The sequence below is a fragment of the Acetobacterium paludosum genome (assembly GCF_008086595.1).
GTDB classification, from domain to species: Bacteria; Bacillota; Clostridia; order Eubacteriales; family Eubacteriaceae; genus Acetobacterium; species Acetobacterium paludosum.
Window position 1 is genome coordinate 115,344 of the sequence record NZ_RXYA01000007.1, and the last position, 57,671, is coordinate 173,014.

Annotated in this window: 54 protein-coding genes and 4 other annotated features (2 of these 58 cut by a window edge); of the genes, 38 read left to right on the forward strand and 16 right to left on the reverse strand. The window is 36.9% G+C overall.

The features are described 5' to 3' along the window. On the forward strand, positions 1 to 413 hold the final stretch of the coding sequence (locus FZC41_RS08985; RefSeq protein ID WP_148567069.1) for an HD-GYP domain-containing protein. It extends 418 nt beyond the left edge of the window; 413 of the gene's 831 nt are visible here — the last part of the coding sequence; its start codon lies beyond the left edge, outside the window; the stop codon is at positions 411 to 413. A 276-nt stretch (positions 414 to 689) separates the two neighbouring features. Here FZC41_RS08985 and FZC41_RS08990 read toward each other — a convergent pair whose 3' ends face one another. After that, on the reverse strand, positions 690 to 872 hold the full coding sequence (locus FZC41_RS08990; protein ID WP_148567070.1) for a hypothetical protein: 183 nt from the start codon (positions 870 to 872) through the stop codon (positions 690 to 692). A 154-nt stretch (positions 873 to 1,026) separates the two neighbouring features. Here FZC41_RS08990 and FZC41_RS08995 point away from each other — a divergent pair, with 154 nt between their 5' ends. Continuing rightward, complete coding sequence (locus FZC41_RS08995) at positions 1,027 to 1,608, forward strand: flavin reductase family protein (protein ID WP_148567071.1); 582 nt, start codon at positions 1,027 to 1,029, stop codon at positions 1,606 to 1,608. Positions 1,609 to 1,775: 167 nt separating this feature from the next. Here the strand turns inward: FZC41_RS08995 and FZC41_RS09000 are convergent, their stop codons facing one another. Beyond that, the gene (locus FZC41_RS09000) at positions 1,776 to 2,816 is read right to left on the reverse strand and encodes a branched-chain amino acid aminotransferase (protein WP_279235175.1); all 1,041 of its coding nucleotides are present in this window, start codon (positions 2,814 to 2,816) and stop codon (positions 1,776 to 1,778) included. 13 nt (positions 2,817 to 2,829) lie between these two features. Further along, entirely contained in the window at positions 2,830 to 3,726 is an 897-nt protein-coding gene (locus FZC41_RS09005; RefSeq protein ID WP_148567073.1) for a DUF445 domain-containing protein, read from the reverse strand. 258 nt (positions 3,727 to 3,984) lie between these two features. On the opposite strand from FZC41_RS09005, the gene FZC41_RS09010 reads away from it, so the two are divergent. From FZC41_RS09010 to FZC41_RS09040, 7 genes are all read left to right on the forward strand, one after another. Further along, positions 3,985 to 5,241 (forward strand): MFS transporter, encoded by a 1,257-nt coding sequence (locus tag FZC41_RS09010; RefSeq protein WP_243136682.1) that lies wholly within the window; start codon positions 3,985 to 3,987, stop codon positions 5,239 to 5,241. A gap of 275 nt (positions 5,242 to 5,516) precedes the next feature. Then, positions 5,517 to 6,221 (forward strand): ABC transporter ATP-binding protein, encoded by a 705-nt coding sequence (locus FZC41_RS09015; protein ID WP_148567074.1) that lies wholly within the window; start codon positions 5,517 to 5,519, stop codon positions 6,219 to 6,221. After that, positions 6,215 to 6,928 carry a protein kinase family protein gene (locus tag FZC41_RS09020; protein ID WP_148567075.1) on the forward strand — a complete coding sequence of 238 codons (714 nt, stop codon included), beginning with the start codon at positions 6,215 to 6,217 and terminating at the stop codon, positions 6,926 to 6,928. The genes FZC41_RS09015 and FZC41_RS09020 overlap by 7 nt, the downstream gene beginning before the upstream one ends. A 41-nt stretch (positions 6,929 to 6,969) precedes the next feature. Next, a complete protein-coding gene (locus FZC41_RS09025; RefSeq protein ID WP_243136683.1) occupies positions 6,970 to 7,401 on the forward strand; it encodes an EamA family transporter in 432 nt (143 codons plus the stop codon). 154 nt (positions 7,402 to 7,555) lie between these two features. After that, positions 7,556 to 9,403, forward strand: coding sequence for a TIGR03960 family B12-binding radical SAM protein (locus FZC41_RS09030; protein WP_148567076.1), 1,848 nt, complete (start codon positions 7,556 to 7,558; stop codon positions 9,401 to 9,403). Beyond that, positions 9,396 to 10,082 carry a TIGR03936 family radical SAM-associated protein gene (locus FZC41_RS09035; RefSeq protein WP_148567077.1) on the forward strand — a complete coding sequence of 229 codons (687 nt, stop codon included), beginning with the start codon at positions 9,396 to 9,398 and terminating at the stop codon, positions 10,080 to 10,082. The genes FZC41_RS09030 and FZC41_RS09035 overlap by 8 nt, the downstream gene beginning before the upstream one ends. Positions 10,083 to 11,075: 993 nt before the next feature. Next, positions 11,076 to 11,549, forward strand: coding sequence for a nucleoside-diphosphate kinase (locus FZC41_RS09040; RefSeq protein WP_148567078.1), 474 nt, complete (start codon positions 11,076 to 11,078; stop codon positions 11,547 to 11,549). 79 nt (positions 11,550 to 11,628) lie between these two features. Here the strand turns inward: FZC41_RS09040 and srtB are convergent, their stop codons facing one another. Next, positions 11,629 to 12,345 carry a class B sortase gene (gene srtB / locus FZC41_RS09045; protein WP_170253929.1) on the reverse strand — a complete coding sequence of 239 codons (717 nt, stop codon included), beginning with the start codon at positions 12,343 to 12,345 and terminating at the stop codon, positions 11,629 to 11,631. A gap of 168 nt (positions 12,346 to 12,513) precedes the next feature. Continuing rightward, positions 12,514 to 12,581, forward strand: a sequence feature (ribosomal protein L21 leader region). A 12-nt stretch (positions 12,582 to 12,593) separates the two neighbouring features. Here srtB and rplU point away from each other — a divergent pair. The 15 genes from rplU to thrS all read left to right on the forward strand — a co-directional run bounded on the left by rplU (position 12,594) and on the right by thrS (position 25,579). Further along, positions 12,594 to 12,911, forward strand: coding sequence for a 50S ribosomal protein L21 (gene rplU / locus FZC41_RS09050; RefSeq protein WP_148567080.1), 318 nt, complete (start codon positions 12,594 to 12,596; stop codon positions 12,909 to 12,911). Positions 12,912 to 12,919: 8 nt separating this feature from the next. Continuing rightward, positions 12,920 to 13,252, forward strand: a complete 333-nt coding sequence (locus FZC41_RS09055) for a ribosomal-processing cysteine protease Prp (protein ID WP_148567081.1) — start codon at positions 12,920 to 12,922, stop codon at positions 13,250 to 13,252. A gap of 12 nt (positions 13,253 to 13,264) precedes the next feature. Then, positions 13,265 to 13,552, forward strand: coding sequence for a 50S ribosomal protein L27 (gene rpmA, locus FZC41_RS09060; protein ID WP_148567082.1), 288 nt, complete (start codon positions 13,265 to 13,267; stop codon positions 13,550 to 13,552). Between the two features lie 112 nt (positions 13,553 to 13,664). Next, a complete protein-coding gene (gene obgE, locus FZC41_RS09065) occupies positions 13,665 to 14,948 on the forward strand; it encodes a GTPase ObgE (protein ID WP_148567083.1) in 1,284 nt (427 codons plus the stop codon). 51 nt (positions 14,949 to 14,999) lie between these two features. Then, positions 15,000 to 15,359 (forward strand): YhbY family RNA-binding protein, encoded by a 360-nt coding sequence (locus FZC41_RS09070; protein WP_148567084.1) that lies wholly within the window; start codon positions 15,000 to 15,002, stop codon positions 15,357 to 15,359. A gap of 16 nt (positions 15,360 to 15,375) precedes the next feature. Continuing rightward, on the forward strand, positions 15,376 to 16,008 hold the full coding sequence (gene nadD / locus FZC41_RS09075; RefSeq protein ID WP_148567085.1) for a nicotinate-nucleotide adenylyltransferase: 633 nt from the start codon (positions 15,376 to 15,378) through the stop codon (positions 16,006 to 16,008). Further along, a complete protein-coding gene (gene yqeK, locus FZC41_RS09080) occupies positions 16,005 to 16,595 on the forward strand; it encodes a bis(5'-nucleosyl)-tetraphosphatase (symmetrical) YqeK (protein WP_148567086.1) in 591 nt (196 codons plus the stop codon). The genes nadD and yqeK overlap by 4 nt, the downstream gene beginning before the upstream one ends. Next, positions 16,592 to 16,936 (forward strand): ribosome silencing factor, encoded by a 345-nt coding sequence (rsfS, locus tag FZC41_RS09085; RefSeq protein WP_148567087.1) that lies wholly within the window; start codon positions 16,592 to 16,594, stop codon positions 16,934 to 16,936. Before yqeK ends, rsfS begins: the two co-directional genes overlap by 4 nt. 33 nt (positions 16,937 to 16,969) lie before the next feature. Continuing rightward, a complete protein-coding gene (locus FZC41_RS09090) occupies positions 16,970 to 17,653 on the forward strand; it encodes an ABC transporter ATP-binding protein (RefSeq protein WP_148567088.1) in 684 nt (227 codons plus the stop codon). A gap of 25 nt (positions 17,654 to 17,678) precedes the next feature. Next, positions 17,679 to 18,530: a COG1361 S-layer family protein gene (locus tag FZC41_RS09095; protein ID WP_170253930.1), complete on the forward strand. Its 852-nt coding sequence runs from the start codon at positions 17,679 to 17,681 to the stop codon at positions 18,528 to 18,530. 12 nt (positions 18,531 to 18,542) lie between these two features. After that, positions 18,543 to 19,835 carry an ABC transporter permease gene (locus tag FZC41_RS09100; protein ID WP_148567090.1) on the forward strand — a complete coding sequence of 431 codons (1,293 nt, stop codon included), beginning with the start codon at positions 18,543 to 18,545 and terminating at the stop codon, positions 19,833 to 19,835. After that, positions 19,828 to 20,481 (forward strand): Yip1 family protein, encoded by a 654-nt coding sequence (locus FZC41_RS09105; protein ID WP_186855174.1) that lies wholly within the window; start codon positions 19,828 to 19,830, stop codon positions 20,479 to 20,481. The genes FZC41_RS09100 and FZC41_RS09105 overlap by 8 nt, the downstream gene beginning before the upstream one ends. Positions 20,482 to 20,507: 26 nt before the next feature. Further along, complete coding sequence (ychF, locus tag FZC41_RS09110; protein WP_148567092.1) at positions 20,508 to 21,605, forward strand: redox-regulated ATPase YchF; 1,098 nt, start codon at positions 20,508 to 20,510, stop codon at positions 21,603 to 21,605. A 23-nt stretch (positions 21,606 to 21,628) separates the two neighbouring features. After that, positions 21,629 to 23,338, forward strand: a complete 1,710-nt coding sequence (locus FZC41_RS09115; RefSeq protein WP_170253931.1) for a B12-binding domain-containing radical SAM protein — start codon at positions 21,629 to 21,631, stop codon at positions 23,336 to 23,338. 59 nt (positions 23,339 to 23,397) lie between these two features. Next, positions 23,398 to 23,609, forward strand: a binding site (T-box leader). Between the two features lie 53 nt (positions 23,610 to 23,662). Beyond that, entirely contained in the window at positions 23,663 to 25,579 is a 1,917-nt protein-coding gene (gene thrS / locus FZC41_RS09120; protein ID WP_148567094.1) for a threonine--tRNA ligase, read from the forward strand. A gap of 175 nt (positions 25,580 to 25,754) precedes the next feature. On the opposite strand, the gene FZC41_RS09125 is transcribed toward thrS, so the two are convergent. Then, entirely contained in the window at positions 25,755 to 27,503 is a 1,749-nt protein-coding gene (locus FZC41_RS09125; RefSeq protein WP_148567095.1) for an IS1634 family transposase, read from the reverse strand. 260 nt (positions 27,504 to 27,763) lie between these two features. Next, positions 27,764 to 28,006 (forward strand) — a binding site (T-box leader). A gap of 85 nt (positions 28,007 to 28,091) precedes the next feature. Here FZC41_RS09125 and FZC41_RS09130 point away from each other — a divergent pair. The 13 genes from FZC41_RS09130 (at position 28,092) to FZC41_RS09190 (ending at position 40,579) form a co-directional block, all read left to right on the forward strand. Next, the gene (locus tag FZC41_RS09130) at positions 28,092 to 29,078 is read left to right on the forward strand and encodes an ABC transporter substrate-binding protein (protein ID WP_148567096.1); all 987 of its coding nucleotides are present in this window, start codon (positions 28,092 to 28,094) and stop codon (positions 29,076 to 29,078) included. Between the two features lie 40 nt (positions 29,079 to 29,118). Continuing rightward, positions 29,119 to 30,015, forward strand: coding sequence for an ABC transporter permease (locus tag FZC41_RS09135; protein ID WP_148567097.1), 897 nt, complete (start codon positions 29,119 to 29,121; stop codon positions 30,013 to 30,015). Position 30,016: 1 nt separating this feature from the next. Further along, on the forward strand, positions 30,017 to 30,811 hold the full coding sequence (locus FZC41_RS09140; RefSeq protein WP_148567098.1) for an ABC transporter ATP-binding protein: 795 nt from the start codon (positions 30,017 to 30,019) through the stop codon (positions 30,809 to 30,811). Between the two features lie 130 nt (positions 30,812 to 30,941). Continuing rightward, positions 30,942 to 31,538 carry a translation initiation factor IF-3 gene (gene infC / locus FZC41_RS09145; RefSeq protein ID WP_207725069.1) on the forward strand — a complete coding sequence of 199 codons (597 nt, stop codon included), beginning with the start codon at positions 30,942 to 30,944 and terminating at the stop codon, positions 31,536 to 31,538. A 113-nt stretch (positions 31,539 to 31,651) separates the two neighbouring features. Continuing rightward, entirely contained in the window at positions 31,652 to 31,846 is a 195-nt protein-coding gene (rpmI, locus tag FZC41_RS09150; protein ID WP_148567099.1) for a 50S ribosomal protein L35, read from the forward strand. A 24-nt stretch (positions 31,847 to 31,870) separates the two neighbouring features. Continuing rightward, positions 31,871 to 32,227, forward strand: a complete 357-nt coding sequence (gene rplT / locus FZC41_RS09155; protein WP_207724275.1) for a 50S ribosomal protein L20 — start codon at positions 31,871 to 31,873, stop codon at positions 32,225 to 32,227. Positions 32,228 to 32,389: 162 nt separating this feature from the next. Then, positions 32,390 to 33,766, forward strand: a complete 1,377-nt coding sequence (locus FZC41_RS09160; RefSeq protein WP_148567101.1) for a TrkH family potassium uptake protein — start codon at positions 32,390 to 32,392, stop codon at positions 33,764 to 33,766. A 15-nt stretch (positions 33,767 to 33,781) separates the two neighbouring features. After that, entirely contained in the window at positions 33,782 to 34,450 is a 669-nt protein-coding gene (locus FZC41_RS09165; protein ID WP_148567102.1) for a potassium channel family protein, read from the forward strand. Positions 34,451 to 34,453: 3 nt separating this feature from the next. Next, entirely contained in the window at positions 34,454 to 35,260 is an 807-nt protein-coding gene (locus FZC41_RS09170; protein WP_148567103.1) for a TrmH family RNA methyltransferase, read from the forward strand. A gap of 72 nt (positions 35,261 to 35,332) precedes the next feature. Next, positions 35,333 to 35,569, forward strand: a binding site (T-box leader). Positions 35,570 to 35,615: 46 nt separating this feature from the next. Next, the gene (gene pheS / locus FZC41_RS09175) at positions 35,616 to 36,638 is read left to right on the forward strand and encodes a phenylalanine--tRNA ligase subunit alpha (RefSeq protein ID WP_148567104.1); all 1,023 of its coding nucleotides are present in this window, start codon (positions 35,616 to 35,618) and stop codon (positions 36,636 to 36,638) included. Between the two features lie 15 nt (positions 36,639 to 36,653). Beyond that, a complete protein-coding gene (gene pheT, locus FZC41_RS09180; RefSeq protein WP_148567105.1) occupies positions 36,654 to 39,032 on the forward strand; it encodes a phenylalanine--tRNA ligase subunit beta in 2,379 nt (792 codons plus the stop codon). A gap of 11 nt (positions 39,033 to 39,043) precedes the next feature. Next, the gene (locus FZC41_RS09185; RefSeq protein WP_148567106.1) at positions 39,044 to 39,928 is read left to right on the forward strand and encodes a DNA-processing protein DprA; all 885 of its coding nucleotides are present in this window, start codon (positions 39,044 to 39,046) and stop codon (positions 39,926 to 39,928) included. Between the two features lie 90 nt (positions 39,929 to 40,018). Beyond that, on the forward strand, positions 40,019 to 40,579 hold the full coding sequence (locus FZC41_RS09190; protein WP_207725070.1) for a cell division protein ZapA: 561 nt from the start codon (positions 40,019 to 40,021) through the stop codon (positions 40,577 to 40,579). A gap of 87 nt (positions 40,580 to 40,666) precedes the next feature. Here the strand turns inward: FZC41_RS09190 and lexA are convergent, their stop codons facing one another. The 5 genes from lexA to FZC41_RS09215 all read right to left on the reverse strand — a co-directional run bounded on the left by lexA (position 40,667) and on the right by FZC41_RS09215 (position 46,352). Beyond that, positions 40,667 to 41,314: a transcriptional repressor LexA gene (gene lexA, locus FZC41_RS09195; RefSeq protein WP_148567107.1), complete on the reverse strand. Its 648-nt coding sequence runs from the start codon at positions 41,312 to 41,314 to the stop codon at positions 40,667 to 40,669. Positions 41,315 to 41,404: 90 nt separating this feature from the next. Beyond that, positions 41,405 to 42,388, reverse strand: coding sequence for a tyrosine recombinase XerC (locus tag FZC41_RS09200; protein WP_148567108.1), 984 nt, complete (start codon positions 42,386 to 42,388; stop codon positions 41,405 to 41,407). 223 nt (positions 42,389 to 42,611) lie between these two features. Further along, positions 42,612 to 43,931 (reverse strand): ribosome biogenesis GTPase Der, encoded by a 1,320-nt coding sequence (gene der / locus FZC41_RS09205; protein WP_148567109.1) that lies wholly within the window; start codon positions 43,929 to 43,931, stop codon positions 42,612 to 42,614. Between the two features lie 106 nt (positions 43,932 to 44,037). Then, positions 44,038 to 45,387: a DUF512 domain-containing protein gene (locus FZC41_RS09210; RefSeq protein WP_243136684.1), complete on the reverse strand. Its 1,350-nt coding sequence runs from the start codon at positions 45,385 to 45,387 to the stop codon at positions 44,038 to 44,040. A 263-nt stretch (positions 45,388 to 45,650) separates the two neighbouring features. Further along, complete coding sequence (locus FZC41_RS09215) at positions 45,651 to 46,352, reverse strand: 4Fe-4S double cluster binding domain-containing protein (protein WP_148567110.1); 702 nt, start codon at positions 46,350 to 46,352, stop codon at positions 45,651 to 45,653. A gap of 123 nt (positions 46,353 to 46,475) precedes the next feature. Between FZC41_RS09215 and FZC41_RS09220 the strand changes: the two genes are divergently transcribed. After that, positions 46,476 to 46,997, forward strand: coding sequence for a DUF4364 family protein (locus FZC41_RS09220; protein WP_148567111.1), 522 nt, complete (start codon positions 46,476 to 46,478; stop codon positions 46,995 to 46,997). Positions 46,998 to 47,076: 79 nt separating this feature from the next. Here the strand turns inward: FZC41_RS09220 and FZC41_RS09225 are convergent, their stop codons facing one another. From FZC41_RS09225 to FZC41_RS09250, 6 genes are all read right to left on the reverse strand, one after another. Continuing rightward, the gene (locus FZC41_RS09225; protein ID WP_207725071.1) at positions 47,077 to 49,728 is read right to left on the reverse strand and encodes a cation-translocating P-type ATPase; all 2,652 of its coding nucleotides are present in this window, start codon (positions 49,726 to 49,728) and stop codon (positions 47,077 to 47,079) included. A 227-nt stretch (positions 49,729 to 49,955) separates the two neighbouring features. Further along, complete coding sequence (locus FZC41_RS09230; RefSeq protein ID WP_148567112.1) at positions 49,956 to 52,604, reverse strand: valine--tRNA ligase; 2,649 nt, start codon at positions 52,602 to 52,604, stop codon at positions 49,956 to 49,958. A 28-nt stretch (positions 52,605 to 52,632) separates the two neighbouring features. After that, complete coding sequence (locus FZC41_RS09235; RefSeq protein WP_148567135.1) at positions 52,633 to 53,745, reverse strand: MGDG synthase family glycosyltransferase; 1,113 nt, start codon at positions 53,743 to 53,745, stop codon at positions 52,633 to 52,635. 7 nt (positions 53,746 to 53,752) lie between these two features. Then, positions 53,753 to 53,908 carry a stress-responsive transcriptional regulator PspC gene (locus tag FZC41_RS09240; protein WP_148567113.1) on the reverse strand — a complete coding sequence of 52 codons (156 nt, stop codon included), beginning with the start codon at positions 53,906 to 53,908 and terminating at the stop codon, positions 53,753 to 53,755. Between the two features lie 21 nt (positions 53,909 to 53,929). After that, complete coding sequence (gene proB, locus FZC41_RS09245; RefSeq protein WP_148567114.1) at positions 53,930 to 54,748, reverse strand: glutamate 5-kinase; 819 nt, start codon at positions 54,746 to 54,748, stop codon at positions 53,930 to 53,932. A gap of 74 nt (positions 54,749 to 54,822) precedes the next feature. Beyond that, a protein-coding gene (locus FZC41_RS09250) for a vitamin B12-dependent ribonucleotide reductase (protein WP_148567115.1) crosses the window boundary here: on the reverse strand, positions 54,823 to 57,671 show its 3' portion. Its footprint extends 97 nt past the window's final position; the window shows 2,849 of its 2,946 coding nt (coding positions 98-2,946); its start codon lies off the right edge, out of view; it ends in the stop codon at positions 54,823 to 54,825.

A 57,671-nucleotide genomic window follows, 5' to 3' on the forward strand; every position in this document is an offset into this window, starting at 1 on the left:
AAGGTCGTTTAACCATTGAGGAATATGAGGTGATACAAAAGCATCCTCTTTATGGTTATTTTTTACTAAATGAATTCAGTGAAGTTAATCTAGAAGTTAAACGAGCTGTTTTGTTTCATCATGAAAGAATCGATGCTAGCGGATATCCCCTTAATGCGGCATCAGATTATGTCGGGGTTCTGCCTAAAATAATTGCTGTAGCAGATGTTTATGACGCAATGACAACTGACCGAGTTTATAAAAAAGGGGCTAAACCTATCGAAGCTATTGAATTTCTCAGCAATGAGGGAAGAAAGACTCTGGATAATCAGGTATTAATGTTTTTTTTGGATAATATTCCGCTCTACGATTTCAAAAGCGTTTCAATGACAAAGCAAGGCGGTCAGTTTAATTGTAAATCAATACCATTTTGACTCTCGCAAGACCGGCATTTAGAAACATTAAACCAGCGCTTATAGCAATTAAAAATTGCATATAATCCTCTTAAAAAAAGAGCAACTTATTTGAAGGAGCTCCTTTCTATACGGAGTATTCTTTATCATATTATTTTTGAAACGGTAATAATACTAAGCTAAAGATGTTCATCTCAAATGCTACCACACTGAAAATAAAAACGGTTGTTTCTATTTTGCTGCCTCATTAATTTGTTGCTCCGATAAACGCATTAATTAGAGCTTTTTTATAATATGTTAATCTTCATCGTCAAAGCCGTAAATACAATAATCTTCAAGGGCTTCAAACAAATACAAAAGATTCCCTGTCATGCCTTCCGCTGTTGTAACAACGATTTCTTTTTCTTCTTCAGTAAGGTCTATAAATTCTTCTTCAAGATCACATAGACGCTTTACTAAAAATAATAATTCTGTTTTCATATTTCTCCTGTTCATACTGTTATGCTATATATATATTAGCTATGTTCATTAGAAATTGCAAGACAAAACTGCGTATTAATTGAATTTCTTCTTTTTTATAGTGCAAGCTGATATAATATACGTTATAGTCTTAAAAAAGGGAGAAATTTGATCAATGAGTAAAATAAAATGGCCTGGTAGTGCTTTGTTGGCTCCGGTACCACCTGTATTAGTAACCTGTGGTGAAGATGAAACAATTAATGTTTTAACCGTCGGGTGGGTAGGGGTTCTTAACACAAAACCGCCTATGACGTATATTTCTTTGAGACCAAGCCGCTTATCCCATGAAATCATTTCAGAAACAAGAGAATTTACCATTAACCTATCCACCGTTGATTTAGTGAAAGCCGTTGATTTCTGTGGAGTGCGATCCGGTCGTGATGTGAATAAAATAGAGCTCATGGGACTGGAACTAAACCCCGGTGATTCAGTAAAATCGCCTATGTTGGCTGATAGCCCGTTGAGTATGGAATGCAGAGTTAAAGAAATCATTTCTCTTGGAACCCACGATTTGTTTATATCTGAAATTTTAGCGGTACATGTGCAAGAAACTTTGATTGACACCAATGGCAAATTACATTTGGATAAAGCAGAGCTTCTTGCATACGTTCATGGAGAGTACTTTGGTCTGGGAACGAAATATGGAACTTTTGGTTATACAGTCAGAAAAAAGAAGAAAAAAAGAGGTAATAAATGAAAAATCCAGTATTTGTTTTGGTGTTCGTAACGGTTGTCATTTTATTTTTTAAGAGTGTATCATCTGTGACGGTAACCGAAAATAATACAACTGTTTTTTTACATCAAATAATTATTCAAATCTGTTATCTCATAAGTTAATCGACTAGTGGAGCTTAACCCAATGGTTTAAAGCTTGGTTATCCAACCCTCCGGTCCTTCGATATCGCCAAGTTGAATAGCAGTCAATGTGTCATATAACTTCGTGGTTATCGGTCCAACCTCGGTCTCGCTGAAAAACACATGAAGCTTGTTTTTATATTCAATCCCGCCAATAGGGGTAATCACCGCCGCAGTACCACAGGCACCGGCTTCTGAGAATTCATCCAATTCATCAATATAAACATCTTTTTCCGAAGTCTTTAGCCCTAATACATTTTCGGCCAAATATAATAGTGAATATTTTGTAATACTTGGGAGTATAGACAAGGACTTAGGTGTTACAAAGCAATTGTTCTTTGTAATGCCGAAAAAATTAGCGGCGCCAACCTCTTCGATTTTTGTATGAGTCGTCGGATCCAAGTAAATACAATCGGCAAATCCTTTTTCAACTGCGATTTCATGGGCAATTAAAGAGGCTGCATAATTTCCGCCGACTTTTTGCTGTCCTGTTCCATAGCATGCGGCACGATCATAAGCGGAAACCATAAAGTTGACCGGCGTCAAGCCACCCTTAAAATAAGCTCCAACCGGCATGCAGAAAACAGTAAATAAAAATTCACTTGCAGGTTTAACGGCAATACTGTTTCCAACACCGATCACCATTGGTCGAATGTATAGTGAACCACCGCTTCCATAAGGTGGTAGGTAGGCTTCATTGGCTTTCACCACATCCAAGCAGGCTTTAATAAAAGTTTCATCTGGTATTTCAGGCATTAAAAGTCGTCTGCAGGAGTCTTGCAGACGTTTAGCATTTTGATCGACTCTAAAGAGTTGAATGTCACCGTTCTTAGTTCGGTAAGCCTTTAGACCTTCGAAACATTGTTGCCCGTAATGAAGACAGGGGGAGGCTTCTCCAAGATGGAGCACATTATCTTCAGTCAATACACCTTCATCCCAGTTTCCGTCTTTCCAATAGGACAAGTAACGCTGGTCTGTCTTCATATAATCGAATCCCAAATTTTTCCAATCAATTTCTACTTTTTTTTTCATTTCAAACTCCTCTTTAATTATTATTTTTATTTTATGTTAAAAGCATAAGCAATCCCATCACGAATCCCAAAAGTCCCCCTAACCAAACAATGGCTTTTAATTCTTTTGACATAATATCTAAAATCATCTTTTCAAAAGTTACTACGTCATAACTGTTGATCTGATTTTCAACCAATTGGGATAAATCCAAAGCATGAAGCAATACACCAATATTTTTTTCAATCAATTGATGATAAGTATTAATAACCCAGTCTACAAACTCAGAGATGCGGTCTTCGTATTGGATATATAGGTCAGAAACCGTTTTATCCATCAGGTTATTGCCTTCTTTTTGAACAATGTTGTCTAATATTTCTTCCCCTTTTTCCATGATTAATTTCTCAATGATCTCTGACATTTTTAGTTTTGCTGAATTAATCAGGCCTTCATTTATAAGCATGGAAAACATCGATCCTTGAAGATTATTGACAATCTCTGTTGCCGCAATCTCAGATAACAAAGTGCCCAACTCAAGCTTTTTCATTCTTTCGTAGGAAATTTCCACAATTTTATGGGAGACTTCATCCATTATACTTAACCCTTGCTCCTCTCCCACAAAAGAGCAGAACACCTCTCTTAACGTTTGATCACAGGTGCTTTTTTTCTCAATAGCGCTGTTTAAAGCGATTGTGATTTTTTGATCCATTTCTGGTGATAATAAGCCCGTTCTAATCACATCTTCACTTAGCAGTTCATTGGCAACGACGGTTCCTAAAGATTTTGCAATCCTGGGTTTTTCTTTAGGAATGATCCCCGGGGTAAAAGGCAGTGTTTTTCCAAATAAATTAACGGGTTTTAATGGGCGAAATAGCATCCTAATAGCTATTCCGTTAGTAATAAGTCCTATAATAGCACCAACAATCGGGCCAATAAGAAAACTTAAATTCATAGTATTCCTCCTAATGTAATATTTAATGATCAATGATTTATAGGGTGGAAGTTGCGAAACAAGTTTTTACATTCGCTTGGCTACTTGCTTAATTGATAGCATCTTGTTAATTGTAAGCTTTTTGAAAGATACTGTCCAGTCCTAGAAAAATTTTGCATTTTGCATAAAAATTCATTTTATAAGTAAAATAATGTTTGTGTATTATACGTCAAGCTGATACAATTAGTAAAAAAAATATGGGGGGCAGCTATTAAAACGATGGAAATACTGATGAAAAGCGAGAATAGAAAAAGATGGATATATTTAATCGTAGGAACGATTATGTTAATGTTTTTGGGATTATTATATGCATGGTCAATTTTCAAGGCACCGTTAAATAAAGTGTTTGAATCATGGACGGCAACGGACTTATCTCTTAATTTCACCATTTCAATGATCTGTTTTTGTCTGGGTGGATTTGCCAGTGGACAATTAAACAAAATTCTTAAAAACCAATACATTCTATTAATTGCAGCAGGTTTACTTTTTGCTGGATTCTTTGGCGTTTCAAAAATTGATGTATCACAACCCGATCAGGGTTTAATGATGTTGTATGTTTTTTATGGGATACTGTGTGGAACGGGTGTTGGTATGGGATATAATGCCATTATCAGTGCAGTAGTACCATGGTTTTCAGAAAAAGCAGGTATGGCATCAGGTATTTTATTGATGGGATTTGGTCTGGGTGGCATGATTCTCGGAACGCTGATCAATAGCATGATTGGCAGCTTTGGGGTACTGGATACATTCTTCTATTTGGCTGTGATGGTGCCAGTTGTGCTGGCAATAGGTTCTTTTTTCGTGAAAAAACCGGTAGCTATTACTAAGAAGACAATAGTAGTCAGGGATGAAAAAAGTCAGACTAAAGAATATTCTGCTATGGATATGCTGAAAACTGGTGTGTTCTGGTCGTTTTTCTTTTGGGTCATTATGGTCAATGCCTCAGGTTTACTGATTATCGGAAGTGCAGCAACTATTGCCCTAGCCTTTGGTGCACCTGCTCAACTGGGATTGTTGGTTTCTGTGTTTAATGGCGGAGGTCGTGTGTTATTTGGAACTATATTTGATAAGATGGGTCGCAACAAATCCATGTTGATCAATAATATCCTTTTAATGATTGCCGGTCTTTCTTTATTAATTGGATCAACCTTCCAAAATGTTATCTTTATCTTTATTGGTCTTTTATCTGTTGGCGTTTGTTATGGTGGAGCACCAGCACTGGCATCAGCGGTGATTAATTCAAATTTTGGCTCGAAAAATTACCCTCTTAATTTTAGTATTACAAATTTTTCACTGATACCGGCAGCGATGCTTGGTCCATTGATTTCAAGTACCCTTTTGGAAAAATCTGGTGGAAATTACAGCACGAATTTCGTTGCAATTATGATTTTTGCAGGAATCGCCTTGATTCTCAATCATATTTTGAAAATAAAAAGTGAAAAAATGAAGCAGGCAATAGTACCAGTTGATTGCTAAAATATAATAATGAAAATTTATTTGGCTTAAATTTACAATTGATAGTTGGCGTATTAAAAAAGAAAGGTTTCCCTTTCTTTTTTAATACGCTATTTTAAACGCAAACGGAAGCAAGGGTTTGCCTTGACGGATGAATTTTATAAAGCTATACTAAATAGAGTTATTATAAAATGTATATTATAGAACGATTGACAAATATTTATAATTTTCTACAATAACAGACTATATTAAATGCACAAAGCAAGAACTAAAAGGAATAAGGTAAAACTAATATTATGAAACATTTTATTGAATTTAAAGACGTGTATAAGCGTTATCATATGGGAGAAGTAACTATTAATGCTGCTAACGGCATCTCTTTCTCAATTGAAGAAGGACAATTTGCTGTTGTAGTTGGACCCAGCGGGGCCGGGAAAACAACAGTGCTTAATATTCTAGGTGGAATGGATGGCTGTGATGAAGGTCAAGTTTGGGTGGGGGATAAAGATGTTGCTACCCTTACGCGTCGGGAACTGGCCACCTATCGGCGCTATGACACGGGATTTGTTTTTCAATTTTATAATTTAGTACAAAATTTAACAGCTGTTGAGAATGTTGAACTGGCAACTCAAATCTGCCATGATCCGATGGATGCAGAAACAGTTCTAAAAAGTGTCGGGCTTGAAGATCGGTTAGGCAATTTTCCGTCTCAGCTTTCCGGCGGCGAGCAGCAGCGTGTCGCTATCGCAAGAGCATTAGCCAAACGTCCAAAATTACTTCTTTGCGATGAGCCAACGGGCGCCCTGGATTATAACACAGGTAAAAATATCTTAAAGCTGCTCCAGGAAACCTGCCGGAAAGAAAAAATGACAGTGATCTTAATTACACACAACCAAGCCATTACGCCCATGGCTGATAAGGTAATCATTATGAAAAATGGCAAAGTACTAGAAAGCTATTTAAATGAAAATCCGATGTCTGTGGATGAAATTGAATGGTAGAGGTGTCCGCCACTATAAAGGGGGCGCTTTCTCTCTTTGATTATCGATTATCTGATACTCTAGGATCGGGACGATTCGGCAGCTGTTATTTAATCTCGCAAAACGACAAAGTTTTTGTTTTTAAAATATTTAATTCAAACGATGTAAAACGCTTCAAGTACAAACTAGCGCTTGAAGGGAAATACCTCAAATCCATCAACCATACGGCTATTCCAAAACTGATTCGAGTGATAGATACCGATGGTATCTATGGTCTGATAATGGAAAGAATGCCGGGTGATAGTTTAGAAGACTTATTAAAGTGGGGTTACCTTTTTACTAAAAAAGAAATATACGCAATCATAAAACAGCTCATGGACGTGATGGAATATTTGTATTCTTTAAAAATAAGTCATCGCGATATTAAGGCTTCAAATATTTTATGGGACCATAGCAAACTTTCTTTAATCGATTTTGGATCCGCCAGAGATCTGTCAAGCTTATCCTGCCGTTTCAACCCAGATTTCTGGGGAATGGGGGATGTTTTTATGCGTTTGGCCTTATCCTCACAGGAAATGACTTTTAGTCATCATGACTTCTACATCGATGATCTGAATTTAGACAGCCAGGAAAAGATTATCTTTAAACGCCTGTTACACATCGAGCAACCTTATGATAATCTACAAGATCTAAAACGAGATTTTGTAGATAGATTTAGCCTTGATTAAAACTATGAGCAGCAAATTATAAATTAAGGGGATTTTGAGCATTGAAAGAATTGACATTTTACTTACCGGTTTTTCTGATTGTTGCCGCCAACGTTTTTTATAATATCTGTGCAAAATCAATACCTGAAACGGTGAATCCGTTTTTATCATTATTAGTAACCTATCTTGTCTCGGCTCTGGTGACACTTATTTTATTGTTCGTCACTGGACTGGATGAAAACTTCACTGATGCAATCAAAAAAATAAATTGGTCCAGTGTTATCCTCGGTATTTCTGTGGTCGCTCTGGAATTCGGATATATCACGGCCTACCGTGTTGGCTGGAATGTCAGTATCTGTTCTGTTGTTGCCAACATTGCATTGGCGGTCCTGCTTGTTCCCATTGGAATTTTATTTTATAAAGAAGTGCTCACAATGAGTCAATTGATAGGAATTATTCTCTGCATGGCGGGGCTGTTTTTTATCAATCAATAAAAATAATCGATTATTATCTCACAATAAAAAAACGTCAGGCGCATACAGGGAGCTTTAAAACTGATGACGAGAATACAAAAAAAGTATCATAAATACTAAGACTGACCTCATTTGGAAAGTCTAATTTAAAAATAAATAATATATGAGGAATTGAATGAATAATTATATTGAAAAAAATATCTTGCCCCTTGTTACAAAACCTATCACTTATCTTGGAAATGAGGTTAATTCAGTTCATAAAACTCCAAATAAAGATATGATTCGTTTTGCTTTTGCTTTTCCTGATACCTACGAGGTGGGAATGTCCCATTTAGGGATGAAAATTCTATACGGACTCCTTAATGAGGAAAAAGACATTTGGTGTGAACGAGTCTTCGCCCCCTGGGTAGATATGGAAGAACAGTTAATAAACAATGATTTGACATTATATGGTCTGGAATCGATGATGCCTTTGAATGAATATGATTTCGTTGGATTTACCCTCCAGTATGAAATGAGCTTCAGCAATATTTTGAATATGCTAAAGCTGAGTCATATCGCCCTTGCGGCAGCAGACAGAAAAGAAGGGGATCCCTTTGTCATTGCAGGAGGTCCCTGTGCCTATAACCCGGAACCATTGGCTGATTTTATTGATTTGTTTGTCATTGGCGAAGGGGAGGAAGTTATTTTAAAAATCATGGAAGCTTACCGTCAATGGAAAAAAGCAAGTGGAAAACGGACGGACTTCTTAAAAACAGTGGCAGGAATTGAAGGCGTTTATGTCCCATCCTTATATAAAGTCAGCTATGATGAAGCGACTGGCGTTATCGTATCATTTTTGCCGATTGTTGATGAAGCGCCAAAAACAATTCACAAACAATTCATCGATGATTTGGACTCTTCCTATTTCCCCGAAAAAATCGTCGTATCGTATATTGAAACGGTTCATGATCGAGTCAGCTTTGAGATATTTAGAGGCTGTGGCCGAGGATGTCGTTTTTGTCAAGCGGGTATGATTTACCGACCAACACGGGAAAAAACGGTTCCAACCATTCAAAGTAAAATAAGAGCCTTAATTGAAGCCACCGGATATGATGAAGTCTCTCTTTCATCATTAAGTACTGGTGACTACAGCGAAATAGAAACCCTGATTAAAAATCTGGTTGAAGAATATGAAGATCAGAAAGTCAGTATTTCCCTGCCATCCCTTCGCATTGATTCCCTGAGCATCGATATGCTGGAGGAAATACAAAAAGTAAGAAAAGCAGGACTTACCTTGGCTCCAGAGGCGGGAACTCAACGTATGCGAGACGTCATCAATAAAGGAGTTACCGAAGAAAATCTTCTCGATACAGTGCGAACAGCTTTTGAAAAAGGATGGGGACATGTGAAACTCTATTTTATGATCGGTTTACCTGGTGAAACCTATGAAGATATTGAAGGAATTGCGGATTTAGGCCAAAAAACTGTTGATGAGTATATGAAAATTGATAAAGAACTACGAAATAAAAGTCTTAAAGTAGTTTTAAGTGCTTCCTCTTTTGTACCCAAAGCTTTTACTCCTTTTCAATGGATGGGACAAAACACTCGGGAAGAATTTAAGAACAAACAACGTCATCTCAAAGCTTCGATTAAAGATCGAAAGATTTCATATAGCTGGCATGACAGCGGCGTTAGTTTTTTAGAAGCTGTTTTTGCTCGAGGCGACCGACGGTTAGGAAAGGTTCTGAAAAGGGCACATGAAAAAGGCTGCAGATTTGATGGTTGGGGAGAATATTTTGATATAGAAAAATGGACTGAAGCTTTTGCCGAGACTGGCATCGACCCTGATTTTTATGCTCTTAGGAATCGCGGTTACGATGAGATACTCCCTTGGGATTTTATCGATACAGGAGTAAAAAAATCATTTCTAAAAGCGGAAGCAATCAAAGCACAGGAAGCTTTAACCACTCCGTATTGTCCGGAAAAATGTTCGAATTGCGGAATTATGGAATTTAAAGAAGGATGGCAATGTCATGTCTAAAATACAATATCGATTCAAACGATCCACAGCTTTGCGTTTTTTATCACATTTGGATCAACAACGCTTATTTCAGCGAGCTTTTCGCCGGGCAAATATAAATATCGAATATTCTCATGGTTTCAACCCTCATCCTAGAATGTCATTTGCATTGGCCATGTCGGTAGGATTAACCAGTGACTGGGAATACGGAGAAGTCATTGTGACCGGTGAATTGGACTGCAATGACTTTATGACACGGATGAATGCGGTTTTACCAAATGGTCTGGAAATTATTAGTGCAAAAGTTTGCGATGAAGGAACGCCATCGCTTTCTTCATTGCTTGAAAAAAGTTATTATAGTTTAAAAGTCAAACTTGTTCCCGAAATAAATTTTGAACGCACAAATCAAATCATTAAGTCTTATCTTGAGCTTCCTGTAATTAATATACAAAAAAGAAATAAAAAAGGAAAGATGGTGGAAAAAGATATTCGTCCTTTTATTGAATCCATTTCAGTTAATCAGGAAGATGATAAAAATGATCCAATCAATGTGAAGATGACCTTAGTTTATATTGAACAACAATGTGTTAAACCAGAACTCGTTTTAGAGAGCGTCAATAACCTAAACGGAGCAATATTTATCATTGATCCAACCATCGAATGTCATCGCCATAAATTGCTTCTTAAAGCTGATTTTTAGCTTTTACAAAAGTGTTACAACCGTTTACACATTATCTATTTACTTCTATTAAAATGATGTTATAATTATTTTAAATCAAAGATCAGCTCTATCATTTTCTGAATTGAATGATCTCGATCATTGAAAAGTAAATAGCCTCTTAACTAGATGATAGTCCTCCTGACAAGCGGATGATTATCTAACCAGCGGGGAAAAGATTTGAACAAAGAACAGATCTTTTCTGAAATTCGTAAAACTTTAGAAATACCTGATTTAAATGAATAAAGGAGAGAGCGATTCAAAGAATACGGTCACAAGATCAGTTTCTCTGAATCATGAGAGCAAGTTCTTGAATCTAGAAGAATAAGTTCTTGGAATCGGTGAAGTGAGTTCTTGGAATTAAAGAAACAAGTTCCTATATTTTGAAGAAAAACAATACCTGAATATAGAAAAACAGTTTTAGAAATTCAAAAGAATAACTTCCTAGAATTAGAGAAATCAGTTTCTAATGAAGGCAAATGACTGGATTTAGAAAAACAACTTCTTTTATTCGAAAGAATCCATTTTCAGAATCAACGGAATAAGTTCCCAAGTTTAGAAGAAAACCAATACCTGGGTTTGGAAAAACAGTTTCTGCGAATCAAAAGAATGGCTTTCTGGATTATCTTGAAAAATGTTCGAATAGGTGTAAATTCTCTGATTCACAAAAAGTAGGAAGACCCGAGGAGTTAAGAGTGATATTTGCATTGGAAAAGTGAAAAGAAGGTTTTTGATAAATCGAAAGGGGTGAGTCCGAAAGAAATGACATCTGAGATTGAACACTGAAGCTGATTCTGCAGTAAAATGTGGGATCAGCTTCAGCATTTTTTGTGTTAGTTGACGCTCTTAAAAGATTGGATTGAAATTGTAACGATAGAAGGCTTTTGAATACTAATGTTTTCTAATTTGTACGAAATAAGTAAGTAATGCGTGCTGTTTTGCTTGTTTCTTCTTACCAATGAAAGGATATAATTTATGAAATCTTATGCTTTAATAATTATGAAACCTGACGCCTTAGAATCAGAGATAATTGAAACAATTATGCAACGTTTTGTTGACGAAAATTTTCAAATTGAAATGGTTGGTTTTAAACAAGTTGATCAGGAATTAATTCTTACACATTATGCTCATGTTGTTGACAAATTAGGAGAATCGTTTAGACAAATGGTAATAGCCGATTTTGTTGGCAAAAATATGATGCCAATAATTCTTAGTCAAGATGGGGAAAAAGCCATTGACAATGCAAGAGCTCTGACTGGTGCAACCGACCCTTCTTTATCACCAAAGGGAACTATCCGTGGAGATTATGGTATTGATTCAATGGAAGCCGCTAATCGTGAAAACAGATGCTGTGAAAATCTCATTCACTGCAGCGATTCACCGCAATCTTTTTTGACTGAATTAAAACTTTGGTTTAATGTTAAAACATATAAGACCTATTCCTGTTAGGATAACCAATACAAAAAATGTCCCAATTACTGCTTATACAATTAAAGCAGTAATTAGGACATTTTTACATTAAAATATATTATTTAATTTTTCTGGCATTCACCACAAAGCGGGCATTATCAAATGTATATATACAGGTTGATAGTGTGAGAACCTCATCGGTAGGATTAACAACCACTCCCGTATCATAAAGTGAAAGTGATTTTAATCGATTCATGTAATTTAAAAACTCAGTATCATTATTGAACTCTGGCTGTCGATAATCATAATCAGCATCGGTAATATATGCTGAGAATATTTCCCAATCACCCGGGTCTCCAGGACGATCAAACTTAACAATCGGATGTTCTGTAAAATATGACTGTTCCTGATAGCGCCACAAGCTGCCAAACATGGATTCATTTGTCATATAATGACCATAAAGCACATTATTCCGAGTGAATTCAGTGTTGCAGACGCAATCAAGAAAAATTGTTCCTTCAATGGAGTCTTCATTAGAAAAATTATGATGGAGATAGTAATCGTTATTATCCGTTTGAACTACGGGGTACTCCAATGGCGTTCCATCAACTTGAATCCAACCAATAGTTTGGGAATTAATAGCCAACAGCCCATTAAAATCAATGCGATCATTCTGATTCGTTTCGCTGGCTTGAGCTACTGCAATAATTTTGTTTTTTTCCAGATTTTGTGTAATAATAGGGTAGAGAAAATAACTAATGCAACATAATGCAACAATAATGAGCATTGTACCGACGATAACTTTCATTTTATGGTTACTGTTTTGCGCGATCATTATTACCTCCAGTAATATCTTTTTATTCATATTATAAACGATTTCATTTCTTTTTCCAATCAATAATATAAATAAATATCATACTCTGCCAGAGGTTTTAGTCGATACTCAGAAATATTAAAAAAATAATTCTAGTTGACTTTATTGGCTTCCCGTGTTAATATTTATAAAGTTATGTAGCCGCACACACAAGGTTTAAGTCGAAAGCACCTTTTGTGGCGAGTCTGGTATGAGGAGGTGTGAAAATTATGTATGCAATCATTAAAACAGGTGGTAAACAATACCGCGTTCAAGAAAATGATGTTATCGAAATTGAAAAAATCAATTTCAAAGAAGAAAATGTAAAAGAGATTTCTTTTACTGAAGTTTTAGCTGTAAACAAAGATGGGAAAATGGTCGTTGGAACTCCAATGGTCGAAAATGCCCTTGTTAAAGCTGAAATTCTCGAGGTTGCTAAAGGGCCAAAAATTATTATTTACAAGTATAAATCTAAAAAAGATTATCGTAAAAAACAAGGTCATCGTCAGCCATTCATGAGAGTTAAAATCACGAGCATTCAAGCTTAGGATATTTTATGATTTCAGTAAATATTAATGGTAAAAATAATGAAGTAGATGAAGTAATTGTATCTGGGCATTCGGGCTTTGCAGATCAAGGTGAAGATATTGTTTGTGCTGCTGTTTCGGTTTTGACCATCAGCATCCTTAATGGGCTCACAGAAATCGTTGGTCGAAAAGATCTTTCAGAAATGGTGGAAGAAGGATATGTTCGTTTTACCATTCCGAAAATAACAGATGAAAAAACGAAAATGAAAACAGAGACACTGATCTCAACTTTACTCTTGGGAATCCGGGGGATAAAGGAAGCTTATGGAGATTATATTCAGTTTGAAGAAGTATATAAATAGGAGGTGAACATAATGATTAAAATGAACCTTCAACTATTTGCCCATAAAAAAGGGGTTGGTAGTTCAAGAAATGGTCGTGACAGTGAAGCCAAGCGTCTTGGAGTAAAAAGAGGAGACGGTCAATTCGTTCTTGCAGGTAATATTCTTGTTCGTCAAAGAGGAACAAAAATTCACCCAGGTACCAATGTTGGAAAAGGCGGAGACGATACATTATTCGCATTAGAAGATGGTATTGTGCGTTTTGAAAGAAAAGGCAGAGATAAAAAACAAGTAAGTATTTATCCTCGGGAAGCAATCTAGTTTTCCAGTGACAAAATAATACATCTATAAAACCTCTTATGCTCGTTTTTGACAGATAAGAGGTTTTATTTTTTGTTGTTTGGGTAAGTACCAAAATAAAAGCGAGGTAGCAATGTTTGTTGATAAAGCAGAAATAATTCTAGTAGCTGGCAGTGGGGGACATGGAGGCGTAAGTTTCCGAAGAGAAAAATATGTTCCCATGGGCGGACCTGATGGTGGCCACGGCGGTCACGGAGGCAGTATTATCTTAATGGCAGATAATGGCCTTCGGACCTTAGTAGAATTCAAATATAAAAGAAAACACAAAGCAGAAAATGGGGAAAATGGAACCAGCGGCCAATCATCTGGAAAAAGCGGTGAAGATTTAATCATTAAAGTACCTGTAGGAACGCTTGTGAAAGATAAAGAAACTGGACGAGTAATTTGCGATTTGTCTGAAAATGGGCAGAAGTATCAAATCGTTGATGGAGGCCGAGGGGGACGTGGAAACATGAACTTCGCAACGGCTACACGACAAACACCTCGCTTTGCACAGGGTGGCGTAAGAGGTCAAGAACGCACGATTATTCTTGAACTAAAACTTCTGGCGGATGTGGGACTCATTGGATTCCCAAATGTTGGGAAATCTACTTTATTATCCGTCATTACAAAAGCAAAACCAAAGATTGCGAATTATCATTTTACTACTATTATCCCTAATTTAGGTGTAGTAGAATGGCGTAATTTTGATCCTTTCGTCATTGCGGATATTCCTGGTTTGATTGAAGGCGCTCATGAAGGAACTGGTCTTGGCGATCAATTTCTCAGACATGTGGAGCGAACAAAGCTTCTAATTCACCTTTTGGATGCATCTGGAAGTGAAGGTCGGGAGCCATTGGATGATTTTAAAAAGATCAACTATGAGTTGGAAAAATATAATGCAAAGTTAGCTCAACGGGTACAAATTGTTGCCTTAAACAAGGTTGACCTGATCTCTGATCAATCAGAACTGTATACATTAAAAGGTGAACTTGAAACCCTTGGCTATGAGGTTTTTATCATTTCAGCTGTTACCGGTCAGGGCCTTAATGAACTTCTAAGCCGAACCATTCAACTGCTTGATGAAATTGGTGAGGTCGAGCCGATCTTTGATTTTGAACCCGAAGAAGAAACAATTTACACACCAGAGTTTAAAGAAAAACAATTTACCGTCAAAAAGGTTGACAATTCATTTGTTGTTGAAGGTGAATTTTTTGAACGTCTGATTAATTCTGTTAATTTTGAAGATTTGGATTCCATTGGCTTTTTCCAACGCGTTTTAAAGGATAAGGGAGTCTTTGAAGAGTTAGAAAAGATGAACATTAAAGATGATGATACTGTCCGAATAGACGAGATTGAATTTGAGTATTATAAATAGATTTCACCACTTATTTTATGTTATAATAACATCGTAGAAAGTAGAGAAAAAATGTTAACGAGTAAACAAAGAAGTTATTTAAAAAAACTTGCCATTGATATTCCAGATATTATTTTTATTGGCAAGGATGGGATAACCCCTCAAGTGATCATTCAAACCCGAGACGCTATCGTTGCCCGGGAACTGGTCAAGGGAAAAGTACAAAACAATTCACTTGAAGAAGTCGACAATGTTGCCAAAGAATTGGCAATAGCTACGAAATCGGACATTGTATGTACAATAGGCAATAAGTTCATTTTGTATAAAAAGAACTTGCTAAAAACGAAAATTGAAGTTCCCTCGAAAAACCAGAAAAAAATAAAACGTTTTAAGAAAAAAACAATGGGGACTCCAAAAAAGTTTAATGATTAAAAAGTAAAGGTTTGAGATGAAGGAAAAAATCGGACTTCTGGGAGGAACTTTTAATCCCATACATACTGGACATCTGCTCCTTGCAGAATCGGCTAGAGATCAATATAAATTGAATAAGGTTTTGTTTATTCCGACAGGGAATAATCCTTTTAAACTGTCTCAAGATGAAATTTCCAAGGAAGATCGTCTTAAAATGGTTGAACTGGCTATTGCAAGCAATCCTTATTTTGAAATAATGACCTATGAAATTGATCAAAATGGGCTTACCTACACGATTGATACCGTAAATAAAATAAAAGAAATTTATCCTGACAGTGACCTTTATTTTATCGCAGGAGCTGATTTGATGTTTGAAATCACACTTTGGAAGGGAGCTTCCGAACTCTTGAAGGCTGTAAGCTTTATTACGACATTTCGACCCGGTTACAGTCATGAGAATCTCGATATCCGAATCAAAGAACTTCGAGAAATTTATGGAGCATCAATTTTTAAATTATGCACCACCGAAATGGCCATCGCATCTTCAGACATCCGTTCCCGAATCAGAAATGGGTACTCCATTCGATATTTATTACCTGAGACTGTAGAAAAGTATATCTACATGCATCAGTTATACGCAACAAAATCACGAACTGAGAGTAAAAAATGAACTGGAATGAAATTGAATCAGATTTAAAAAACAAGCTAACTAAAAAGCGATTTCTACATACTAAAAATGTGGTTGAAGCCGCAAAACATCTAGCTTTAAAATATGGAGGCGATGTGGAGAAAGCTTCTCTTGCAGCGTTACTGCATGATTGCGCTAAATATTTTTCAAATGATGAATTATTGTATTATGCAGAAAATCATCATATTAAAATAGATACGGTAAGCCATAATGATCCCCAATTACTCCACGGCCCTGTCGGTGCTGTCGTTGCAAAGGATCTTTACGGTATTGTAGACAAAGAGATTCAAGATGCTATTTGTTACCATACGACTGGTCGCAAAGACATGACAACGCTCGATAAAATTATCTATCTGGCGGATTTTATCGAAAAAGGTCGAACCTACCCTGGTGTTGAAGCGATCCGAAAGACGGCACTTCTTAATTTAGATAAAGCGACTATGCAAGCTATGACAAACAGCATCTGTCATGTAGCGCAAATGGGTTCACTTATTCATAAAAGCACCATTTGTGCACGAAATGATTTAATTATTAAAGAAATTAAAAAAAATAAAAATGAAAGTGAGTGATTATTATTATTCCAGAAGAATTTGTTGAAAAAATTAAAGGTTGGATTGAGGATAAAAATGGTTTTGATATTGAAATCATCAATATCACGGAAATGTCGTCGATTGCAAATTATTTTGTGATTGCCAGCGGAAACTCTGAACGACAAGTAAAAGCCATAGCTGACAATATTGAATATGAAACAAAAAAAATGGAAATATTTCCTAAAGGCATTGAAGGACAGCGCGAAGGCCGTTGGATTCTTTTAGATTACTATGATGTTATCGTTCATATTTTCCATGCTGATGAACGTGGGTTTTATAATTTAGAAAAACTCTGGGAAAACAGTGCCATCACCAGATAATTAGTTTTTATAATTTGAAAGGGGTAGAGCTCAATTTTTATTACAGTCAAAGACTTACATAAGGATTTTAAACTCGGTAAAAATAGTATAAGTATACTCAAAGGAATTAACCTAAGCATTGAACAAGGCGAAATGGTGGCGCTTCTTGGTCCTTCTGGATCGGGAAAATCCACCTTTTTAAACGTTCTAGGAGGACTTGTTCCCCCAACCTCCGGTGAAATATTAATTAGAGACTTTCGCATCAGTGATATGACCGAAAATGAACTCTGCCTATTTAGAAGAGAACACCTTGGTTTTATCTTTCAGTCTTATAATTTAATTTCAACCATGACTGCTATTGAAAATGTTGCTTTAGCACTTACCTTTGCCGGTGTAAAAAAAGATATTCGTCTAAAAAAAGCAAAAGAAGCACTGGAGATTGTCGGCCTTTTAGACCGTATGGAACATAAACCCAATGAATTATCAGGAGGACAGCAACAGCGAGTGAGTATCGCTCGGGCGCTGGTTAATCATCCTGAAATTATTCTTGCCGATGAGCCAACAGGAAATTTGGATTCAAAAACGAGTGCTGATATCATGGAAATGATCACCAAACTTAATCGTGAAGATAACCAAACTTTTGTTATAGTCACGCATGATCCAGAAGTCTCTAAGTATTGTACAAAAGTAATCCATATGTGCGATGGTCTTATAGAGAGTTGGGAAGATCAACGATAAACTAATATTAGAAATGGAGTTACAAATGAAAACGAAAGTTATTTATCCCGTCCTTGTTTTGTCCTTTTTTTTATTTTTTTGTTTCACACCATGTGTATTAGCCGCTCCAGAACAACCGCTTCTTCAAATTAGCTCGGTAACCTTTTCACCAGAAACGGTTTCTCCCGGTAAAGAATTTAAAATGACTATCACCCTTACCAACCATGGTGATTACGATGCACAAAATGTGACCCTTGATGTTCAATCGCTTGCAGGTACTCAGGATTTAGGCGTTTTTTCAATGGTCGGCAGCGGCAGTCATTTTTACATTGAAAAAATTCCTTCTGGTGAAAGCGCAACCATTGAAATTCCGATGGTCTCGTCCCCTACTGCCGAAGCGAAAAATTACAATATAAATCTTCTGATAAATTGTGAAGACAGTGACGGAGACGAATATAATTTCACTGAAACCGTTGGAATTTTCATAAATGAAAGTGCGTCTATGTCCATTATTGCCCCAGATCAATATACCCTTGTTGCCAATGATAAAGGTGTTTACCAGCTTAACGCTGAAATTGCAAACTATGGCTCAAATCCAGTCAGAGGAGTTCAATTGAACATTTCTGGTGTTGGTCTGAATTTTTCAAGCAATTCTAAATATTACGGTACCTTTGAAAAAGACGATAGTGATGATTTCTCTACAGAAGTCACAGCAGATCAACAAGGAGACTTTCCTGCAAAAATAACCCTTAAATACATAGATAGCTTTAACAACGAGCGTACCTTGGAAAAAGATATTACGATTATTTCACCAGATAACACGAAACGAACATCCGATAATGCTGATGAAAACATTTTTCAGAAATTTTTACGCATAGTATTTGGAATCGGCGCATAGCGGGGTGATGTGATGAATAAGCGAGAACTTCTCCGATTATCCTGGGAGAATCTTTGGCGCATGAAGTTTCGAACCATTTTGACAATAATTGGTGTTGTCATCGGAACTGCCTCCATTATTGTGATGGTCTCCATTGGCAATGGAGCTCAAAAAAGCATCACCGACGAGTTGTCAGGCATCGGATCGGTGACTACCATCCAAGTTTATCAGAATATTGCCTCCACAGGAATGACCATGTTGGCGGGCGGAAAAACCGATGATAAACCCATTCTTAATAATGATGCGCTAAAAGAATTGAAAAAAATTGACGGGGTTGTTGCAGTAACACCGGTTGTCAATCTAAGCAGCGCTACAATCGAATTTAATCGGGATCAATATGGGGTATCGCTAATGGGGGTCGATTATGATGTCATGAATGATATGCGTTATAATACAACCAGTGGGAAAAAGCCCGGTGCCAATGATCGAAATTCCGTTATTTTAGGAAAAGATGTTTTATCCAGCTATACGATAAGTTCTGCTGGTGCCCAAGCACAAAAAAGTTTAGTTACCCCGGAAGATCTTATTGGTAAAAATATCAGCCTGGTGATTACGAAAACGAATGCTGACGGGGAGGATGAAACCCGCACCGAAAAAGTAAAGGTTACCGGTGTTTTAGAAGCAACCGGTGGATCAGAAGACCGTTCTATTATCGCTGATTATAACTTGGTAACTGAACTAAATGAGTGGCAAACAGGAGTAAAAGCCAATGTTAAAAAGAAAGGCTATTCTGAAGCATTGGTTACGGTTGAAGATTCATCTGTAGTCAATACAGTAACAGCCGAAATTGAAGATTTGAATTTTACCGTATTTTCCATGCAACAGATTTTGGATTCAATGGGAAGTGTTTTTCAGATGCTTCAAATCCTTTTAGGTGGAATTGGTGGAGTTGCACTCCTTGTCGCTTGCATTGGTATTGTCAACACCATGACGATGTCTATTTATGAACGTACCAAGGAAATCGGAATTATGAAGGTTATTGGCGCCTCCATATCAGATATCCGAAATATGTTTATAGCGGAGTCCACCATGATTGGTCTCATTGGCGGAATCGTGGGTGTCATCATAAGTTTCCTTCTGTCAATTCTGATTAATTTAGTTGCTGGTTTGTTTATTGCTAAAGGAAGTATGACCATCTCGTATATAACTCCGGGATTAGTCATTTTTGCATTGGTGTTTTCAGCCATCGTCGGTCTTTTATCCGGTGTTCGTCCAGCCATAAAAGCTGCAAACCTAAGCTCGTTGGATGCCATCAGAAGTGAATAATAGAAATGGAGTTAATATGAACTATTTTAATTTAATTATACACCCTGTTCAATTTTTCAAACAATTAATCACTAAAGAAAAAATCTCATTACTTATCCCTGCTTTTATTCTTATTTTGATTGGAATTCTGTCAGGATTAATTGCAGGTAATGCGGTTTCGACTATCAATATGGGTATCGCCGAAGATCAAATGTCCATGATCAAAGGAATTACCATTGGAACCGGTATTTTTTCTGGTATCATTGGTTTAGTACTTACAGTGGTCATCAAAGCAGGAATATTTAATTTTATACTAAATAAAATGGGGGGGGCAGGAAAATTCAAAACGGCTGTCTATGTAGTTTCTTTAGCATATTTCCCAAAAATTTTTCAAAGCATTTTAAATCTGATCTTTCAGCATCCAATCAATTTAACCACTACGTATAAATTCGACTGGGTCGCTTTTTTAGGCAGTATTTTTAGTATCTTTAATATTTGGCAGATCTTTATCACCATTATTGGCCTGAGTGTGGTTTATGGCCTATCATATAAGAAAACGGCCATTCCGGTTATCGGAATGGAGATCCTGTCAGCAGGATTTACTCTAGGAACTTCTTTGGTGGCTGCAAACTCAATGGCAAGCTTATCAAACACCAGTATTAAATAATAACTTTATTTTTAAGGAGATAATTTATGAAAATAGGAATTGTTGGTTTACCCAACGTTGGAAAGAGCACCATTTTTAATGCCTTAACAAAGGCAGGTGCTGAATCAGCTAATTATCCGTTTTGCACCATCGATCCCAATATCGGAGTTGTTACTGTTCCTGATCCGCGATTAGCTGTATTAGAAAAAATGTACGACTCAAGAAAAGTCGTTCCAACCACCATTGAATTTGTGGATATTGCAGGTCTTGTAAAAGGAGCCAGTAAAGGGGAAGGACTAGGTAATAAATTCTTATCCCATATTCGTGAAGTCGATGCAATTGCCCATGTTGTCCGTTGTTTTGAGGATGATAATGTGGTTCATGTTGAAGGTAAAATTGATCCTATTGATGATCTTGAAACCATTAATCTTGAACTGATATTTGCAGATATTGAAATTCTGGACCGACGTATTGATAAAAATAAAAAGCTCGCGAAAACAAATGCGCAGGAAAAAGAAAATGTAGAAATCGCACTACGTCTGAGAGAAATTCTTGAAGGGGGTAAAATGCCCAATGAAAGTAATTTTGCTCCAGACGAGTGGGAGTTTATTCAGACCCTTCAACTTATTTCAACCAAACCGGTTCTCTACATTGCCAATGTTTCTGAAGATGATTTGCTTGAAGATAATGAAATGGTCAAACGACTAAAAGCAACGATATCGGAAAATTATTCCGGTGAGCATAAGGAAATTATTAAGATTTCAGCTAAAATCGAGGAGGAAATTGCTCAGTTTGATGATGAAGAAAAAGCTGAATTTTTGGCCGAACTTGGTTTAGAGTCCTCTGGCCTTGATCAGGTCATTCAGGCAGGCTATAAGCTTTTGGGTCTAATTACCTTTTTAACCGCCGGTCCTGATGAGTGTCGAGCCTGGACAGTCACCGAAGGAACCAAGGCCCCCCAGGCAGCTGGAAAAATTCACAGTGATATTGAACGCGGTTTTATCCGGGCAGAAATCACCAGCTATGATCAATTGATAGCGGCAGGTTCTGATGTAAAAGCCAAAGAAACAGGCGTCACCCGAATTGAAGGAAAAGATTATATTATGAAAGATGGAGATGTCACCTTCTTTAGATTCAACGTTTAAACAAACTAGCCATGGAGGTTACCGTGAAAGATCTTGTCCTTGTTGCTATAAATGCAAAATATATTCATACAAACCTGGCCGTGCGCTCTTTAAAAGCTCAGCTTACTCAATTCGATGTGGAAATTATTGAGCTTTCCATTAACGATTCTTTGCATCGTATTGTTCAGCATTTATTAGCTACAGAGTCCAAAATCTACGGGTTTTCATGCTATATCTGGAATATGGAATTGATTCTTAAACTGGCAGAGATCGTAAAAAAAGCGCGACCACATTCGAAAATATTATTGGGAGGGCCCGAGGTTAGCTTTGGCTCACAATCCCTTTTAAGCGATTATTGTTTTGTTGATTTGATTATTCAGGGAGAAGGAGAAACCAAACTTGGAAAGCTTCTTGAAGCGGGAGACACTGAAAATAAATTTCATCAAATTCCCGGACTTTGTTTTAGAAACCAGTTTGGGGGAATTAATACAAATCTAGACGAAAAGCCGATTTTATTAGACCGTTTATCCTTTCCCTATACTCAGGAGGATTTGCCTAAACTTGAAAACAAAATCATCTATTATGAAACGATGCGTGGCTGTCCATTTTCCTGTTCTTATTGTCTGTCATCAACCATTCATGGTGTGGAGATGCTTTCTTTAGAACGGGTTATCAAAGAAATTGATTTTTTTATTAACGCAGGTGTGAAACAGGTTAAACTTGTGGATCGCACCTTTAATTGTGATATGAAACGGGCAAAAGCAATTTTCAGGCATTTGATTTTTCGTGGCGGAAAGACGAATTTTCATTTTGAAATGACGGGAGATCTTATTGATGATGAAATGGTTCGAATTCTAAAAGAAGCACCTCCCGGGTTAATACAATTCGAAATTGGCATTCAGAGTACTGACCCTACAACCTTAGAAGCCATTGGCCGAAAAATTAGTTTAACAAAAACAGAAGAAAATGTTCAAAAACTATTGGCGAATAAAAATATTCATATTCATTTGGATCTTATTGCTGGTTTACCCTTTGAAACCTATGATGTTTTCAAAACTTCCTTTAATCGCATTATTGCACTAGAACCGGACATGCTTCAGCTTGGATTTCTCAAGTGTTTAAAAGGGACCCGAATCCGTCTTGAGGAAGAAATTCATGAATATAAGTATACTAAATTTCCACCTTATGAAATTATTTCCAATAAGTACATCAGCTGCGACGAACTTTATCGTCTCCGAGATATTGAAATGTTAGTTGATCGTTATTTCAACAGCGGTTCTTTTAAAAGAACTATGAGCTATATTTTAAAGAAGAAACTTTTCAAGTCAAGCTTTGATTTCTTTGAAAGCTTTTCATATTTTTGGACAAAGCAGGGTTATTATGACGTTGGAAAATCCAGAGACCAGCTTTTTGAAATACTTTTGGAATATTTTAAGACCTGTGACTTGGGGGAACAATTAGCTGAATGGGTTAAGTTTGATTTTCTTAACTTGGGAACAATGAAACTTCCGGAATATATGAAGGATAGCGCACCCGAAAGAGAATGGATTTTTGATTTTTTAAAAAGCCCGGCTAACATTGCCCGCGATTTACCGGAATATATCAATTTACCTGCAAAAAAAATCTTTACTAAAGTGAAATTCCAACGTTTTTCTAGTGAGTTTATTCATCAGTTAACCGGAATTGCCATTTCGGAAAATAATTCGGATCGTCTGATTATTTTTAAAGAAAAAACCTATCAGTTACTGGAATAATTTTCTTAAAAGTATTGATTCTTTTTTTCAGAAAGGATATAATTAAAAATATTAAATAATAAAAGATGTTGATAAGGACGAGTAAATTATATTATTGTTTCAGAGAGTAGGCAACTTGGCTGTGATTGCTTAGACAAAAGATGATTGAAAACCACCTTGGAGTTGAGACCTGAAAATAGTAGGGTTTTTCGGAGCTGACCGTTATCCAGAACTTAAGTGGATTCATAGCTATGGATCAAATTGGGTGGAACCACGTACATGCGTCCCTTTGTTTTTACAAAGGGTCTTTTTTTATTTAAGAACAGAATCAAAAAGGAGATAGAAATGATTACTATTACATTAAAAGATGGATCCATAAAGACTTATGAACCCGGAATTACCGTACTTGAAGTTGCCAATGACATTAGCACAGGTCTTGCAAAAAATACCCTTGCAGGAGAACTCAATGGGAAATTAGTGGATGTTCGCCAATCGATCACCGAAGATTCCACTTTAAATTTGTTGAAATTTGAAGATGAAGGCGGTAAGCATGCATTTTGGCATACTGGCTCCCATTTACTGGCCCAGGCCATTAAGCGTCTTTATCCTCAGGTAAAGCTTGCCATTGGGCCGGCTATCGACAACGGCTTCTATTATGATATCGATATTGATGTCATCATCACACCTGAAATAATGGAAAAAATTGAAAAGGAAATGGGGAAAATTGTCAAAGAAGGTTTGGCACTCAATCGCTATGAGCTCAGCCGTGATGAAGCGCTTGCCAAGGTAAATAAAGAAGGCGAGATATACAAAGCTGAATTGATTGAAAACCTTCCTGAAGATGCCATTATCAGTTTTTATTCTCAAGGAGAATTTTCTGATCTTTGTGCCGGACCTCATATTCAAAATTTAAGTCCGATCAAAGCTATTAAACTTTTGAGCCTTGCCGGTGCATATTGGCATGGAGATGAAAAAAATAAAATGCTTCAACGAATCTACGGGATTACTTTTCCTAAGAAAAGCCAATTGGAAGAGTATTTAACCTTATTAGAGGAAGCTAAAAAGCGCGATCACCGTAAATTGGGAAAAGAACTTGATCTCTTTTCACTGCATGAAGAAGGTCCCGGCTTTCCGTTCTTCCATCCTAAAGGTGTGATTGTGCGGAATGAATTGGAAAATTTCTGGCGACAAGAACATCAGCGCAGGGGCTATCAGGAAATAAAAACCCCAACGATTCTTAATTCCGATCTTTGGAAACGCTCCGGACATTGGGATCACTACAAGGAAAATATGTATTTCACTGAAATTGATGAGAGTGAATATGCGATTAAACCCATGAACTGTCCCGGCGGAATGTTGGTTTATAAAACAAAAGGTCATTCTTATCGTGATTTGCCTTTAAAAATGGGAGAACTGGGTCTGGTTCACCGACATGAACTTCATGGTGCTCTTCATGGACTGATGCGGGTTCGTGCTTTCACCCAGGATGATGCACATATCTTTATGACCCCGGATCAAATTGAGGAAGAAGTTATTAAGGTCATTGATTTGGCTGATGATATTTATAAAATATTCGGATTTAGCTACAAAGTTGAGTTATCTACGAAACCTGAAAATTCCATTGGATCTGACGAAGTATGGGAAACTGCAACTGAAGCATTAAGAAAAGCATTAGAGAAAAAAGGAATTGATTATCGCATTAATCCTGGCGATGGTGCTTTTTATGGTCCTAAAATTGACTTTCATTTGGAAGATAGTTTGGGACGTACTTGGCAATGTGGAACCATCCAACTAGATTTTCAAATGCCTGAACTCTTTGATCTTAATTATATTGGACCTGATGGTGAAAAACATCGTCCTGTTATTATTCATCGCACAATATTCGGCAGTATTGAACGATTCTTTGGTATTATCATTGAACACTTTGCAGGAAAATTCCCTGTTTGGTTAGCCCCTGTTCAGGTAATGATTATTCCAGTTGCTGATGCACATCATGATTTTGCTAAAGATATCGCTGCGGAACTTTCTGCCATTGGTATTCGAACATCAGTTGATACGCGTGATGAAAAATTAGGTTACAGAATACGTGATGCACAAATGCAAAAAACACCTTATATGCTGGTTGTAGGCGATAAGGAAGCTGCAGGCGGTGATTTAGCACTGCGGGTTCGTGATAGTGGAGATGTCAGCCTCATCAGTCTGGAAGATTTGAAGAAAAAATTAACTGAGAAGATTATAACTAAATCATTAACATTGGATTAATAATTCAGGCAAATCAGATCAAATAAATGTTTTTTCTTATAATAACAGTTGACAAAAGCAGTGATGATAAATATAATCCCGAATTTGACACTTGAACGAAAATAAAATCCTGTAAAGCCTTGATACAGCTGACTTTGCAGGATTTTTTATTGATGTAAAAAGTGCGTACTTTTTTTTATTTTTTTGTATCTTTAAAAATTTTTTTCATATTTTGCGTTGAAACGATCTGATAATCAGTTCGGAATCCCAAAGCTTCGTGTAATGCATCGGTAAAATTAGTTCTCGTGTAGGTTGGAACATAGCCCTCGCCTTTAATTTCAAAGAAATCCATATCCCTTAGACCTGAGATAATCTCACAACAGGTGAATTCCTCGTTGAGTCGTTTTTCAAGCAGCCGATAAATAATGAGCGAGATAAAGCAAGTCGTGAAATGTGCTTCAATCCTGTCATCGTTGCTAAGGTACACCGGTCTTGCTTTGAATTCGCTTTTCATAATTCTGAAACATTCTTCAATTTCCCATCTCCTGTGATTTACCTTAATAATTTCAGATACCGCATCCTCAAGGTTCGTGCAAACACCATAAAAACCGTCAAAGGTTTCTTCTTTTTGGATAATCGCTTGATCAATGCGGTATCGTTCTTTCTCTGCAATTTCACCATCAGGAGTATAGCTTGTTTTATGAATAAATCGTTTATAATCGTTAGCATTACATTTCTTGATTTTTGTCGGGGTGTTTTCAATTATTTTTTGAGCGCGTTCTATTTGAGAGTTGCGGATTTTACGCTGATAATCCCTGTATTTTATCGAGTAGGTGACAATAAGCCGTTGTTCAAAGTCGTTTTCTTTAATCCAACGCTCCTTGTAAAATACTTTTGATATGATTCTTGCTTTTTCTTCGGGTGTCGCTTTGTCCATCAGTTCATCAAGCTTAGAAATGTCATAAGTTTTATTACTACCTGAAAGTTTCCAGCCTTGAGCATCAAGCGCCCATTTTTTTAGGTGTGCTTTTAATTTTTTTATGGACTGTGTTGTAATAAATGCGCGACCATCTTTGTCGTTAAACTTTCGATTCGCTTCTGAAGCCAGCCCTGCATCGGTGCAGACGATGAATTTAGAAAGCTCAAAATCAGAAATAATTTTCTTTTCTAAAGGCTTTAAAGTCAGCTGCTCATTCATATTCCCCCGATTAATACTAAAAGCCAGAGGAATGCCGTCTCCATCCATAAATAATCCCATTTGAATAATGGGGTTCGGTCGGTGTTCTTTTGACGGTCCATATTGCTTTTTCCCATCACCTTGTTCGATTTCAAAAAAGTAATTGGTGCAATCATAGAAAAGAACGCCCGTATTTCTTTTGGAAATCTTCAGGCTGTTTTCGTACAAGGACGACTGGATAAAATCTGTTTCCTTAGCGAGAACTTCAAGTGCTCTGTATATTTGATGCAAATCAAAATTTGGTTGTTCAATAAATTTTTTAGAAAGCGTGTATGTAGCAAGTTTTGAGGAAGGGAAGATCACGCGACCATAAATCAATCGTGATAGAATGGCGTTCAGGTTAAAATCAAACTTATACTTTTGGGAAATATCCTTGCAAATCTTATCCAGCTTGAGTTCATGATATATTTTTTGAAGGAATAGGTACCCACCGTTAAAAGAGCGTGTTTCACCTTTATCAATAAGCTTTGACGGTTTAAACGGTACAAGTATTTCCCGTGTTTGTTCCTTTTCTTTTTCATTAAGCGTTTTAATATATTCTTTAGCCCATTGATATGGATCTGCTCCATTAAGTTTTTCACGGAGTTCAATTTCAGTTCCGAGCTTTTCAACGATCTTAGAGGAGTTTGATTGAGTTTTACTGTTGTAAACGGATTTTATTACATAGAGTGAAGCTGCATTTTTAGATTTTGTCACTTTAAGTCTCATTTGTTAATATCGCCTCCTAACTCATATATTATATCACAGTGCGACAAAGTACGCAACACTTAAATGATAAATTTGACAAAAAAATAAGCCTATATCAGGCTTCTGGATATTTTTCCTTTATTCAACTGTCAAAGACCCGAGTTGATTATAACTAAATCATTAACATTGGATTAATAATTCAGGCAAAGCAGATCAAATAAATGTTTTTTCTTATAATAACAGTTGACAAAAGCAGTGATGATAAATATAATAAAAAATATTATAAAGTTATGATCAGGAACAAGTAGCCGTATGATGATTCTTATAGAGAGCTTTCGGTAGGTGCGAGGAAGTAGGATATATACTGTGAATACATCTTGAGAGCTGCATACCGAATGGCAATTGCCCTGTAGGCTATGTCGGATTCCAACCGTTACTGTGGAGAAGCGATGCTAGTCGCTTGCTGAGATAAATGTGCAAACATTGAAAACTAGGTGGTACCGCGAATTACATTCGTCCCTGTTATACAGGGACGTTTTTTTTGTAAATAAAACAATTCAACCGATTAAGGTTTGATTGAATATATATTAAATAAAATGGAGGAAAGAAATGAAAACGTATGGAAAAGGAATAATAATTGTGCTTCTCGCTATGTCAATGGTTGCATTAGGAGCAGGTTGTGCAAGCAATGAAAAAAACTCAAGTTCAGCAGATATCAAGATTGGAATTATTCAGTACATGGATCACGTTGCGCTGGATTCTTCTCGAGAAGGATTTGTTGCCGCTTTGGCAGATAATGGCTATAAAGATGGTAATAATATTACCATTGATTTGCAGAATGCTCAAGGAGACCAAAGTAACCTTGCAACGATCTGTGATCGTTTTGTCAGCAACAAAGAAGATTTAATTTTGGCCATTGCAACCCCTGCTACCCAAGCAATCGCTGGAAAAACCACGGAGATCCCAATTTTGGCAACTGCTGTTACCGATTATGAATCCGCTCGATTAGTTAATTCCAATGATGCTCCGGGAGGAAATGTTAGTGGTACATCAGACATGAATCCAATTAAAGAACAAATTGATTTGTTGGTTAAATTAGTACCAACAGCTAAAACTGTCGGGGTGATCTATACTTCAAGCGAAGTAAATTCAGTCTTACAAGCAAGTATTGCAAAAAAAGCTATCGAAGCGTTAGGCCTTAAATATGTTGAAGTAACTATTTCCAATTCAAACGACGTTCAGCAGGCAACTCAAACCATCGTTGGCCAGTGTGATGCTATTTATATTCCAACCGATAATGTATTGGCTTCAGCTATGCCTCAGGTACAAAGCGTAACTTCTGTATCTAAAACACCGGTAATCTGTGGTGAATCTTCAATGGTTGAATCTGGAGGATTAGCAACATTAGGTATCAATTACTACGATTTAGGATATCAAACGGGCTTGATGGCTGTTAAAGTTCTTAAAGGTGAAGCTAAACCCGCTATTATGCCAATTGAAACCGCAACAAAATTTGATTTTACGATCAATGGCGCTGTAGCAGAACAGCTAGGCATTACCATACCAGCGGATCTCCAACAGTATGTAACTAAATAAGAATTATTCATTATAATTTACAACAGAAAGAGGAAAGACAATGTTACAAATTTTACTCGGCGCCATTTCACTAGGTCTTATATGGGCAATACTGACAATCGGCGTTTATATTACATTTAGAATTCTTGATATTGCCGATATGACGGTTGAGGGAAGTATCGCTATGGGAGCGGCCATTGCAGCAACGTCGATAAGTAACGGCATGAGCCCCTATATGGCTACATTCTTGGCTTTGTTGGGGGGGATGGCGGCAGGTTTTGTAACCGGATTTCTTCATACGAAACTTAAAATACCAGCATTGCTGGCTGGTATTTTAACGATGATTTCCTTGTATTCTATCAATCTGCTTATTATGGGAAAAGCGAACCTGTCGCTTCTACGCATGAATACTGTTTACACTCCCCTAGAAAATTTAGGATTAAGCTCAACCAATGCAGTGATGCTGTTTGCTTTTCTTAGCGTATTGATTATCAGCGGCATCATTTATTGGTTCTTTGGCACAGAACTTGGTTGTGCTATCAGAGCTACCGGAAACAACTCTCAAATGGCTCGTGCCCAGGGAATTAATACCAATAATATGATTACACTTGGTTTGGTCATCAGCAATGGTTTAGTTGCGCTTTGTGGAGCATTGATCGCCCAAAGCCAAAGTTTTGCAGATGTTCAAATGGGAATCGGATCCATTGTCATCGGTTTGGCATCAGTCATTATTGGAGAAGTTATTTTTGGTAAACGAAACTTTCTCAATTGCCTGATTTCTCTCGTTCTTGGTGCTATAACCTATCGAATCATCATTGCTTTAGTATTAAAGATGGGTATGCCTGCCAATGATTTAAAACTATTTACTGCTATAACTGTTGCCATTGCGTTGTCTTTGCCAGTGTTTAAATCATATCTCCGTCCCATTAAAAGGTCCATAAAAGGAGGAGATCTATAAAATGTTAACAATAAAGGGAATCACAAAAATATTCAACGAAGGAACCGTTAACGAAAACATTGCTTTATCTAATTTCAGTCTTACTCTAGAAGAAGGAGATTTTGTGACTGTAATTGGAGGAAATGGTGCAGGAAAGTCCACCTTGCTTAATTGTGTAGCTGGCGTATACGGAGTCAATCAGGGTTCTATCCTGATTGGTGAAAAAGATGTCACTAAACTACCTGAATATAAACGGGCAGATGTCATTGGTCGGGTGTTTCAAGATCCGATGAAGGGTACTGCTGCCGATATGGGCATCGAAGAAAATTTAGCTCTCGCCTACCGCCGTGGAAAGATTCGCGGTTTAGGGTGGGGTATCAGTAACAAAGAACGACAAATCTACAAAAATTACTTAAGTCATTTGGATTTAGGACTGGAAGATCGTTTAAGTGATAAGGTTGGTCTTTTATCAGGTGGTCAAAGACAAGCATTAACCCTTTTAATGGCAACATTGAAAAAACCCAGACTGTTACTTTTAGATGAACATACTGCTGCGCTTGATCCTAAAACTGCCGAAAAGGTTTTAAAGTTGAGTGACCAATTTGTCAAAGAAGGCAATTTAACAACCATGATGGTTACTCACAATATGCGTCATGCCATTGAACATGGAAACCGTTTGATCATGATGCATGAAGGAAAAGTTATTTTAGATATCAAGGGTAAAGAAAAAAAAGATCTGACGGTGGAAAATCTTCTAAAACGTTTTGGCCAAGCCAGCGGAGAAGAATTCGCAAATGATCGCGCTTTGCTTTCATAATAAATTTAGTTGAATTACTAAAGATAAAAAAAAGATTGACAAAAGAATAAAACGAACGTATAATATTCAAGTAACAAAGTAGAGGAATTACACTTCTCACCTCATTTCTTATGGAAATAGGTAAATATGTATGAACAATGTTCGTAAGTATTTTTGCAGGTGGAGTGTATCTACCTGCAATTTTTATATATGGAGGTATATTACTATTAGCAAAGATGTTCAACACGAAATTAATAACGAGATCCGTGATCGCGAAATCCGTGTAATTGATGAAGCAGGTGAAATGTTAGGAGTTTTGAATACAAAAGATGCCCTACAATTAGCCGAAGAAAAAAATTTGGATCTAGTAAAAGTTTCGCCAAATGCCAAACCGCCGGTTTGTAAGATTCTTGACTACGGAAAATTTCGATATGAAGAAATTCAACGATTAAAGGAAGCTAAAAAAAATCAAAAAGCTGTGGTTATTAAAGAAATTCGTATGTCGGTTAGAGTCGAAGAACATGATATTAATGTCAAACTTAAAAATTGCATCAAATTTTTAGAACAAGGTAACCGAGTTAAAGTAGCTATTCGTTTCCGAGGTCGCGAAATGGCTTATACAGAGCAGGGAAAAGGCGTATTGCTTGATTTTGCTGTACGTGTTGCCGATATCGCAGTGGTTGAAAAGCAACCTAAGATTGAGGGTCGAAACATGGTTATGTATTTAGCCCCTAAAAAAGATAAGTAAGTTGTAGTTGTTAATTGAGTATATCTGTTGTAATGACTTGGATTACATAGACTTGGATTTCTCGGATATAGTTTATTATAAAAGATACCTTGTACAGGGAGGAGGAAATAGTTATGCCAAAAATGAAAACACACCGTGGAGCTGCAAAGCGTTTTAAAATAAAAAAATCAGGTGTTATTAAACGGTTTAAGGCTGGAAAAAGCCATATTCTTAATAAGAAGAGCCGTAAGAGAAAAAGAAATCTTAGAAAAGCAACAGGTTTAGCACCTGGTGATGCTAAGGTTGTAAAGAAAATGATTAAAAGATAATTTTGAAGATAGGAGGAATTAATAATGCGAATAAAAAAGGGCGTTAACGCCAAAAGAAAACATAAAAAAATACTTAAACTTGCAAAAGGCTATTATGGCGCAAAAAGTAAGTTGTACCGATCAGCAAATGAAGCCGTTATGCGAGCACTCAGATCTTCATATGTTGGTCGTAAAGAAAAGAAACGAAATTTCAGAAGACTTTGGATTACTAGAATCAATGCTGGAACAAGAATGTATGACTTAAGCTATAGTAAATTCATGTTTGGCTTGAAGCAGGCAGGTGTTGAAATTGATCGTAAAATCTTAGCAGATTTGGCAATGAATGATGCAGATGCTTTTAAAGACTTAGTGGATATCTCTAAGAAAAACTTGAACCAATAAAACTAAATAAAACTTCTCAATGTAGTTCCATACTTGGGAAGTTTTTTTATTGTAGATTATTCTTGCTTTTTTAAATTATAGTGTTAAAATTATGTATGGTCGCATGAAATTTGTGATTTTGAAACATGTACATTGGCGACCATATATGTTGGAGATAATACAATGGTAGAAAAGAAACGTCGGAGTTTTAAGTATTTTTTGGGTCATCGTTCACCGACCGAAATATTAATTTGTGGATTTGCCCTTTTAATTTTATGTGGAGCATGCTTATTGATGCTTCCAATTTCTTCACGATCGGGTGAAGGAACCGCTTTTATCAATGCGCTCTTCACTGCAACATCTTCAGTATGTGTGACTGGATTAGTCGTTGTGGATACTGGTACCTATTGGAGTGTTTTTGGCCAAACAGTGATGTGTGTTTTAGTAGAAATCGGTGGTTTGGGCTTTATGTCATTCGCTACAATGTTTTTTGTCCTAGCCGGAAAGCGAATCACAATTAAAGATCGGATTCTAATCCAATCATCAGTAAATATGGATTCACTTTCAGGTATTGTGAAATTCGTCAAATATATTTTCTTTTCATCCATTATTATTCAAACCGTTGGAGCCTTGCTTTTAGCTCTAGTTTTTGTTCCGGATTTTGGTCTTGCAACAGGGATTGGCTACAGCGTTTTTCATTCGGTTACTTCTTTCTGTAACGCCGGTTTTGATTTAATGGGTGATTTCAAAAGCTTTACTGGTTATGCTGATAATTATTTACTCAATATTGTCATTTGCTCTTTAATTGTTTTAGGGGGACTTGGTTTTGCCGTTACCAGTGATTTGATTTATGTTCGTAAATTTAAAAAAATGAGCATGCATTCAAAGGTTGTTCTCGTTTCCACTGGATTTTTATTGGTCTTTGGTTTTATTTTCTTTTTTATATTTGAATTCAATAATCCGAAAACTATGGGAGATCTATCCCTACATGGGAAATTTTTAGCTTCTCTTTTCCAATCGGTTACGCCGAGAACCGCTGGCTCTAATACCATTGATATCGCCGGATTGACCGAGCCATCCATTTTTTTAACGATATTGCTCATGTTTATTGGAGCATCTCCTGGTTCTACGGGTGGTGGTGTCAAAACAACTACAGTTGCAGTTCTTTTAATGACGGTTGGTTCAGTTCTTAAAGGGAAGAAAGATGTTGTCGCATTTAAAAGAACAATCCTTGGCCCTGTTATTCGCCGTTCTCTTTCTGTTCTTGTCATCGCAGTAGGGCTTGTTTTTTTTATGATTTTTGTATTGTTATGCACAGAACCCGGAGCTCCTTTTGATGCAGTTGTTTTTGAGGTGATGTCCGCTTTTGGTACCGTTGGTTTAACAATGGGATTGACCCCGCACTTATCGGTTGCCGGGAAGATCGCCATTAGTCTTACCATGTTTATTGGCCGCTTAGGGCCACTAACGATCGCCTATGCAATCTCGCGAAGTGAAAAACGTTCGCGTGAAAATGTTGGAAATATTAAATTACCTGAAGGTAACATTATGATTGGCTAGAGAAGGAGTATTATATTGAAAGAAAAACAGTTTGCGGTCCTGGGTTTGGGACGTTTTGGTGAAGCACTGGCCATCACTCTTAGTGAGTTAGGCTGTAATGTTGTTGTTGTCGATAAAGATGAAGAAAAAATTCAAAATATTGCAAACTTGGTAACTTATGCAGTCCAGGCGGATGTCACTGATATTAATGCTTTAAAATCCATCGGTATAAAAAATGTTGACGCAATTGTTGTTTCTATCACATCAGATATTAACAGCAGTATTATGGGAATTGTAAATGCTCAAGAACTTGGCATAAAAGAAATATATGGGAAGGCAAATACCGCTCAGCATGAAAAAGTCCTGTTGAAACTCGGAGTAAAAAAAGTTTTTTCTCCTGAACGTGATATGGGTGAACGTGTTGCGCATAATTTATTTTCTGGAGATTCTGTTGATATTTTGGAACTTGACACCAATCATTCCATTGTCGAAATTGATATTTTGCATGCATGGGAAGGTAAGACCTTGGAACAGCTTGATTTAAGAACACAGTATGGTATGAATGTCATTGCAATTCGCTCGCTTGATGTACTAAATGCTGCTCCGCTCGCAACTGATATTATTAATACTGGCGATAAACTTATTGTCATGAGTGAGAACCATTCAATCAATGAAATCAATAAGCTGTCTCGAAAAGACAAGTAAAAAATGCACATTGAGATTAATTCTAAAAACAACGAACAGCTTAAATATCTGCGTAAACTTGGAAATAAATCATTTAGAGATCGTGAAAATACTTTCTTTATTGAAGGAACGAAGCTTTTTTTAGAAGCATTTGCTAGTCATTTGAATTTTCGTCAACTGTTTATAACACAACAATGGCTAGAAACGCAGGATGCTCTTATAAAAGATGCATTGGCCTTACTAACAAAACAGGAAATTCCTGTTTTTATGGTTAAAGAAACTATTTTTAATTCAATTTCAACCATGAAACAGCCTGAAGGCATCATCTGTACCCTTAATAAAATGTCTTATCCAAAAGCTGATCATGGAAGCTATATCCTGCTTGAGGATATTCAGGATCCTTATAATGTCGGTACAATTATCAGAACAGCCGATGCTGCAGGAATAAACTGCGTCATCACCTCCCTGAAAACCGCTGATATCTATAACGAAAAGGTACTTCGTGGATCCATGGGTTCGGTCTTTCATTTGCCAATTTATCAGGTTGAATCATTAACAGAATATGCAATAGCTCTTAAAAACGAAAAGGTTCAACTTATCGGTACCTCACTTAATGGTACTTCATTATGGCATCGAGATCCTATAATTATGCCTTTTGCGCTTGTGATGGGGAATGAATCCCGGGGAATGTCATCAGAGTTAATGAATCTTTGTGATATTCTATTGAAAATCCCAATTCTCGGTAAAGCTGAATCTCTCAATGTTGCGACTGCTGCAGGGATTATCATGTACGATATTTCAAAAGATTTGAATGAAATTTATAATAAATAAATGAATAATTCTTCTTTTTTAAAGACAATGATGTTAAAAGAAGATATAATATAGTTATCCAATTCAATAAGATTAAAAATGATGAAAGAGCAAGTAAGTAAATATCGAACATTGCAGAGAAATAAATCCTTGGCTGAAAGATTTTATGTTTGAATTTATTGAAGTTCCCTCTGGAGTTTTAGAAGTGAAAATCGATTAAAGCAGACCTTTAATGATGTTTAATTTCTAACGTTGATTGCGTTAAAATTGTGAGTGAATACAAATCAGTATTAATTTAAGGTGGTACCGCGGAATTATTTCGTCCTTTTTCATAAGGGCGTTTTTTTATTTTGGATATTAACAAAAGGAGATATAAATGGAATTAGAAATTAAGCTAATAAGAGATCATTGTTTAGCAGATCTCAATGAAGTTGAAGAATTAAAAGCCCTTGATAACGTAAGAATTAAATATTTAGGGAAAAAGGGCACATTAACGATTGCATTAAAGGGAATGGGAAAACTTTCCAGTGAGGAACGACCCATCATTGGTAAATTAGCCAATGAAATTAGAGAAGAAATCGAACAAAATATCACTCAACAAAAACAAGCGCTTGAACAAAAAGAAATGGAAGCTCAAATACGGGAAGAAGTGATCGATGTTTCCCTGCCAGGAAAAAAACATCTGTCAGGAAACCTTCATCCTTTAACAACAACCGTTAACGAATTGAAAGAAATATTCTTAGGTATGGGATTTACAATTGAGGAAGGTCCGGAAATTGAGTGGACAAAATATAATTTCGATTATCTGAACGTACCCAAAGAACATTCAGCACGTGATTTACAGGATACTTTCTACTATAAAGATGATATTGTACTTCGCACCCAAACATCCCCGGTTCAGGTTCGGGTTATGCAGGAAAGAAAACCACCACTGCGCATGATTTCTCCCGGTCGGGTTTATCGTACTGACGAAGTAGATGCTACACATTCACCTGTTTTTCACCAAATGGAAGGCCTTGTCATTGACAAAGGGATCACCATGGGCGATCTCAAAGGAACCTTGGATTTGTTTGCAAAAAAATTATTTGGTGAACAGACAAAAACAAAATTCAGACCACATCAATTCTATTTTACAGAACCAAGTGCCGAAATGGATGTCACATGTTTTAAATGTGGTGGCGTAGGCTGTAAGGTTTGCAGCAATACCGGTTGGATCGAAGTACTGGGATGTGGAATGGTTCACCCTAATGTTCTGAAAGCATGCGGGATTGATCCTGATGTATACAGCGGTTTTGCTTTTGGATTGGGCCTTGATCGTATCGCCATAACAAAATATGGGATCACTGATTTGCGGCTGTTATTCGAAAACGACTTACGTTTTTTATCACAATTTAAATAAGAGGAGGATCCTTAAATGTTAGTTTCACTTAATTGGTTAAAAGAATACGTTGATATAAATATCGCTCCCTATGACTTCGGTGAAGTGCTTACCATGTCAGGAACAAAAGTTGAAACCTTAACAGTGGTTTCAGAAAATGTTTCCAATATTTTAACAGGGAAGATTTTAAAAATAGAACAGCACCCAAATGCAGACAAACTGGTGGTTTGTACCGTTGACATAGGCACTGATGAACGAATTATTGTCACCGCTGCAAAAAATGTTTTTGAAGGCGCTGTTGTACCGGTGGCTGTAGATGGTGCAGTTACTGCCAATGGTACAGAAATCGGGACCAGTGACTTCAGAGGCGTATTATCCTATGGCATGTTTTGCTCCATTGAAGAACTTGGTATGAATGCTGATTTATTTTCAAAAGAAATTATGGAAGGTATTTATATCTTGCCTGCAAACACACCCTTGGGAATGGATGTCAGAAAACTACTTTGGCTTGATGATGTTATTATTGATGTCGAACTTACTGCCAACCGTTCAGACTGCCAATCCATCGTTGGTATTGCAAAAGAATCGGCCGCGGCCCTTGATCTGCCGATACGAGACTTTAAAATCTATACTAAAGATGAAAAAAGAAATGATATTTCAAACTATCTAGCTGTAAAAGTAGAAAACGAAGCATGCTCTCGGTATGTCGCTAAATTACTTAAAGTGAAAAAAGTTGAGCCTTCTCCCTTGTGGATACAGGTTAAACTCATGAACAGCGGGGTTCGTCCCATCAATAATATTGTAGATGTGACCAATTATGTGATGCTTGAGTTGGGACAGCCTCTACACGCTTTTGATTATGAGAGTTTAAAGTCAAAGGAAATCGTGGTTAAGACTACTAATGACAAAAAAATAATCACACTTGATAATAAAGAACGCAATATTAATGATTCCATGTTGATGATTACCAATGGCAGCATTCCAGTTGCTATTGCGGGAGTTATGGGCGGCGAAAACTCTGAAATCACTGATAATACCAGTGTAATTGTTTTGGAATCGGCTTGCTTTTATAAAAATAGTGTCCGCTTAACATCTAAACAATTGGGTCTTCGAACAGAAGCTTCATCACGTTTTGAAAAAGGTGTGGATCCTGAGTTAGCAAACATTGCAGCACTCAGAGCTACTTATCTGCTAGAAGAAATTGGTGCTTGTGAAGTCATAGAAGGTATTATTGATGTTTATCCTCAGCCTGTATCGCCTAAGAAACTATCTCTGGATATTGATTGGGTCAACGCCTTTATTGGAATATCCGTATCTGAAGATGCCGTTGCTAATATGCTCAAGCGATTATTTTTCACTGTTAAAAGTTGCGCGAGCGGTAAATTAGAAATTGAAGTTCCAAGTTTTAGACAAGATATTGAAGGAAAACAAGATTTAGCTGAGGAAGTTGCAAGAATGTTTGGTTATGATAATATTCCCAGCACGATTATGGGTGGGGAAACGATGATTGGTGGCAAGACACCGATTCAAAAGTATGAAGACGCAATCAAAAACATCTTAGTGGGTCAAGGGTATTATGAAACCCTCACCACTTCATTTACCAGTGAGAAGCGCTTAATCGCTTTAAATTCATATTTTAAAGATACACTTGTTCGGTTAGTCAATCCTCTGGGCGAAGAGAATAGTATTATGCGTCATACATTAATCGGGCATCAATTGGAGGTCATTTCGTTAAACTATAACCGAAAAAATCCTTCTGGCCGTTTCTTTGAACTTGCGAATACTTATCATAAGTCGGAGGCACCTGATGAACTCCCCAGAGAAGAGAAAATGTTGGTTATCAGTACCTATGGCAGTGATGATTATTTTGAATTAAAAGGCATGGTCGAACTGTTATTAACCCATTCAGGTATCAATCATCCAACATTCAGTGCTGGGGGATCTGATTTCTTACATCCTGGACGAAAATCAGTAGTTTATGTTGATGATGTAAGACTGGGAGAAATCGGTGAAATTCACCCATCAGTTGTTAAAAATTACGATCTTCCCAAAAGATGTTATGTTTGCGAATTGTCTTTCAAGGCTTTGTATGAATCTTGTGTCACGGATATAAAATTCATTGACCTGCCAAAATTCCCGGCATCAAATCGGGATTTAGCTATTCAGTTAAAGGCAGACATTCCAGCATCATCGGTTGAAACAATTATTCGAAAAAACAGTGGTGATATTCTTGAAAGCATTGAATTATTCGATGTTTATACCGGTGAACAAATTCCTGAAAATTTCAAAAGTCTTGCTTACGCACTAAATTTCAGACACCATGAGAGAACCCTTAACGATGACGACATTAACCCTGTGATTGAGAAGATTCTTGAGGAGTTGAATAGTTCATTAGATGCTCAAATTCGGGAATAAGATGATACATTGTGAATAAGAGTGATTTCTATCGAAATATTATTGCTCTTTTACAACTTAAAGGAGTAGGGCGTCAGAAAATTAAAATGCTGATGCAAATGATTAACGACCCTCAATGCTTATCCTTTAAAGAACTCGTCGAGATTGGTCAAATGTTTCACTTACTATCGTCAGATATTGATCTTAAAGTGCAAAACAATTCAATTGCATATGCAAATAAAGTTATTGAAACCAGTGTCAAGTATCAAATAAAATTGGTATCATCCTTCGATGAAAATTATCCAGCATCAATGGATTTCAAAGATTCTCCAGTGATGCTATACTACCAGGGTAATTTAGAATTATTAAATCATAATAAACGCGCTGCAGTCATTGGTAGCAGACATCCAACACCAGCGGGAGCTGAATTTTCTTTTGAGTCCGGCAAGTTTTTAGCAACGGAAAATTTTGTTGTCATTAGTGGGTTAGCAACCGGATGTGATTATTATGGACATCTGGGATGTCTGGGTGCTGGTGGAAAAACAATTGCTTTTCTACCAGCTGGATTGATAAATATTTATCCTATCGAGAACAAACCTCTTGCTGAGAAAATTCTGGCAAATGACGGTTGTATTTTATCAGAGTACGCTCCTTTTGAAAATCCCCAGCCTTACAAATTTATTGAAAGAGATCGACTCCAAAGTGCCAGCAGCATGTTTGTCATTGTATCAAGTTTTTCATGTGGAAGCGGCACCATTCACACCCTGAATTTTGCAAAACAATATAATAAAAAGATTTTTTCTATACCCGCCATTTTTGATGAATCAAAAGATGCTTTTCATAAATTAAACCAAAAGAAAATACTATTTGAAATTTATGAAAAAGAAAAGCTGCACAACTTAATTACAAATTATTAATAAATCATTTGTAATTTTTCAACATATTACATATAATAGTATACGATAGATGACGTATACGTTAATTTAATTTATTACAGGAGGAAAAAAATGCCTGAACATACTATAATAGAGTTACGAATATTAGATACAGATTTCAATTTAAAGGCAACTGGAAATGAAGAACATATTAGGCATATATCCGATTATGTCAATAGTGAACTTGAGCGAGTCAAAACAGCTAATCCTTTTACCAATCATATTCGCATTGCCATTCTTGGTTGTATGAATATTACAGAAAAGCTATTAAATGCTGAAGAAGCTGTCAAAAATAGTGAAGAAGCAAAAATAAATGAAATTGGCGAAATTAATCTCATTCGAGAAGAATTAGAAACAACAAAAAACACTTTGACAGAAGAAAAAAATAAATATGTAGCTTTACTTGAGGAAAAAGAACTGTTACAAAAAGAAATGGACGAAAAAGATGATTTGCTCGCTCAATATCGAGAACATTTAAGACAAAGCAAAGTAGAAAGTGAAACGAGTCGAAAAACAATTTTAGACTTACAAAACCAACTTTTTGAAAGCCAAATTGAATTGGTGAAAGCTAATAAGAACCATATCGAAAAAGATATATTTAAGAGCATTGAAGACAAAATTAAGGTTGATTAAACAGAAATAGATACAATCAAAACTAAAGGCCAACAGTACTGTTGGCCTTTAGTTTTGATTGTATCTGCATTTTACGATGTTATTAATCTATTGCTGGATTTTTCGAATTAATCCAGTCACTTTTCCCATTAATTTTATATCATGTTCCTCATAAACAAACGGATCCATGGTTGAATTTTCAGGTTGAAGACGAATATGATTTTTTTCGTAGAAAATTCTTTTGACCGTTGCTTCATTATTCTCAATAATCAGTACAACCACAATATCACCGTTTTTTGCATTTTCCTGCTTTCTAACAATAATTTTATCCCCATTTAAAATTCCAGCGTCAATCATACTAGTACCTTTAACTTCAAGAATAAATGATTCATCATTTCCAATAAAATCTAATGGGAGGGGAAAGACATCACTAACATTCTCTAATGCCAAAATAGGTTCACCGGCTGTCACACAACCTAAAATGGGTAGGGATATGATGGTTTTCTGTTCAAAGCAATTGGAAAATGATTCATTCGGATCATGCCGTAATACTTCAATTGCACGAGTTTTTGTGGAATCACGTTTGATATAACCTAATTCTTCCAATTTTTTTAAATAAGCATGAGCTGTGGAGGTTGATTTCAAATTAACCCCTGCACACATTTCACGTACCGAAGGGGGATAGCTTTTTTCTCGCAGTTGGTTTTCAATAAATCTTAGTATTTCATACTGCTTATTATTTAAATCCTCGTACATTAGAATTCCTCCAATTTTTTATAACTAATTAATTATAGCATACATTTTTGGCGAAAACAAACATAAGTTCTTTTCAATGATAAAAATTTACTAATCTTCTCTTTCAAACTGAGCTAAAGGATTCTGATTCAATGTATCCCGAAGTGTCTCTTCATTGACATGGGTGTAAATTTGCGTAGTCGAAACGTTTTCGTGACCTAAAATTTCCTGGACTGATCTTAAATCAGCATTTCCATAACGAAACATCAGTGTCGCTGCAGTATGTCTTAGTTTATGCACGCTAATCTCATCTGTATTTAGGCCACAATTAGCTAGGTGTTTTTTTACTAAATGCTGAACCGCTCGATTACTAATGGGTAGGTTTTGTTGGCTCAAAAACAAATAGGGAGAATCTGATTCCTGACGGACAAGCAGATAACGATTAATTGCTTTTAAACAGGCATGATTTAAAAAAATTGTTCGTTCTTTATTACCTTTTCCAATGATCCGGATGGTGTCATTTTTGATGTCACTAATTTTAATTTGAGTCAGTTCAGAAAGACGCATACCACAATTCAAAAACAGTGTAATAATTGCAAAATCTCGTTCTTTATGACGGCCGTTAATTCCTTTTAGAAGATCTACCGCTTCATCCCATTCTAAATACCGGGCATTGCGGGCTGGGAGCTTTGGCATTTCAAGATCGGTCACGGGATTTGGACTAAAATATTTTTGTTTATTACATAGGTAGTTGAAAAACGAACGCAAGGACGAAACTTTTCGACTTCTGGCGTAATCTGAATTATGACGTTCTTTGCTGGTAAAAGAAAGGAAGGCATAGAGGATTCCTAAATCAATCGCTTTTAAATCATCGATTGAAACATCATCAATGGGTATGGCGTCAAAATCCAGAGATTGAGGAACCATAGCAAAATAACGCTTAATAAACCGGAAGAATATAATTAAATCATAGCGATAGGATTGGGCCGATTTTTCGGAATAACCTTTAATAGTTAGCAGATAATTCAAAAATTCTTCGATAATTTTACTACTGGGAGTTACTTTATTTTCTGTGTGAAAATCTTGATTTGCCATAATATTTCCTCCTAAAATTGATTTACTGAGTGAGTGATGATATCTGGTTAAATAAGCCAGATACCAATACCAAAAGCTTAACGCATGGATAGTATATCACATTTTGTCCTTTTTGTCACGAAACTTACATTTCGCGACATAATATTTCAACCTTTTTACCAAAAAATAAGCTCACAAGAACTTTAACAATTGTGCTAAAATTCTTGTGAGCTTTGCATTTCTTTTATTCTGTTCTCTCTCGCACATAGAAACGAATCGGTGTACCAAAGAAATCAAAGGTTTCTCTTAATTTATTTTCTAAATAGCGTTGATAAGAAAAATGCATTAATGTTGGGTCATTAACGAAAACAATAAAGGTTGGAGGGTTGATGGCTACCTGTGATGCATAGAATAGTTTTAATCTTCGGCCATGTTTTGATGGCGGCTGTTTCATTAATGTGAATTCGGCCATCGCCTCATTGATTTTTCCGGTAGTAATACGTTTTGCGCTTTGTGCTTTTACAAATTCTATGGTTTCAAATATTTTACCTAATCGCTGACCTGTTTTCGCAGAAATAAAAATAATGGGGGCGTAATCCATAAATGAAAGTGCATCACGAATATCCCCTTCCATTTTTTTCATAGTTTTATTATCTTTTTCTACGGTATCCCATTTATTAACGATAACAACGGATGGAATCCCTCGATTATGAGCAATACCTGCAATTTTGGCATCCTGTTCGGTCACACCTTGGGAAGCATCAATGAGCATAAGAACCACTTGACTTCTTTCCACTGCAGCAATAGCGCGAACAATGCTGTAACGTTCGATATCTTCATATATTTTTTTCTTGCGTCTCAAACCCGCGGTATCAATCAAAACATAATCCTGGCCGTCATAACGTACACTTGTGTCAACTGCATCCCTTGTAGTTCCGGGAATATCACTGACAATCAATCGATCCTGCCCTAAAACTTTATTAATCAGAGTCGACTTCCCTACATTTGGTTTTCCTACTACAGCGATCCTTAACCGATCATCGATTTCTTCTTCATCATTATAATAACGACTGATTCGGTTGATTATTTCATCTAAGAAATCTCCTAATCCAAGTCCCTGTTCGGCAGAAATAGCGATGGGCTCTCCAATTCCAAGATTATAGAATTCAAAAGCGTTGTTTTCGAGATTAAGGCTATCAATTTTATTAACTGCAAGTAATACATTTTTCTCGTGTTTTCTGATCATCGTTGCAACTTCTAAATCTGATGCAGTCATTCCTTCACGGCCATCAACCATTAAAATGATCAGATCTGCCATATCAATGGCAATTTCAGCTTGAAGTCTCATTTGCAGAAAAATATCATCCTTGGTATGGGGCTCTATACCACCAGTATCAATGAGTGTAAAATGATGATTTTGCCATTCAGCATCGGCAATGATACGATCTCTGGTAACACCGGGAGTATCCTCCACAATGGCTATTCTTTCTCCAACTAATTTATTAAACAGGGTCGATTTTCCAACATTTGGACGTCCAACCACTGCTACGATAGGTTTTGACATAATTATATTTCCTCACTTAATTTATACTAGTATCAGCTATTATAATTGTTAACAATTCTTACATGTACTTTACTAGTTTATTTGCATTATCATTTTTTATATTTAATTATCTATTTAATATTTTAATCAGGCTTTCTCCATCAACAGGCACTCCTGCAACTTTAACACCAAGAGTTTCAGTAAGTTCTTTTAGTGTCCAATCATCCAGTAGGACTTGAGTGCCCTGTCGAAGTGCATTTTCCGGAATTAGCAGTAAATCTCTTTCATTTTCAGATAGTTTAGGTTTGATTTGTTCAACAATATCTTTGCCTGTTATTAAACCAGAAACGGTAATGGCATCGCCAAAAAAATTATTATTTATAGGATAAACAATCACATCAAGTTTGGGCATCACTTTTTTTAGGTCATTCATCAGATTAGTCATAAAAGTATTAGCAAGGCGGCCGGTAATAATGCCAATTTTATGATGCACAGTATCTGATAAAGGTGCTAATATAATGGAATCGTTGCTATAGTCATTTTCATAATTTTCTGCTGCGCTTTCAAGGCTCTCCTTAAAATCAGCCATCATCCCTACCCCATTTTCAATTTGGGGGAACCCATTGTAGTATGAAGCTTCTGGTACGGGGAGATCTGCTAAAAGAAAAAATTCATCACTGGGATAAACAAAACCATCGCCATGTCTTTCTTTCATCTCCAGATGGACTTTATTGATAATATCCAGTGTTTTTAACGCCTGTTCCTGATTAAAGACACATAATTCAGCCAAACCTTGTCGATGCCTGGAAAGCCCTACTGGCACAACAGAGACAGATTGTAGGACAGGATAAAATGACTTCAAATCCTCCAGAGTATTTTTAAGTTCCTTACCATCATTATAACCAGGAACCAAAACAATTTGCCCATTCATTTGAATATGATTGGCCCGAAATTTTTCAAGATAAAACATCACATCCCCGGCAAACCGATTATTGAGCATCTTGCAGCGAAGCTCAGAATTTGTGGTGTGTATGGATAAATTCATTGGCATAATTCGGTATCGGATGATGCGATTAAGTTCATCCGTAGTAAGATTTGTCATAGTGATATAATTTCCTGTCAAAAAAGACAATCGCTCGTCATCATCTTTCACATAAAGACTTTCACGCATACCTGTTGGTAATTGATCAATGAAGCAAAAGATACAGTTGTTTTTGCATGTTTTGGTTTCAAGCATTTCCTCGGGAAATTCAATGCCTAAATCCGCTTCAAAATCTTTTTCAATATCCAGCTCCCAGATCTCACCATCTGGCTTTTCGATTTCCACAACCAGTGTTTCATCCGCTATTAAATAGCGATAATCCAGCACATCCGTCACAGGCATGCCATTTATTGAAAGCAGAAGATCTCCGGCTTCTACTTCCATTTCTTTCAATATACTATTATTCTGTACGCCCTCAATTATAAACTTTTTCAATCCATCTCACTTATTTCTTTACAATTTAAAAACTGCCAGCAAAACTAGTCGGCAGTTCTTCTTATCTATTATATATTATTTTCTGAAAAAAAAATACCTATTTAAGAATATTTCAGCCCATAAATGCATAATTTTCAATTTATTTAAACTAATTGCGATATAATATTAAGCAAAAAATGCCGCCTTCCCGAATTTAGCAAGTAATGTGGATATTATATATAACCCTGGTCTTTTAGATTCGCAGCTTCAATCTTTCGATGCTGCTATTTTTTCCCAACTGGGCACGCCACCATGCAAAGCCCACACACCGCTCCCCTGCCGATGTGTTGAAATACATCTTTCATATACTGACTGCATCTAAATGCATCATAAAGTTCATTTCTGGGAGTTCCCAGTTTCCAAAGCCGTCCTTCAATGGCCATAGCCGGACAGACTGTCACACAGGAGCGGCAGGAACCGCAGGAGCTCTGAGTTACCGGAATGCCGACCTGAAAAGGCGCATTGGTTAACACCGTCCCCATCCGCACACGAGGACCATAGTTTTCATGAATAAACAAGGCACTCCGGCCAATCCACCCGAGCCCTGATAAGACCGCCCCGGTTTTATGCTGGAAAGCACCCGTAAATGCATCGTCTGGATCACTTACTGATTGAGAAGCCGGAATAGCAATACTTGGATATCCCTGTTCTTCTAAAAATAACGAGATCCGCAAACTAATCTGATCAATGAGTCGATTAACACTTCGATAATGACTAAAATAAGTCTGTGTGGGCTCATCCTCAATTTGGTTCAAAATACCCTCTGAGAGTCTTACAATAATCGTAATACCATAAATAAATCCCATCCGTTTATTCTCTGGCAGAATTGTAATATCTGAAAAGCCAAGTTGGGTAGCCCCTAAAGATTTACCAAGCGTTGTAATCGAATCGTTAAAGTTATTATCGTCCTTTATTAATTCTTTCATAGTCACCTTCATGAAAATAAAATATTTTCTTTCTCGTTTTCCGCTCTTTTTTAAATAGTAATAGCCAAATATCCCTCTTAATATGTTACAATGATAATATCAAAAGCAAAGGTGGTGGTGTGGATGCTCTTTAATTCTGAACAACAGGCTGAGGATAAACTTATAATACTGTATGCACTAAAAAAAATAAAAACATCCTTGACCCGTGAACAAGTTGCTCTCATCGTAATTGAGAACTTGCAAATTAGCTATTTTGATATTCAATTATATATTGATGATTTGATAAAAGATGAATTTCTTTCGACATTGGAATATGATGGAAAGTCTGTGCTTAGCCTTACACCCATGGGCAAAGAAACCCTTAATGTTTTTCATGATAAAATTCCAATATACATCACGGATATGATCGATCTTTACCTTAGAGAAAACAGAGAAAAGATTTTTAAAGAAGTAAAGGTCACCGCAAATTATCAAAAAAAGGGAGATTCTGATTTTATCGTTGAACTAAAGCTTCACGAAAATAATATTGTTTTAATGGAAATCTCTCTTAATGCACCTACTCTGAAGCTGGCTTTAGATATTTGTAATCGTTGGAAAGAAAACACTCAAGAACTTTATACATCCGTACTAAAAGCTCTAACCTGATCATCATTTACTGTCTGTAACTAAAGAACCCTTTTTGTTATCATTTGGTCAATAGAAAGGGTTCTTAATTTGTCTGTTTTTAGAAGAATTTCTTTCGAATGATTCGTCCAATTAACTTTGTGAATTCAACCACAATAATTGGTGAAAGTGTACCGATAAAAACAATGAACCACTGTGTTGCACTCATACTAACAACGTCAAAAATAAGTTGAAAAGTTGGAATTAACAATATGGTTAATTCCAAGGCACAGGATATTCCCAAGGCACCCCATAAATATTGATTCGTAAATAATCTTGCTGAAAACAAAGATTTTTTTTGAGAACGCACATTAAGAGCATGTGCTAATTGAGAAAATCCCAGCACAGCAAAACACATGGTTCTAGCCACTTCAACACCAAAATTAACAAACCCAATCTGATATACTGTCAAAGTGATCGCTGCAAGTACAATTCCCTGAAAAATAATGCGTCCGCCCAAACCATGGGCAAAAATGCTTTCCTTGGGACTCCGCGGTCTTTCTTTCATTAGCTCAGCGCTGTTTTTTTCCACTCCCAGAGCGAGAGCCGGTAAACTATCCGTTATGAGGTTAATCCATAAAATATGAAGGGGGAGTAAAGGCTGTAACCATCCAATTATCGTGGCAATAAGCAGAATTAAAATCTCGGCAATATTGCAGGATAGCAGGAAATGAACCGCCTTTTTTATATTGGAGTAGATGCCACGGCCTTCTTCGACTGCCGATACAATTGTCGAAAAATTGTCATCCGTCAAAATTATATCTGCCGCCTCTTTTGAAACGTCAGTTCCTATGATCCCCATGGCACAGCCAATGTTTGCCTTTTTCAGGGCAGGAGCATCATTGACTCCATCTCCGGTCATTGCAACGACACGTCCTTTTTTTTGCCATGCATCCACAATACGCACCTTATGTTCCGGCGCAACCCGAGCAAAGACTGCAATATTATCAATTTGATCATGCAATTCTTTATCACTCATTTTTGAGAGTTCTTCACCAGTATAAGCTAAACTCTTTTTTTCGAAAATGTCGAGTTGTTTTGCAATGGCAACCGCCGTATTCTTATGATCGCCGGTGATCATTACTGTTTTTATACCAGCTATTTTACAGATTTTAATCGATTCTTTTACTTCAGCTCTTGGTGGATCAATCATTCCAGTCACGCCGCAGAAAATAAGATCCTGTTCTAAATTTTCAACGGATACTTCTGGCATGGCATCAAAGTGCTTATACCCATAGGCAATGATACGATAAGCATCGTCAGAAAGGATATTGTTTTTTTTATTGATATCATTTATATTTTCTTCACTCATTAAAACAATTTGATTCTTTGAAAAGTAATATTTCGCACAATTCAACATATGTTCTGGTGCACCTTTTGTAAAACTGTACCAAGTATCTCCGACTCGATGAACAGTCGTCATCATCTTCCGTTCAGAGTCAAAAGGCAGTTCCCCAACTCTAGGGAACTTTTCTATTTTGGCAGATTTGTCAAAATCTAGATTTGCAGCTAATGCGATCATTGCAACTTCGGTAGGATCACCAATTTCCTGAACGCCGTCTTTACCAGTAATAATAGAAGCATCATTGCAGAGCATTCCGATTTCTACAATCATTTTCTCAGGACCGTTCATGATCTTTTCTTTTAAATCAGAGACATTACTGATTTCACCATTAGCAACTAATTTTTCAATCGTGATTTTATTCTGGGTCAAAGTTCCCGTCTTATCTGAACAGATAACAGAGGCGCACCCTAAGGTTTCCACCGCATCCAATTTTCTAATGATCACATTTCTTGATACCAGCTTTTGAACTCCAATAGCTAAAACAACCGTAACAATTGCTGGCAAACCTTCAGGGATGGCTGCAACGGCAAGACTGACGGCAGTCATAAATAACAACAAAGGATCTCCGCCACGGATTAATCCAATCACAAATACGGCTGCGCAGGCGACAATCGTACCAATTGCAAGTATCTTTCCAAGTTCATCTAAACGTTTTTGAAGCGGAGTCAGAATAGTTTCTGTTCCCTGAATCATTCCAGCTATTTTTCCTATTTCCGACTTCATTCCAGTGGAGGTTACCATATATTTGCCTCGTCCATAGTTAACAAGACTGCTCATGAATACTAAATTTCTGCGATCTCCCAGAGGAGTTTCAGGATCAATAAGGTCAATCACCGCTTTATTAACGGGTACCGATTCTCCGGTTAAAGAGGATTCTTCAATTTTTAATGAAGCTACTTCAAGTAAGCGTCCGTCAGCAGGGACAAAATCGCCAACATCCAAATATACCACATCTCCAGGCACTAATTCTTCAGATTTAATGATTTCGCGCTTTCCATTTCTTAACACCTTGGCTTCCGGATTGGTCAATTTTTTCAAAGCTTCCATTGAAGTTTGTGCCTTATTTTCTTGGCTCGCACCGATAAAAGCGTTCATAATCACAATAATAATAATCAGGATTGCATCACTGATTTCACCCATCACGCCTGAAATAATGGCTGCAGCTAAAAGAACGAGAATTAAAATATTTTTAAATTGTAAAAGGAACATCGCCGCGAACGAAGTCTTCTTTGCTTTAATTAGTTTGTTTTTTCCATAAACTCCAATACGTTCTGAAACTTCTTCAGTACTTAACCCTACCAGAGGATCAACTTCGAAAATATTTTCAAGTTCTGATTGTTTATATAAAAAGCTTGCTTTTATTTTCAATAAAATTCCTCCTTTCTATTCATATTATATAAAAAGACCTTTATTTCAAAATATTTGTAAGTCTACAAAATCATTTGAAATAAAGGTCTTACTCCAAGCTAGCCTGTTATCCAACTGGGGGAATCCCGGATTGACGGCTGGATAAATCCTTTCGGTGAGTTATTTCCCTTTAGGAAATTCATTCATATCCTAGCATTTTAGCATATTTACTTAATCAGTAAAAGTTTTTATTTGTTAAAATAATCCAATCGATCTAAAACTTTCTGGATGGTCTCCTGGTATTTACGCTGTTTTTCCCGTTCACCTGCGATTACTTTTTCTGGAGCTTTATCGGTAAACCCTTTGTTGGATAATTTTTTATTGACTCTTTCGATTTCTTGTTCAAGCTTCTTTTTCTCAGTCTCGAGACGTGTAATTTCTTTTTCCTTGTCCACAAGCTCATCCAAATTAATATAGAGTTCTAAATCTTCCACCGCAGCAGACACGTAATTGTCTTGAACATCTTCTTGAGTGATTGCAAGAACCGATGATACCGATGCCAGTTTCTGGAAATAATGAAGGGATAATTTCATTAACGCCAATCGTTCTTTATTTGCTGAGATCATGAACAACTGGGTCTTTTTAGAATTTGGCACATCCATTTCAGCCCGAATATTTCGGATGCTCCGGATGGCTTCCATTAAGAACACCACTTCTTTTTCATCTTTTGCGAAAACATAGGCTTCATTAAAATGAGGCCATTTTGCAACCATGATATCACCAGTCGTTCCTGGCAAATAACTGTTTATTTCTTCAGTGATAAAAGGTATGAATGGATGTAACAATCGAAGGATCGTATCCAAAACCACGCGTAATGTGTACTGTGCTGAAATTTTTGTTTTGTCTTCATCACCATATAGTCTTGGTTTCACTAATTCAATGTACCAATCACAATATTCATTCCATGCAAAATCATATATTTTTGAAGCAGCAATTCCCAATTCATATTTATCCATATTATGGTTTACTTCTTGAACAATGGTATTCATTCGGCTCAGAATCCATTTATCCGTATTTTCAAGATGTGCCAGGGCTATTTCGCTCTTATCCATAATGTCTTCATCCAGATTCATTAGAACAAATCGTGCCGCATTCCAAATTTTATTCAGAAAATTACGACTTGCTTCAACCTTTTCATCTTGCCATCTGATATCATTTCCTGAAGAGTTCCCAGTAATGATGGTGAAGCGAAGCGCGTCAGCACTGTAGGTTTCAATGAGTTCGAGAGGATCAATCCCATTTCCAAGAGATTTGCTCATTTTTCTCCCCTGAGAATCTCTCACCAACCCATGAATATAGACATCTTTAAAAGGTACTTCCCCCATTTCAAGAATACCCATAAAAATCATACGCGCTACCCAGAAGAAAATAATATCATAGCCGGTAACAAGCACTGAAGTTGGATAGAATTTTTTTAAGTCAGCTGTATTTTCCGGCCAGCCTAAAGTCGAGAATGGCCAAAGCCCGGAACTAAACCATGTATCCAAAACATCTTCATCCTGAGTAATATGAGACATTCCGCATTTTGGGCAGATTGTGGGCGCTTCTTTAGCAACAATCGTCTCGCCACAATCACCGCAATAATAGGCTGGAATGCGATGCCCCCACCACAATTGACGCGAAATGCACCAGTCTCGGATGTTTTCCAACCAATTGTAATATATTTTACTGAAACGATCAGGAATAAATTCGGTTTCCCTGTTTCTGACAGCATCCAGTGCTGGCTGTGCAAGAGGTTCCATTTTCACAAACCACTGCTCTGAAGTCAGAGTTTCTACCGTGGTACCACAGCGATAGCATTCTCCGACATTGTGCTGATGATCTTCAATCTTTTCTAGAAGCCCGAGGTCTTCCAGATCTTTTACGACTGCTACGCGGCAGTCGTAACGATCCATGTCCTGATATTTTCCGGCAAGTTCATTCATCGTTCCATCATCATTGATTACACGAATTTGCTCTAAATTATGTCGAAGGCCTACTTCATAGTCATTTGGATCGTGGGCTGGGGTCATCTTAACCGCACCAGTACCGAAATTCATATCCACGTAATCGTCTGCCACAATGGGAATTTCTTTATTTAACAGCGGTAAGATGACGTTTTTTCCAACCAGGTGACTATAACGTTCATCCTCAGGATTAACAGCGACGCCACTATCTCCCAACATTGTTTCAGGACGGGTAGTGGCAACGACCAAATATCCTTCTCCATCGGCCAATGGGTACTGTATGTGCCAGAGATGACCTTGTTGTTCAGCGTACTCGACTTCTGCTTCAGATAAGGCCGTCTTACAGGTTGGGCACCAGTTGATGATCCGGCTGCCTTTATAAATCAAACCTTTTTCATAAAGATTGACAAAAGCTTCATTGACTGCATGACTGCATCCTTCATCCATTGTAAACCGTTCACGGCTCCAATCACAGGAGGCTCCCAGTTTTTTCAACTGATCCGTGATCCGGGTTTTGTAGGTCATTGCCCAATCCCAGGCACGTTCTAAATAGGCTTCTCTGCCAATATCCTGTTTAGTTTTGCCTTCTTCTTCACGAAGTTTATCCACCACTTTAACTTCTGTAGCAATGCTAGCATGATCTGTTCCCGGCAACCACAATGCGGAATAACCATCCATACGTTTATATCGGACTAGAACATCCTGAAGGGTTCCATCAAATGCATGACCCATATGGAGTTGTCCGGTAATATTTGGAGGCGGCATAACAATTGTAAATGGTTCTCCGTCCGGATTCACCTCTGGCTTAAAATATCCTTTTTCCTGCCAGTATGCATAAGTTTTATCTTCAACTTCTTTGGGATTATATGTTTTTGACATTTCTTTCTTCATTTTTTCACCTGCTGATCTTTTATGGTCTTTATTGTGCAATTAAACTTTGACATAGCTCAATGGTTTTACTCATGGAGCGTTTTTGTGCTTCTTCTGACATATTCTCCGACATGCGCTTAATAATATATTTATTTTCAAATAAAAAGTCAACCATTGAGGTTAAATCCTTAATCTTATCAACCTTAATCGCCATACCGCCATCAACCAGGTAATCCGCATTTTCTTCTTCTTGTCCTGGATAGTAAAAAGGAATAATCATGGGAATATTCTTTACAATGGCCTCAGTTGTCGTCAGTCCACCGGGTTTTGAAATGATGGCATCAGATTGATCCATAAGTTCTGATACGTTATTGACGAAACCGTGAACTTCTACAATTTTATTTTGGTCGGTCTCTCGGCTAGTGAGACTTCGAATTTCTTTTTCAATTTTGGCATTATTTCCACAAACAACAATAATGCGGATTTTCTCTTTGACCTTCAGCAAAGCAGAAAAGGCTTTTTCCATTTGTTTACTGCCTAAGCTGCCAGCCATCAATAAAATGGTCCCGACAACATCTGCGGCTTCCTTTTTATTAAGATGATTATTTTCCAAAAATGTTTGTCGAACAGGAATTCCGTAAGGAAAAATTATTTTTTCATCTACCCCTTTTTCCACCATGGTTTGCTTTGTATAATCACTGCCCACCACATAGGCGTCAATCATTTTCTTTAAATAAATGGTATGAATCTTATAATCGGTAACAATCGACAGCACGGGTACATCAAAAGCACCATGTTCTTTGAGTGTGCCCAAAACATTAGTTACAAACGGATGGGTTGTTATGATCAGATCCGGCTTGCCGGATTTAATTAAAGGAACAATATCTGGGTTCATGATCTTTGTGAGAACTTGGAATATCCCCTGCTGAAAGCGATTCATATTGTTAAACTGATTGTACATTTGCTCATAAAGCTTTGGTATATTCACCACCATCTGCTGATAGCCTTTGGTTATCAGTCGATCAAGAGCTACATTTATTTCCTTAAAAGCATCATAAACTTCTGTCTGATAACCGACCTCATCAAGGGATTCTTTTAAAGACTGAGCTGCCAAATTGTGACCGGCGCCCGTGGATGCTGTGAAAATAAACACCTTTGCCATATTCAACCTAGTCTTCAAATTCTTTCGTAAATTTGTAGTTAACCCGTTTCAATCTACCGCCAATGGCTTTTTCTCTTCTTCTTTCACCAAAATAAAATCCACTAAAAACCATTAACATACCGGCCATAACAACAGAAATTCCAACAAATATTTTTTTAAACATAGTCGCCCTCCATTCTAAATCTTAATTCACTAAATTATCTTTTACATCACTCAAAAAAATGGTTCCAACTTCTTTTCCATCAAGAATATCGTATAATATACTGCAAACATCTCCCGATGCAATGACCACATCAATTCCACAGTCGGTAGCATATTTTGCTGCACCAAGCTTCGTGATCATTCCGCCCGTCCCCAAATCTGATCCAGAATTTCCAGCACTTTTCATAATATTATTGTCAATCTTCAAAACCGTTTTAATAAGACTGGCTTCTTTATTCACCGATGGATTATCATCATATAAACCGTCAACATCAGATAAAATGACTAAAAGATCAGATCCCACTATATCAGCGGTCATTGCTGATAAAATGTCATTATCCCCAAAACATTCCTCTTGAATCTCATCAGTAGCAATACAATCATTTTCATTAACTATTGGAATAATGCCGCGTTCAATAAGAGCACTAAAAGTATTCATGGCATTATTTCGTTTAATTGAATGTTTAAATACATCTTTTGTTAATAAAATTTGTCCCACATTTTGATGGTATTGATCAAAGAATTTATGATAAATCTGCATGAGTAATCCTTGTCCAACGGATGCAGCTGCCTGTTTATCTTTAAGTGTCCTGGGACGTTCCTTCATACCCATCCGATTCATTCCTGCTCCAATAGCACCTGATGATACCAGAACTATTTTCTTTCCACTGTTTTCGAGATCGGTCAATACTCGCGCAAGGCTGTCGAGCTTCTTAAAATCAAGGGTTCCATTTGAATGGGTTATTGAAGTTGTTCCCATTTTAACAACGATCGTTGTTGCTTCTTTAATTTTTTCTCGCATTAAAATCTCCTAAGTAATACATCTTAGTTAATTATTATACCAAACAAATATCAAACAGCAAATCTTTTTTGTTCTCAACTACATCCTGTGGTGGTTCCGCAATCCAAACAGATTTTACAAGTTCCATTACGCATCATACGATCGCTTCCGCAGCTGCTACAGGTTTCTCCATATAAAACCTCTCCGTTTGATCCTTTATTATACTCTAAATCTGGACTTTCTTCACCGGGAATACTATGAACAAGATTTGTTTTGCTCATAACGGTGAAATTTTTAGGTTTAACCTGACAATTTGAAAAATCGCCATGTTCTATGTCAATAACTTTACTGATGAGGTCAGAAATTGATGAAGCAAATTTAATATAGGGATGCCGAGATACAAAACCTGATGGTTCATATTTTTGGCCCCGAAGCATTTTTGATATCTGATCGGGTGGGATATGGTATTGAAGCATATTTGATATGGATTTAGAAAGGGATGCAAGCAATCCTTTTACAACTGTACCTTCTTTATCTGTGGATACAAAGATTTCTGCGATACCACCATCTTCGTAAAACCCGATCGTGATATACAGCTCAATATCACCTATTTTTGCGGCATGTGTTCGACTTAAACGCATGCCATCCGGGCGGACGCGATTTAATGCTTTTGTTGACCCCTCTTTTACAAGCGCTAATAATTCATCATAGTTATAATCTTCAAGGGCCTTTTCCTGATAGTCATCCATACCAGAACTTAGTGGCTGTGAAGCTTTGCACGCGTCACGATAAACAGCAATTGCCTTTGTGCCAGTACGGTATGCTAGCAAATGGATGTCTTCTACATCTTTTATCGTTGCATCATGAGGAAGATTAACCGTTTTTGAGACTGATCCACTTATCATTGGTGTTATTGCAGAGACCATCAAAACATGTCCCATTGGAGAAATTGTATTGGCTGTATCAAAAACAGGTAAGTGCTCAGGTTTTATATGAGGCGCACCGCTTACTCCCTCATGTAGGAAATATCCTCTATCATCTTTTTCCAGTAAATAGGTTAAAATATTTCTAATTTCCTGGTCATTATATCCTAAATTATAAAGCGCCATTTCCATTACCGGGTTCACTATCTCCATGGATCCCCCACCGATGAGTTTTTTGAAAACAACATGATTGTAAAAAGGTTCCACAGAGGTTGCGCCACAATCCATAGCAAAAGAAATCGTCCCCGTTGGTGCGATAGCTGATACCTGCGCATTACGATATCCATAGGCTTCACCCGCTTCATCAGCTAGTTTCCATACATGCTTCAACTGTGTTCCGATATCCTTAAACCCGATCTTTTGTAAAATTTGATGATTGATTTTTATAGGCTCGTAATGAAGTTCCTCATAGCCATCTGTTCGGGCCCCGGCAACCCGGCTATGGTTTCGGATAACGCGTTTCATATATTTTTCATTGATTTTATATTTCGGGAAAGCACCAATCTTTCCCGCCATTAACCCAGAAACGTAATATGAAACACCCGTCATTAATCCGGTGATACTTGCAATTAAAGTACGGCCTTCTGGAGAATCATAAGGATAACCTAAAGCAAGAAGTAAAGACGCCGCATTGGCAATACCTAAACCGGTTGTTCTAAATAAATAACTTCTTCTGGCAACATCCTTTGTTGGAAATTGCCCCTTAAAAATAGAAGCTTCAAGAGCACATTGGATTAATCCGACTAAATGATTATAGCTCTCGGTTGCAAAACTACTATCTTCTGGATTATAGAAACGGAAAATATTAATGGATGCCAGATTACAGGCTGTATCATCCAAAAATGCGTATTCAGAACAGGGATTTGTTGCATTAATACGGTTGGCTTTTTCACCAAACATCCCATCTTCACCACCTGGGCATGTATGCCAATCATTAAAACGATCGTCAAATTGAATTCCAGGGTCGGCACATTCCCAAGTAGCTTGATTAAGTTTATTCCATAATTCTTGCACCGGTACTTCTCGATCAACACTGCTATCAATTCGGCCTTTTAACTTAATCCTATGATCTGGCTCGTTTTTTAAATTTAAAACAGCCTTCATAAATTCTGCATTTAATCGAACTGAGTTGTTGCTGTTTTGACCACTGACTGTTTGATAGGCTTCGCCATCCATTGATAGATCATATCCCATTTTACCCAGTGCTCTTGCTTTGTGTTCCTCTTTAACTTTCCAGTTAATAAAATTGTCAATTTCGGGATGATCAATGTCAACGATGACCATTTTAGCTGCCCGCCTTGTTGTTCCCCCTGATTTGATTGCCCCTGCGTTGCGGTCTAATCCCTGAAGAAAACTCATCATTCCTGATGATTGTCCACCGCTTGTAAGTCCCTCATTAGCAGCGCGGAGATTGGAAAAGTTTGTTCCAACACCAGAACCACCTTTAAATAATTTTGTTTCGCTCACATAGTGATCAGAAATCGAGTGTTCTCCAAGCAATCGGTCCTGTATTGACAAAATAAAACAAGCACTTGATTGAGTCCGTGTATAACGATCTTCAGATTCCACTACCTGTCCGGTTTTCTCATCGTAGTAATAAAGATCATCTTTCGATCCGCAAATTTGATAGTTTCTCATAAGACCAGTATTAAACCACTGCGGTGAGTTTGGAGCCCACATTTGCATTAAAAGACCATAAACAAGCTCGTCATAGCAAATTTGCCACTCCTCATCGGTTTCAATAATTCCTTCTTCTTGTAGTGCATCGGTCCAAAAGCCTACCATTCGGTCAGCAACTTCCCGCATACTATGTTCATATCCTAAGTGATTAGGAATACCTTTTCTTCTAAAATACTTGGTGGCAATAATATTACAAGCATTTTGAGAGTAATTTTCTGGAAACTCCAGATCTTTCATTTCATAAATTGTTTCGCCGTTTTTGTAATTCTTTAGTATAACAT

Bases quoted from the DNA above. Each gene is read 5' to 3' on its own strand.
- FZC41_RS08990 (WP_148567070.1), bottom strand. From the start codon at position 872: ATGAAAACAGAATTATTATTTTTAGTAAAGCGTCTATGTGATCTTGAA.
- FZC41_RS08995 (WP_148567071.1), top strand. From the start codon at position 1,027: ATGAGTAAAATAAAATGGCCTGGTAGTGCTTTGTTGGCTCCGGTACCA.
- FZC41_RS09005 (WP_148567073.1), bottom strand. From the start codon at position 3,726: ATGAATTTAAGTTTTCTTATTGGCCCGATTGTTGGTGCTATTATAGGA.
- FZC41_RS09010 (WP_243136682.1), top strand. From the start codon at position 3,985: ATGGAAATACTGATGAAAAGCGAGAATAGAAAAAGATGGATATATTTA.
- FZC41_RS09015 (WP_148567074.1), top strand. From the start codon at position 5,517: ATGAAACATTTTATTGAATTTAAAGACGTGTATAAGCGTTATCATATG.
- FZC41_RS09020 (WP_148567075.1), top strand. From the start codon at position 6,215: ATGGTAGAGGTGTCCGCCACTATAAAGGGGGCGCTTTCTCTCTTTGAT.
- FZC41_RS09030 (WP_148567076.1), top strand. From the start codon at position 7,556: ATGAATAATTATATTGAAAAAAATATCTTGCCCCTTGTTACAAAACCT.
- FZC41_RS09035 (WP_148567077.1), top strand. From the start codon at position 9,396: ATGTCTAAAATACAATATCGATTCAAACGATCCACAGCTTTGCGTTTT.
- FZC41_RS09040 (WP_148567078.1), top strand. From the start codon at position 11,076: ATGAAATCTTATGCTTTAATAATTATGAAACCTGACGCCTTAGAATCA.
- srtB (WP_170253929.1), bottom strand. From the start codon at position 12,345: ATGATCGCGCAAAACAGTAACCATAAAATGAAAGTTATCGTCGGTACA.
- rplU (WP_148567080.1), top strand. From the start codon at position 12,594: ATGTATGCAATCATTAAAACAGGTGGTAAACAATACCGCGTTCAAGAA.
- FZC41_RS09055 (WP_148567081.1), top strand. From the start codon at position 12,920: ATGATTTCAGTAAATATTAATGGTAAAAATAATGAAGTAGATGAAGTA.
- rpmA (WP_148567082.1), top strand. From the start codon at position 13,265: ATGATTAAAATGAACCTTCAACTATTTGCCCATAAAAAAGGGGTTGGT.
- obgE (WP_148567083.1), top strand. From the start codon at position 13,665: ATGTTTGTTGATAAAGCAGAAATAATTCTAGTAGCTGGCAGTGGGGGA.
- FZC41_RS09070 (WP_148567084.1), top strand. From the start codon at position 15,000: ATGTTAACGAGTAAACAAAGAAGTTATTTAAAAAAACTTGCCATTGAT.
- nadD (WP_148567085.1), top strand. From the start codon at position 15,376: ATGAAGGAAAAAATCGGACTTCTGGGAGGAACTTTTAATCCCATACAT.
- yqeK (WP_148567086.1), top strand. From the start codon at position 16,005: ATGAACTGGAATGAAATTGAATCAGATTTAAAAAACAAGCTAACTAAA.
- FZC41_RS09095 (WP_170253930.1), top strand. From the start codon at position 17,679: ATGAAAACGAAAGTTATTTATCCCGTCCTTGTTTTGTCCTTTTTTTTA.
- FZC41_RS09100 (WP_148567090.1), top strand. From the start codon at position 18,543: ATGAATAAGCGAGAACTTCTCCGATTATCCTGGGAGAATCTTTGGCGC.
- ychF (WP_148567092.1), top strand. From the start codon at position 20,508: ATGAAAATAGGAATTGTTGGTTTACCCAACGTTGGAAAGAGCACCATT.
- thrS (WP_148567094.1), top strand. From the start codon at position 23,663: ATGATTACTATTACATTAAAAGATGGATCCATAAAGACTTATGAACCC.
- FZC41_RS09125 (WP_148567095.1), bottom strand. From the start codon at position 27,503: ATGAGACTTAAAGTGACAAAATCTAAAAATGCAGCTTCACTCTATGTA.
- FZC41_RS09130 (WP_148567096.1), top strand. From the start codon at position 28,092: ATGAAAACGTATGGAAAAGGAATAATAATTGTGCTTCTCGCTATGTCA.
- FZC41_RS09135 (WP_148567097.1), top strand. From the start codon at position 29,119: ATGTTACAAATTTTACTCGGCGCCATTTCACTAGGTCTTATATGGGCA.
- FZC41_RS09140 (WP_148567098.1), top strand. From the start codon at position 30,017: ATGTTAACAATAAAGGGAATCACAAAAATATTCAACGAAGGAACCGTT.
- infC (WP_207725069.1), top strand. From the start codon at position 30,942: ATGAACAATGTTCGTAAGTATTTTTGCAGGTGGAGTGTATCTACCTGC.
- rpmI (WP_148567099.1), top strand. From the start codon at position 31,652: ATGCCAAAAATGAAAACACACCGTGGAGCTGCAAAGCGTTTTAAAATA.
- rplT (WP_207724275.1), top strand. From the start codon at position 31,871: ATGCGAATAAAAAAGGGCGTTAACGCCAAAAGAAAACATAAAAAAATA.
- FZC41_RS09160 (WP_148567101.1), top strand. From the start codon at position 32,390: ATGGTAGAAAAGAAACGTCGGAGTTTTAAGTATTTTTTGGGTCATCGT.
- FZC41_RS09170 (WP_148567103.1), top strand. From the start codon at position 34,454: ATGCACATTGAGATTAATTCTAAAAACAACGAACAGCTTAAATATCTG.
- pheS (WP_148567104.1), top strand. From the start codon at position 35,616: ATGGAATTAGAAATTAAGCTAATAAGAGATCATTGTTTAGCAGATCTC.
- pheT (WP_148567105.1), top strand. From the start codon at position 36,654: ATGTTAGTTTCACTTAATTGGTTAAAAGAATACGTTGATATAAATATC.
- FZC41_RS09190 (WP_207725070.1), top strand. From the start codon at position 40,019: ATGCCTGAACATACTATAATAGAGTTACGAATATTAGATACAGATTTC.
- lexA (WP_148567107.1), bottom strand. From the start codon at position 41,314: ATGTACGAGGATTTAAATAATAAGCAGTATGAAATACTAAGATTTATT.
- FZC41_RS09200 (WP_148567108.1), bottom strand. From the start codon at position 42,388: ATGGCAAATCAAGATTTTCACACAGAAAATAAAGTAACTCCCAGTAGT.
- der (WP_148567109.1), bottom strand. From the start codon at position 43,931: ATGTCAAAACCTATCGTAGCAGTGGTTGGACGTCCAAATGTTGGAAAA.
- FZC41_RS09215 (WP_148567110.1), bottom strand. From the start codon at position 46,352: ATGAAAGAATTAATAAAGGACGATAATAACTTTAACGATTCGATTACA.
- FZC41_RS09220 (WP_148567111.1), top strand. From the start codon at position 46,476: ATGCTCTTTAATTCTGAACAACAGGCTGAGGATAAACTTATAATACTG.
- FZC41_RS09230 (WP_148567112.1), bottom strand. From the start codon at position 52,604: ATGAAGAAAGAAATGTCAAAAACATATAATCCCAAAGAAGTTGAAGAT.
- FZC41_RS09235 (WP_148567135.1), bottom strand. From the start codon at position 53,745: ATGGCAAAGGTGTTTATTTTCACAGCATCCACGGGCGCCGGTCACAAT.
- FZC41_RS09240 (WP_148567113.1), bottom strand. From the start codon at position 53,908: ATGTTTAAAAAAATATTTGTTGGAATTTCTGTTGTTATGGCCGGTATG.
- proB (WP_148567114.1), bottom strand. From the start codon at position 54,748: ATGCGAGAAAAAATTAAAGAAGCAACAACGATCGTTGTTAAAATGGGA.